We start from the raw sequence: 57,671 nt of genomic DNA, 5'->3' as shown, positions 1-57,671 counted from the left end.
TAAGACCAGCATCTATTAATAATTTTGTGTCTCTACTACCTACATATTGACAATTTCCACTACTTCCACTTGCTAAAGAACAAAACTTAAAACCCATTTATCTTCAACCTTTCTATAGATAAGCCATATTAAAACTCTATAAGCTCAACATTACTCTTAACTTGTTTATTATACAATATTATAGTAAATATAGTAAAGCAATGAAAACCCTTAATTTGCAAATGATAAAAATATATATGCTTAGAATTTTTTTATATGTAAATTAATCAATAGATTTGTTTCAATATAAAACACAAAAAAACAAAGCAGAAAAGACAGTGCTCTTCTACTTTTGTTGAATTATCTAAATCTATTCATAGGCCTCTATATCTATATACTCTCCATCTTGTAAGATTATTCTCCAATACAAAAGACCTTTTTTTTCATCACCTACATACCACTTTTCTTCAAATATTCCATCTAACTCATGAATATCTAGAGAATGCACTAAATTAATATCTGTTATTACAACTTTACTATCTTTAGTATCTTTCATAGTCTCCAATTTATCTATAACCAATAATAATGCCTTTGTTGTAGGAATAATTCCTTTTTCAATTGATTTTACATTGGTTGCCTGTAACCATCTTCTCTCAAAATAAACTACCTGATCATTTTTAACAGTTATCTTCATATAACCATTATCCAATATTATATTTTCATACCTCTGCTTATACAATATTTCATATTCATTATTTTCCTTTTTTATATCCCAAAGTTCTATTTCGTCATTCTCATATCCGTGTTCTTTTATAAAATCATAAGCTATTTCTTTAGCTTCCTCTTCACTTGACTTTGTATTATTATCATTTAAACTTTTTTTATAAATAATAAGCTTATTATTTGATGTAAGTTTAACTGTTTCTTTATTATCCGATTCATTTTCTCCTAAAAATTTATCTTCTATCTCTTCTTTATCATAGGATTCATATTTAACAGTTATTTCAGGAACCCGAAATGTTTTTTTTGGTATATCAGCTTTTATAATTATATTCTTTTCTTCAAAAATCTTTTTAATATCATTGATTTTTTCCTCACTTATAGTATCACTATATCTATTAGCTTTCATATCCTTTAAAGTATAATATCCCAAAATTAAATTTGTAATTATAAAGGCCACTATAAGTATATTTTTAGCTTTTACCCAATCCATTGATGCACCTCATCCTTTTAAAAATCCCCGACTTTACAAAGCCGAGGATAAAGCTTAGTTTTTAGGGTTTGAAGTATAATTAACGCCAGTATATAAGTCAAAATAATAAACTATATCATCAATAGTAACTTCCCAAGCAGGTACAAGCTTATCTTGATATGAATAGTAAACTAAACCTATTCTTTCTATCAATTCCTCTGTCTCAAGATCTTGAATTTTCTCTTCTTCTAATTCATTTTCCATTATATAGGTATTCTTAATCATATATCCATACATTCTCAAAACATCTGAAAAATCAAGCATTTTCTTTTCTTGACCTTCATCAAAAACAGAAAGTATACTCTTTACTTCTTTATTAAAATTTTGTGGTGGACTTTTAACCATTTTTTTATAATAAGTAATCTGGCTTCCAATTACTCTAACAACTATAGCCTTATCTTTTGCTATATCCGGTATAAACACTGGCAAGCCCTTTAATCTATAGTTAAAACTAAACTCATATCCCTTTTTATTATTCTTTTCAATAAGTTTATAATCTGATAAATAAGCATTTTCTCTATTAATAGGCCATCTACCTTTTTCTTCAACAAATTTAACTGCATATTTTAAACTGTCAATAAAATCTAATTCATATGATGCCTTTTTATTATCAACCTTTTCTTCATATACTAATTCTCCATTTTTGTTTATCTTTAGAGTCTTTTCTCCATACCCATACATATATATAATACTTCCATCTATTTCGTTAATTTCTTTGACAAAATCAAAGCTTGAACTAAAAAATTGATTGGCTTGAGATATTACACTTGCCTTATCTGTAACATCTATTTCATTTTTAACATTATAAAATGGAATAGTCTCTCTACTCGTGCCGAAAACTGGAATTAAGGTATCGTTATCCACTTGTGAGTGGCGATTTAATGTAATATAGTTTATATATCCTTTATCCTCAAAAATTTTTTCAATATTATCTACAAGCTCTCTTACTCTATTATCTTTAAAATTACCCTTTAGTTCTATATAGAAATCATTTTCATGATTCCCCAAATATATATTATTAGATCCACCTTCAATGGCAGGGATAAGTATTGTATCTATTTTCTCCTTGATTTTAGATGCATTACCACTCTCATCCAAAATAGCATCTATGAGTATATTACCAGGAATTTCACATGCAAAATTCAATCTTATTGACTTAAATCTATTTATTTTCTGCCATTTATCATAATCTATTTGATGTACTTCATAATCACTTTTTAAGTAGTCCCTTAAGACCTCCTTAGTAGTTTTCCAAATCCATACATCATTTTTATCATAAGAATTATTAGAAATAGGCTTAGTAATATTCCATACTTCATAGGGTTCAGAATAAAATACAGTATAATCTCCGCCCCCAAAGCTTATGATAAAGTCTTGGGGGCTTAGTATCTCAGTAACATCTATATCGAATTCTTCTAAATTCATATCATCGGCTATAGAAATCACTCCACCAAAGGGAAAGTAAAACCATAGCCTTTGTGTAAGAATTAAACTCACTATAAAAAGAGAGAGCAAAAGTACAGATTTAATTTTTTCAAATTTCATTATACCTCACCCCTGAAATCTACTTTTCCGATGTAAGGTCAATTGGGTTTGTTGGTAAACTCAAGGGATCCTTTTCTACCTTATCAACCACTTCTTCAGTCTTTTTTACTTTAAATTCTATTTCTTCTATGGGCTCTTCTTCTCCCTCTCTAGTAAACACCATCTTATATTCTCCTGCTTTAAAGTCCTTTATATTTTTATCAAAATCACTTGCTTGATCACTAGGTTCAATTACTTGTGGGTCAAAGAGTAATTCCTGAGTTTCATTTGATACTTTGTACATATTTAAGGTCACAGGGGAATCTGAAATAAGATTAACAGAAATTACAAGATTCTTATTAGGCACAACTTCACCATCAGAATTAATTTTAGGACTAATTATTTGAATTTCTTCCTTTTTCTCTTCTTTAATTTCTACATCAAGCTCTTTTAAAGCTGTATTTTCTTTTTTTACATCTATTACATTAGTACTATCTTGTGGATCTACTGCATAAACCACAACACTAGACGTACTAAGAACTATTAGAACAAGGGTTCCTGTAATTATTTTCTTTAACATAACTAGGCCTCCCAGCATACTATTTCCTTATTATATACTACTATTATATAATAGTAATGTTACAGCGGTGTTACACTGTATTTAAAATAGTATTACACAGTTCTTTCCTCTATTGGTATTCTAATTTTCACCTCTGTCCCCTCATTAACTTTACTAAAAATTTCTATACTACCATTATGAGCATCTATTATTTCTTTAGCTATAGATAGTCCAAGACCTGTCCCTCCTAATTCTCTGGATCTCGCCTTGTCTACTCTATAAAACCTCTCAAATATTCGCAATAGATCCTCCTCAGGAATACCCATACCTGTATCTTTGACAGTTATTAAAGCTTCATTCTCTTGAGTTTGAATATCTATTGAAATTTCTCCAGAATCCTCTGTATACTTAATAGCATTAGTAACAATATTAAGGAGAACCTGTTCTATTCTATCAAAATCGAAATAAGCAAAGAGCTCCTCGCAGTTAGGTGAAAATTTAAGTCTCTGTTTCTTATTATTTGCAGTTATATCTAGCTTCATAACCGTTTGTTTTATTAATTTCACTAAATCATTACGGGTCATATTTAGCTTTATTTTATTATTATCAAAATTAGATAATTGTAATAGATCTCTTACTAATCTAGTCATTCTATCGGATTCATTATTTATAACCTTTAAAAATTGCTCAGATATGGCTCTATCTTCAAGCATTCCATCTAATAAGGTTTCAGTATAGCTTTTTATACTTGTAAGAGGAGTCTTCAGCTCATGGGATACATTGGCAACAAATTCTCTTCTCATATTTTCTAGCTTTTGCTGCTTTGTTACATCCTTCATCACCAATACTAAGCCTCGAATTTCATTGTTTTCATCTTTAAATGGTGCATACTCAACATTATATATGGATTCATTGATGTTTATATTTTCTCTACCTATCAAAGTATCATTGTATTCCATTATAAACTCCAGTGTAAGCTTCTCATCTAAATCTTTAAATAGTTCATCATAATTGCTTTTCAGAATTATATCCTCTGAAACCCCTAACATTTCCATCGCCTTTGGATTTGCGTGTATAATATCCCCTTCTTTATTAACAGCTATAAGTCCATCGGCCATGTAATTCAATATAGTCTCCATTTTACTTTTTTCGCTGGAAATTTCCGCAAGGGTATTTTCTAATTTAGTAGTTAAGAAATTAAACATTTCCGCAAGTTTTCCTATTTCGTCATCAGATTTGACATCTACTCTTTGATTAAAATTACCCTTAGCCATTAAAGCAGCCTTTTCTGTTACATCATTAATGGGTTCTGTTATACTTTTAGCTATTAAATATCCAAGTATAATAGTAATCCCGAGTGCCAAAATAACTGCTTGAGTCATTATCTTCATGGCTTTATTTAAAGTATCATAGATATCCTTCAGATCTGCCCTTAGATATAGGACTCCTACTATTTTTTCATTTTTTTCTATGGGAAATGCTATGTTCTTAGTCCATTTTTCCCCCTGGGTGTAATCCTTTTCTGCAACATCCTTTTTCCCAGTTAATACATCTAAAATCAAGTCTTCATCTAATTCACTGACTGCACTTATATTTTCAAAAACATCATTACTACTAGCGATTATCTTCCAGTCTGTACTTATTACAAAGGATTCTTCAAAGGGAGTATTTGGCCATGTTTTTATAGTACTTTGAAGGGCTTCCTTATCATCTTCTAGATTAACTTTAACAAGAAGTTTCTCAATACCGGGTTTGATGTTCTTAGCCATATCATCTAATCTTTTTCTTGCAACATCAAGATGATAAGACTCAAAGCTTTTTATAATGAAGACTCCTATTATTGACATAGCTATAAAAACCAAAGCAAAATAGACTATAATAAATTTCCATCTTATGCTTTTAAACATACTAAATCCTCCTAAAGTAATATCCTACTCCACGCTTTGTAAGAATATACTTTGGATTACTGGAATCTCCTTCTACCTTCTCTCTTAGCCTTCTTATTGTAACATCTACAGTTCTTATATCTCCGTAATATTCATATCCCCAAACATCCTTTAGGAGTTGTTCCCTAGTAAAAACCTGATTTTCCTGAGTTGCAAGAAACTTTAAAAGTTCGAATTCTCTAAGGGTTAAATCTATAACTTCTTCTCCTCTTTTAACCTCGTATTTATCCAGGTCAATAGAAAGATTTCCTGAAACTATACTGCTGCCTCTACTTTGTGTTTTATCTACTTCTATTCTCCTTAAATTAGCCTTTACTCTTGCAATCAATTCCCTCATACCAAAGGGTTTAGTTATATAATCATCGGCCCCAAGCTCAAGTCCCAAAACTTTGTCAACCTCTTCTTCCTTAGCAGTAAGCATTAATATTGGCATATTGAAGGTTTCCCTAACCTTTCTACAAACCTGAAAGCCATCAAGCTTTGGAAGCATTAGATCCAATAAAATCAAATCAGGCTGAAATTGATAAACCTTTTTTAAAGCTTCTTCTCCATCAAATGCAACATCAACCTCAAAACCTTCCTTTACTAAATTAAATTTTATAATATCTGAAATCGGCTTTTCATCATCAACTACAAGTACCTTTCTGTCCACCCTTTATCACCTCTTGGAAAAATAATTGATTGTTTGAGGAAATTGCATAACTTCATCCTGTGAAAAACATTTACTCCATCTAGATTTTAAATCTCTAAAGCACTTCCATATATTATGCAATTATCCCATTTATTTATAAAATCTTAATTAAAAGTCTAAATAGTACATATCTTATTTATTATCATATCCTTTATCATCAGCCTTGTCTATAGGTTTAATATCTAATTTTGAAAATTTATCCTTAGTTACCATTTCAAAAGCATTTCTAAAAACATATCCTTCTTCCAACTTTTCAAGTATTTCTTTAACTTTTTCAAATCCATAGGCTTCTACCATATATCTTACTACTCTAAATGACTGAGTATATGCCAAATGCTGATCTAATTTATTAAAATTACTATTAAGTTCGTCTATTGAATATAAATTTTCCCACTTAACATCCTTTCCCCACTCATATCCTGTGTATATATATTCTGAATACAATGCTAACCCTTCTGTAAACCATAGAGGATAATTTCCCTTTGTAATATCATCTATGATCAAATGAGTAAATTCATGGACCATAGGCCCTTCATTCATAAATAAATATTCCATGTCTTCATGGGCAGGAACCCATAATCTCGGAGATAAAATTTGAATAGTAGATGCATAATACACACCCATAGGTGGTTTAGATTTCCCAAGATTTGCATTTCTTAAAAGATCATCCGGGTTTTCATATAATACTACTATTGCTTTATCCTTTGGATAATAATCATACTGATTGCATATTTCACCATAATGCTTTTCAGCAGCTTTTTCAACAAGTTTTAAAACTTCTAAATCATTGGTCTTGTGTTTGATTATAAAATTCTCTGTTTTTAATTCACTATAATCCTCAACATTTTGTAAGACTTTTTTCTTAGGTATATTTCTAAAAAGAACATATAAATCTCCTTTTATACCAAAAACATTAAAAGATATTAAAATAAATATAATAACCATACTGATAATTATATAAAATCTTTTTTTCATGTGAATCCCCTCCCCCTTATATCAATATGTATATGAGGGAATACACAACTATTATACCATGATATTATGTAAACTCTGGTGGTAATTTGCGGTAATAATATTAATTTATCTTAAAAAATTAATATTATTTTCATTATAAAAGGAGCCATTACTTGGCTCCTACATTTAATATTTAACATATTTAGCTGGATTCACAGGTGTATTATTCTTTCTAACCTCAAAATGAAGATGTGGACCTGTACTTACTCCAGTATTTCCACTCTTAGCTATTATCTGACCCTTAAATACCTTTGTACCTTTTTTCACTAAAAGCTCGCTATTATGGGCATATAATGTATTTACATTACCACCATGGTCAATAATAATACATTTACCATAACCACCCTTAGTTCCTGAAAAAATGACCTTGCCACCATCGGCTGCCTTAACATCTGTCCCGGTAGGAATTCCAATATCTATTCCACTATGTCTTCTTCCCCACCGCCATCCAAATGGTGAAGTTAATATTCCTCTACTTGTTGGTTTAGCCAGCTTTCCAGTTCCTATCTTTGGAGGTGGATTTTTTGTTCCTTTAAGTACTACTTTAGTAGTTGGCTCGGCAATTATTTTTTCTTCCAAAATAGATCTCTCAATCTCTATGCCGTTTTCCTTATTTATCTTAGCTTTAACTTCCCGTTCTCCTTTTTCCCCTGCCATTTTAACTCTAACTTCTCCCTTATATAAAACCTCTGTTTCCTCGTACTTTGTTTCATATGCTATCTCTTCGTTATACTCCATTATCTCTTTTGTAACAACAGTTATTAAAGGCTTGGGAACTACCAAACTGATTTCTTGTCCAATTTGTAATGTTTCAGGCTTAACTCCAGGGTTTGCCTTTATAAGGTCATCGGGATTTATTTTATATTTCTGGGCAATTACCCAGTAATTTTCGCCTTTTTGCATCTTATGTATTTTCGTCTCTTTTGTACCTTTAGTTATGTAATCTAGAATTTCTCCATATTCCAGATTTTCTGCAAATTTTTCTGCTCCAACAAGCTTTTTCACAATCTTAGTATTCTCCTTAAAACCTATTTCCTCTATTTTAGCTTCTTCATCCTGGGTAAAGGGCTTTACAATATCATCAAGGAGATTACTAGCTTCATCTTTTGTTTTAAATACAGCTAAATCCTTTCCATTAACATTTAATGCATATACGGGAATCCTCACCTTCAATATTTCTTCAACATCTTCTTTTATATTTGCTATACTTTTCAGTCCATCTTCTCGCTTTTGAAAACCAGCTCTATTGGAAAAACTTTTTTCTAATTGAACACCCTTAACCGGTCTGATAGGTCTATTATTATAAGATTTATTCGGAAAAGCCAAAAGTAATGTTAAAAAGAATACACCAATTGTACCTAAAAATATAAATATTTTAGCTTGTCTACTATCTTTAAATTGCCTAATGAATTTTTCAATAATATTTTTTAGACTACCAGAATTTCCTGAATTAGCCATAATTTTCTCCCCTAAACGTTCTTTTCCCAAATGGGATTTTTTAGAATTTTGTAATATAATTGTAATGTTAGCTATTATAGTATATCATATTCTTTTTATGCCTACAATATTCTAGCATAGAAAATCTATAATATACATGCATTTTTATTTGAGAAACTTGCATAATTAACATTCTTAATTTTAAAATGCAATATGTAGATAACTTACCTGACTATTTCTACTACATTTTGTATTTTAAAATTCTTTACATGTATTATACAATTTCCTCATTTATTAATACCTCTAAGCCATTTTTCAAAAATATTTTTAAGATCTTTATCTGAAATTATTTCACATATTTCAAAAAAATTTTCTGTTGTTGCATTTTTATATTTATATTTATCAAAATATACTTTTAAAATATCGAAAAATATTTCATCTCCTAATTCCGATCTAAGATATTCTAAAAACATAGCCCCCTTGCAATATACTAAGGATTGATATTCTCTAGAATTTTTAAAATCATCCAAAGATTTTAATATAACTTCACTTTCTAATTCATTAGAATCCCTATATAAATTATAACCTTCTAATATCATTTTTTTATATATTCTATTTTTTGCCTCCTGTCCATATTTTTTTTCATAATATAATAATGTAGAATATTCAGTCAAGGCTTCATCTAACCAAGCCTCTTTAATTTGATTATTACCCACAATTCCATACCACCACTGATGGGCAGTCTCATGAACTATGATATACTCCAGCATTTCATCGTTTCTTTTATATATACCTTCATCTATGAGTACAAGCTTAGGGTATTCCATTCCACCTATAAAAAAATCTGCAGCTGCTACGGAAAAGTGTTTATAAGGATATTTGCCAAAATTCTTATTAAATATTTCTAAAGCATCCCTAGCTGCTATTAAGGATTTTTCTGCGGATTCATCTTCAAAATAATAGCTTCTAACAGAAGTATCTCCCACATCAGCTTCTATAACTTTATATTTCTCACTTGCAACTAAAGCAAAATCCCTTACCTTTTGAGCTTCAAAGGTCCATCTATAATTATCCCCTATATTTTCCTTTTTTATTAAATCTCCTGTAGAAGCCACTACATAATTCATTGGAATGGACATTACAACTCTATAATTGGCAATATCACTAAAAAAGGGATCACCAATAGAATAATATGGATCAAGGTTCCAGCCTGATTCATCAATAACAGCCACTATCGGATACCAATTTCCAAGGTTAATTGTATTGTCTCCAAACCCAAATCTACCATTTGTCGGTGGAATCTTTATCATAAAATCTAAATATATATTAGTTTTTTCTCCTGGCTCTAATTCCTTATCAAGATTAACCTTTAAAACAGAATTTCCTTTGCCTATAATTAAAAAGCTCAAATCACCCTTTGAGGATTTTACAGAATTAATATTTATATGGCCAGGTTCAAAACCATCCATATAAGCTAAATCAATTTCATTTTCTTCAAAGGGCACTGTTTCTTTAGATTTAAATACATTGGGATATATGTGAAAGCATATGGACTTTATATTACTTTTTGACTTGTTTATATATGTAATTTTCTCTGTGCCTTCTATTAATTTTTCCTCTTCATAAAAGACAGCATCAATATCATATGTATTTAGCTTTTCTACTTCCGGCATTAATTCATCAAAAACTATGATGCTGTTTTTATTAATTTGATATATACTTATAGAAATAAGGGAAATTAGAGCAATCATTAAAAATAATACCACTCTCTTTTTATATTTTAGATTTTTAATTTTCCTGAAAAACCTTATTAAAGATATCTTCATCTATTATCAGCCTCCAAGATTTATTGTAATTTCTATATTAAAAACTATATGTGTATAAATGAGCTTTATGTATGGTTATTAATAAAGGAATAGGAGGTTATTTATTCCCCTTATTCCTTTCTCATCATCAATTATGATATAATTACATACAAATAATATGTATTTATGGAAGGTGTTTTAATGAGTTTTATTAAAAAAACAACGGATATTGATTTTGGCCAAACTTCAATTGAAAATATTTTCATTAATGACTTTATGCCTATGGCCGATGGGACCTACGTTAAGGTCTACTTATTGGGATATAAATATGCCACCGACAGAGATGAGAGTATAGTAGTCAATAATAATACTATTGCTAAGCATTTAAATATTCCCTTGGTTGACGTTCTACAGGCTTGGGATTTTTGGGAAAAAGTAGGTATAGTAAAAAAACATCTAAAGGATATCGATGATAATAATGATTTCATAGTTGAATTTTTATCCTTAAGACAATTATATATAGATAATAATTATGAACTTAAAAATACTTCTAAATCTAATGATGAAGATGACAGGGGCTTTAGTGACACCACTACTGTAGAAGAACTATTATCAGCTAATAAGGTTCCAGAAATAAAAAATATGTTTTATGATATACAGCAGCTGATAAGAAGAAGACTCTACACCAATGACATGCAAAAAATCCTTGATTGGATAAAGGATTTTAATATGGATCCAGATGTTATAGTTAAAGCTTTTCAATACAGCGTTGAAAGAAGAAATATCAAAAAAATTGGATATGTTGGCGCTATAATTAGAAGCTGGTATGATGATGGCATAATAAGCATTGATAAAGTTGAAGAATACTTTGAAAAAACTGATACTAGATTTTCTATGTATATAAAAATTTTAAAATCCTTAGGAATTAGAAGTAATCCAATTAGCCAATACTCTAAAAAGATTATGGATAAATGGATAGATACCTGGGGTTTCTCCCTAGAGGTTATATTGAAGGCTTGTGAAAATTCAATAAAAATTTCTAATCCAAATCTAAAATATATAGATAAAATACTTGAAGACTGGAAGGAAAATGGTGTAAAAACCGTTGAGGAAGCTGAAAAAAGAACTCAAGAAAGAACTAAAGAACAAAACGATAATAAAGAGGAAAAGATCATTAAAAAATTTGGTGGTTCAAAAAATAAATTTAATGATTTTGAACAAAGAGCCAATAAATATTCAAATGAAGAACTTGAAAAAATCCTTGGCGTAAGAAAATAAAAGTAGGTGTATATACATGAAAAAAAATTATATGCGAGAAATATTATTGGACTATGAAAGGAAAAGAGATAAAGCTGAAAAAGAATTGGAATATAGAAAATTACAAGTATATGATATTGTTCCAGAGATAAAAAAAATAGAGGATAAAATTGCAGGTACAGGCATAAGGATATCAAGAGCTGTACTTTCTAACCCAGATAATTACGAACAAGAAATTAATTCGATTAAAAGTCATATTGAAAAACTTAAACAAAAAAAAGCTATTCTTCTAACAGAAAATAATATACCCTTAAGTTTTCTGGAAATTAATTACGAATGTAACAAATGTATGGATACAGGATATTTAAAGAACGGTACAAAATGCGATTGTTTTAAACAACAACTTATTGAAATGGCTTATTCCATGTCAAACATATCTAAAATTATTGAAAAAGAAAACTTTAAGACATTTAATCTGGATCTTTTCTCAAATGAGAAATTTGAAGATGAAGAATTGACCCCTAGGGAAAATATGCAGAATATATTAACAACCTGTGAGGGATTTGTTATTAACTTCGATAAAGCAAATAATGAAAATCTTTTATTATATGGAACTACAGGGCTTGGTAAAACTTTTATATGTAATTGCATTACTAAGGCCCTTCTAGATAAGGGAAAAATAGTAGTATATCAAACGGCTTTTAAAATACTACAAATTTTAGAGGAATATCAATTTAGCAAAAACAAAACTCCTGAAATAAAAGAAAGTTATAAACTACTATTTGACTGTGACTTGTTAATTATTGATGATTTAGGAACCGAATTTACAAATACATTTACAAATGTAGAGATATTTAATATCCTTAATTCAAGACTTATCGGTAATAAAAAGACAATTATCTCCACAAATAATGAACCGATAAAATTAGTTAAAAAATATAGTGACAGGATTGTTTCTAGAATCTTTGGCAGTTTTACCATACTTAGATTCTTTGGCCCCGATTTAAGATGGGAAGCAAAAAATAAAATTTAATATATTAGAATTTAATATAAATTTCCCAGAAAATACTTTTTTGGGAAATTTATTAAACTTTAAAGTTGTTTCACTATATATAATTTATATCATCCAAATTATAGCTATAAATTTTTTGTAAATTTTTGTTGACATGGTTTAAAATCTATTGTAATATATATAAATGTGAGTAGGGACCCATTAGCTCAGTCGGCAGAGCACCTGACTTTTAATCAGGGTGTCCCGCGTTCGAGTCGCGGATGGGTCACCAAATTTCGCTGGCGTAGCTCAACTGGAAGAGCAGCTGACTTGTAATCAGCAGGTTGCGGGTTCGAGTCCCATCGCCAGCTCCACTAAAAAAGGGATGTATGATAAGGGTTCATATGTCTCTTTTTGCTATTTTCTACTAAGTTAAAGAATTTAATTTAAAATTTTACTTATAGATAAAAAAATAGATGTGCTTCTTTAAAAGCACATCTACTTTTCTATCTATATATCTTATCTCTAACTATTGTTTGACTTCTCTTTGGTCCAATTGAAACAATTTTTACTGGTATGCCTACTAATTCTTCAATTTTTTCTATATATTTTTTAGCGTTTTCAGGAAGCTCTTCAAAACTTTTAGCTTGTGATATATCTTCATTCCATCCTTCAAGCTCTTCATAAATAGGCTCACATTTTGATAAGTCCTTTAGTGAAGCAGGGAAATTTTGTATTATTCTATCTCCAAGCTTATACCCTTTACAAATTTTGATCTTTTCAAACCCAGTAAGTACATCTAATAACATCAAAGCAATAGAAGTCATTCCATTTACTCTAGCAGAATACTTGACCATTACAGCATCAAACCATCCACATCTTCTTGGCCTTCCTGTTGTCGTACCAAATTCATTTCCTGCTATCCTAATTTTATCTCCTGTTTCATTATCCTCCTCTGTAACAAAAGGTCCTTCTCCTACTCTTGTTGTATAAGCCTTAGCTATTCCTACTACCTCTTGTATAACATTAGGACCTATACCAGATCCAATAGTAAAGCCTCCAGAGATTGGATGTGAACTTGTTACATAGGGATATGTTCCTAAATCTATATCAAGTAATGTTCCTTGGGCTCCTTCAAATAAAACCTTTTTATTATTTTTTATTCCATCATATACTATAACTGTAGTATCATCAACATAAGGTCTTATCTTTTCAGCATATTCTAAATATTTTTTAATAATTTCATCTTTATCCACGGGATCTCCGTCATAAATTTTTTCAATTATTTTATTTTTTCTTTCTATTTGAGCAGTAACCTTGTCAATGAATACTTCTTCATCCATTAAATCACATATTCTTATTCCAGATCTTTCTACCTTATCCATGTAACATGGGCCAATACCTTTTTTAGTAGTCCCAATTAATTGATCCCCTCTAGCCTCTTCAGAAAGGGCATCTATAACCTTATGATATGGAAAAATCACATGTGCTCTGTCACTTATCTTTATATTTTTAGTACTAATGCCTTGGGCCTCAAGTTTTTCTACTTCTTTTAGAAACCCTTCTGGATCGAATACTACACCATTACCAATTACATTTATTGTTTCTGGATAGAGTATACCTGAAGGAATTAAATGAAGGGCATATTTTTTATCTTCAACTACTACAGTATGTCCTGCATTATTACCACCTTGTCCTCTAACAACCACTTCTGCTTCAGCAGCTAAATAATCTATTACCTTACCCTTACCTTCATCTCCCCATTGAGCTCCAACAACAATTACAGTTGACATTTCATACACCTTCCTTCAAAACGTTAAATCCGAACGTACACATCTAATATTATCAGAATAAAAGCTATCAGTCAATTAAATTGCGAATATTAATTAAAATATTATCTAAAATATTCGATTAACTCCTTAAACATAATCACCCCTTAGACTGTTGTGGATAAGCTATAATATGTGTATGACTTTTTCCACAAAAGGACTTTATTTGTTGATAAGTTTTTAAATAAGAAACTTGCATAATTAACATTTTAATTTTAAAATGCAATATGTATATAACTTACCTGACTCTCTTTATTACATTTTGTATTTTAAAATTCTTCACATGTATTATGCAATTTCCTCAAATATCCAAAGTATAAGCTACAATAAATATTATTAAACAAAAAGAGTGGCTTAATCCCACCCTTTAAAACTTCCCTATTTTTCCTGTTTTTCTAAATATTCATTTAAGTCATTAACAATTTCATCTACATCTATTTCGTAAACTTTAGCAGCCTCACCAATAGTCTCCATTGCCGCACCAGCACATCCTAGACAATGCAGCCCATGCTCCTTAAAAACAGAAGCTGTTCCCCTGTCCATTTGCAAAACTTCTGCTATAATAGTATTCTTTGTTACTTTGGACATTCACTTACCTCCCCGTTTCTGAATATAAAGTATGCAATTATCTCTATTTATAAAATAAACAAAAACAAAGCTATAATGAATTTCTTTAAGACACTCACTTTTATTATAACACTTATTATAGTGAAACAGTCTCAAAACTTGATTTATAAATCCTATAAACAAAACTAAAATTTGTAAGTATGTATTTAAACTTAGAGATAAAGATAAATATTCACAGGTTTAAGTTAACTTATCAACATTATTCACAGAGTTATCAACAATTCCTGATTTTCTTTGTGGAAAATATATCTTTCCTTTGTTATATCCATATAATAATACTTTGTCATTAATCTTCCATTATCTATACCAAATTCCTTATTTCTTTTTACAATTCCTTTCATAGTCGCTATGCCTATATTTTGCTCTTCAAATTCATTATAAACTTCTTTTAATATTTTAAATCCGCACTTTTCATAGCATCTAAGTGCTCTTTTATTAAACTTTGCAACTTTAAGCTTCAACCTTTTCATTTTATATTTGTTAAAATATAAATTTAAAAAATTATTCAATGCGTCCGTTCCATATCCTTGATTTAATTTATCTGGATCAAAAACTATTCCCATTTCACTTTCTCTCTTAAAGAATTTAATATCCCTAAGGGAAATATAGCCCACAATACAACCTTTCATATTTTCAACTGCAAAGCACCTTTTTCTAAAATCCCTTGCCTTAATTTTGTACCATAAATCTCTTTCGTGGTTAGAAAATTCGGGAAAATTATAATGTAAAAATATAGGGTCTTGATGCTTTCCCCACAAAACCATTTTATCTATATCTTTTCTTTTAAGCTTTCTTACTTTTGTCTTATCTCCCATTATAATCATGCATTTCACTCCCAAAAACCAACAGTTCTAAGTTTTAAATTTTAAAATTCAGATCATTCCATTATACAAATAAAACTTAACATGATTACTAGAAATAAATTAAATCCTGCTATACTAACTATACACTAAAGACTATTTAATATATCTTCAGCCTCTTTATCTAATATTTCACTTAGATTCCTATTTTCATTTACTGCCTTTTTTAAAGCTATCATTTTCTTTATATCACCTGTAAGAACTCCGCCAATTAGTTTTCCATTATCTAAAAACAGCTTATGAAAATAGTTTTCATTTTGTATTTTTATTTCTTTTTCCCCATCATTTACATTTCCAACTGAAAACATTTTTATATCTCCAATAAGCAAAGTAGTGGCTGGCTTTGGCATTTTATATTCTTGTCTATTACCTAGCATATTAGCTCCTGCAACCTTACCTTGGTCAGTGGCCGCTGACCATAACCCCAAAACCATTCCATCAAACTGAGCTATATCTCCGGCAGCATATACATCTTCTATATTAGTACTCATATGCTCATCAACTATTATTCCCCTCTCTACTTTAATATCAGTCCCTTCTGCTATTGTTATATTAGACCTTACACCAGTTGATATTAAAGCCAAGTCACTTTCAACTATCCTTCCATCTTTAAATTTAATACCTTTTAAGCTTTTATCTCCCTGGAATTCTTCTGCTGCAGCGTTGAAATAAAAATTAAGTCCTTCTTTTTCTAATTGCTGCTGTAGGTAACTTCCTATCTCTTCATCAAGCTGTCTTGGCAATAAATAAGGAGCAAATTCTATTATATTAACTTTTTTGCCTAATTTATTTAATGACCAAGCTGCCTCTAGTCCCAATAAACCTCCTCCAACAACTGAAACAGTATTAATGTTTTTCATATATTCTTGAACTTCTTTTAAATTATCTACAGTCCTTAGTGTAAATACACCTTTTTTATCCACACCAGATATAGGTGGAATGAAAGGACTGCTCCCATTTGCTATTAATAGTTTATCATATTTAAATGCACCTTTATTATCTGTAATTACTTTCTTAAGTTTTGTATCAATACTAATTACCTTTGTATTTAATAATACTTCAATTTTCCTATCTTTATACCAATTTGTATCATGGACAAGTAAATCCTTTAAAGCATAGTCTTCTCTACTAATAAAGTGAGAAAGCTTTACTCTATTATATGTTAGATATTCTTCTCCACTTATCAAAATAATCTTTCCTAAATCATCATTTTTTCGTATTTCTTCTGCTGCAGATAGACCTGCTATTCCATTACCAATAATTATATAATTCATTTAACAATCCCCCATTCATAATTTTATTTATGACTCCACTTATTATTCTTACTAATAGTAAAATACCCCTTTTTCAAAAGGATAAACAAAAGCAGCCTCTTTCGAGACTACTTTGATTAAAAATTCTATCCCCTTAGAAGCTACTCTCTATATCTTTCAAGATTAGCAAATTTAGTAAAGGGTCCAAGCCATGCTAATTCTACAGTTCCAGTAGAACCATTACGCTGCTTAGCTATGATAAGCTCTCCTATATTCTTCTTTTCACTATCAGGATCATAGTACTCGTCACGATATAAAAACATAACTATATCGGCATCCTGCTCTATTGCCCCTGATTCCCTGAGATCAGAAAGGATAGGTCTATGATCGGCTCTAAGCTCTGGAGCACGAGATAGCTGTGATAGTGCAATAACTGGACATTCCATTTCTCTAGCAAGTATCTTCAATGCTCTTGAAATAGCTGAAATCTCCTGTTGTCTACTATCTGACCTAATATGGGATTCCATAAGCTGTAAATAATCTATCATTATTAAATCCAGGCCATGCTCCATCTTAAGCCTCCTGGACTTAGCCCTCATCTCCATAACATTAATACCAGGAGTATCGTCTATATAAATTTTGGCCTGAGCCAGTGGTCCCATGGCATTTGCTAACTTTGGCCATTCATCCTCACTAAGCTGACCAGTTCTTATTTTTTGAATTTCTATGTGGGATTCTGCACTTAACATACGTTGTACCAATTGATCCTTTGACATCTCAAGACTAAATATTGCCACAGATGCTCCTGATCTAATAGCAGCATTTTGACAAACATTTATGGAAAAAGCTGTTTTCCCCATGGCAGGTCTTCCTGCTATTAAAATAAGGTCTGATTTCTGAAGACCTGAGGTTTTTCTATCAAGATCAGTAAAACCCGTTGAAAGACCTGTAACCCCTCCTTTACTACTATACAGCTCTTCTATTTTATCAAAGGTATCTAAAAGTATATCTTTGATAGGCGAAAACCCTTCCTTATTTGTGTTTTGAGAAATATCAAATATATTTTTCTCAGCAAGATCTAAAAGCATATCAGCTTCTTCAGCTTCATATCCCTTTTCTACTATTTCTGTAGAGGCTTTTATCAAACGTCTTACCAAAGCCTTTTCTGCCACAATCTTGGCATAGTATTTGGCATTGGATGTTATCATTCCCGATGTGGATAAATCTGAAAGATAGGTTACCCCTCCCAATGCTTCAAGAGTGCCTCTGGTTGTTAATTCCTCTGAAAGGGTCACTAAATCCACTGGTTCATCTTTATTATATAAATCTATTATTGCCTCATAGATCTCTTTATGTGCTTCTTTATAAAAATCATCACTCTTTAAAATCTCACTAGCAACTATTATTGCTTCTTTATCTAAGATCATTGCCCCTAAAACAGATTGCTCTGCTTCAACATTATGAGGGGGTATTCTTCCTAAATGCTCCATATATACCACCTTTTCCGTAAAAATATATACTAATACATATTTGTGATAGAAATAAGATAACTTACCTAATTCTATTTATTAATTACTACATCTTCAATTTGATCTGTTGATTCCTCAATTACTATAAAAACCCTTATTTTATATTATCTATTATACCATCACTTATATTTATCTACATGGGTTTTTTATTAATAATATATTTTCCATATTTCCATTATTCCCTATATTTTTAGATTTTTTACTGTTACTTGAGCAAATTACATAATTACCTTCTGTAAAAACCATCTCTATATATAGTTTTAAAATCTTCATCTATATTTTTTTCAAAAACAAAAAGGAATTAATTCATAATGAACTAATTCCTTTTTATAATCTTACATTTTATAAACTCTTATCATATCAGATAATTCTTTTATCATATTATTTAAATTTTGTATAGAAGCTGTGATTTCTTCCATTGAAGCACTCTGCTCCTCAGATGAAGCACTAATTTCTTCAGTTGATGCTGCAGATTGCTGTGATACCGATGATATATTTTCTATAGACTCTAATGTGCTATCTTTAATAGAATTTATCTCTTCTATATCTTTATTAATCGAATGCACTAATTTAGTAGACTTATCTATTGCTAATGTAATTTCATCAAAGGCCCTCTTAGTTTCCTTTAATGACGAATTTGAACTTTCTACTATAACTTTAGCATTACCCATACTACTATTTGTATTATCTATTATTTTTCTTATTTCATCTATTATTTCTTGTATATCATTGGTGGCATTTCCTGATTCTTCAGCTAATTTCCTCACCTCTTCTGCCACAACTGCAAATCCTTTACCGGCCTCACCAGCCCTTGCAGCTTCTATAGCCGCATTTAAAGCCAGAAGATTAGTCTGCTCTGCTATTGAATTTATAGTTGCAACTATTGTTTCAATTGATTTTGACTTCTCCGATAAATCATCTATGTCCCTTGCAACATCCATAGTTGACTGGGTATTTTCCTCGAATTTTTTTTGAAGATTTGTAATTGATGTAATTCCTATTTCATTCTTTTCCATCATAAAACCAGTATTATTCTTAGCTGTTTTTAACTTATCAGTGATATTTCTTAAGCTTTTTGCTAAATTATTAGTTATTTCTAATGATTTAGCAGTCTCTCCTGATAAATCATTGGCACCTGAGGCAATCTCTTGAATAGTTTGGGATATTTCTTCAGTTGAGGTATTTACCTCTTCTGTAGAATTAGATATTGTTTCCGATGATCCCTTCAGTTCATTTACTGTATCCTTTATTTGTGTAATTATATTTTTTATATTCACTATCATTTCATCAAAATGGTTCCCCAATAATCCGATTTCATCCTTTGACTTCATATTTACTCTTACGTTTAAATCTCCTGTTCCAACTCTATCTATAGCACTAACTAGATCATTAATTGGCTTTATAGCTAATTTTTTTATTAATAAGGAAACCAATACAGTTAAAAGTATAATAATAAATATTATTGATGATAGTATTTTTCCTCCAAGTTTATTTAAAACTGGCATAAACTCACTTTCGGGTATAGAAATTATTATTATTTTATCACCTATATTCTTAAATGCAGCATGAGTTATAACTCCATTATATGTATATTCAATCATATCTTCATTATTTTGAAAAATACCTTTACTCCAGTCAAATTCTTTAATATTTGTTCCTATCTCCTCGCTATTATGATGAGCTATTATTTCTCCATTTAGGTCAACAACAAATGCATAGCCTTCTTTTCCAACTTGTATATTTTTAATAATGTCCTGTAAATCCATTACCTTAATTAAATCCTCTATAGCCTTTGGTTGTAACCCTATCTGAACTATCCCTTTCTGGTCAAGTCTTGCTGAACCTATATATTGAAATAATCTCTTGTCAGTACCTCTAGCTATAGGTTCTTGGGCTAAAGTAAAACTGTTTTCTTCAAGTATCTTGAGAAAGGGCTTAGTTTGCTCACTTGTTTTAAAATCAAAACCATAAAAATCTTTTATGGTACCATGGGTCAATATTCCATTTTCATTCGTGACATGTATCTCATCTACACCAAGCTGATCAGCTATTTTTTTCATGTTTTCAGTAGAAAGCAATTTTTGATTTTCATTAATCAATTGTGCCACAGATTTTGATAGTGCTATTCCCTTTTTATTAAGGGCTTCCTTGGTAATTTCAACCATATTATCCCTTGACTCCACAGTCTTTACTGCTGTTTTTAGTGCGCCACTAAGCTGGGTTTTTATAATGTCTAAAACTAAATCCTCTTTTACAGCTTTATAGCTAAACATCCCTAAAATAGTCATTGCTCCTATTATAATCAGTACAATAGGAATTAATATTTTACTTTTTAATTTCAAATAGATTCACTCCCCAATCATTTATAATTTTAATCCCCTAGATTAAAGAAATAATTTGACTTTATTCGACGGATTTCTTCCTTACATCATTATATATTACATAATATTTTTATTTATTGAATTATTGTGAAATGGGATAAATTTACTAGCTTCATAGGGACTTAAGTTACAATAAATTTCTAAGAAAAAATATGAAAATCCAATTGTTTTACAGCACAATAAAAGCATCCTATTTACTTACTAAAATAGGATGCTTTTCCTTAAAATATTATATTACTTTTATTCAACTGTAACATTAACTTTCATCTTAGCAGATATTTCAGGATAAACCTTTACATCAACATATCTTGCTCCTAGTTCCTTTATAGGACTATCTAAAACAATTTTTCTCTTATCAATATCTATTTTATGATTTTTCTTAAGATTAGCAGCTATATCCTTAGAAGTTATGGAGCCAAACAGCTTTCCACCTTCTCCTGCCTTACTTTTAAAATTAAGAGTTATATTAGATATTCTTTCTGCCAGCGCCTTAGCTTCTTTTAGTTCCTTTTCTTGTCTTTTCTTTTCAGAAGCTTTTTGAGCTTTAAGTTTATTTATATTTCCCTTTGTCGCTTCCTTTGCTAATCCCCTTGGCACCAGGTAGTTTCTTGCATGACCATCACTTACATTGATCACATCTCCCTTTTTACCTGTTCCTTTAATATCCTTTAATAATATAACTTTCATTATTTCTCACCTTCCTCCAAATATTCTTCAATTGCATTTATTAGCATCTTCTTTACCTCATGGGTTGTTAAATCTTTAAGTTGAGCCCCTGCCACTGTAAGATGCCCTCCTCCACCTAATTTTTCTAAAATTCTTTGGACATTTATGTCTCCAAGGGATCTTCCACTTATGAATACTATGTCATCTTCCTTGGTACCAATAACGAAGGAGGTTTTTATTCCCTTTATATTTAAAAGCTCATCTGCCCCTTGGGCCACCACTAATTGAGGACTCTTAATATCTTCATCACATACTGATATGGCAATTCCTTCTTTTATTATTTCTGCATTTCTAACTACATTTGCCCTGGCAATAAATGTAGTAATATCATCCTGAAATAATTGTCTTACATCTGTAGTATCAGCTCCACCTCTTCTGAGCAGCGAAGCTGCTTCAAAGGTTCTCACCCCTGTCTTAAATGAAAAATTCTTGGTATCAACGGCTATTCCAGCTAGCATGGCTTCCGCTTCTATTTTTTCCAGATTCATCTTATCATCCATATACTGAAGAATTTCTGCCACAAGCTCACATGCCGATGACGCATAGGGCTCCAAATAGGTGAGCACAGTATCGTCTATAAACTCTGTTCCCCTCCTATGGTGGTCTATAAGAACAGTTCTATCACTTTTGTCTATAAGCTCCTGACACTGGGTAAAACTTGGTCTATGGGTATCAACCACCACTAAAAGGTCCTTTTCCTCAAATAATTCTACTGCTTCATCACAGCTTATAAAATTATATTCTTCTTTACCCTTGAACTTTGAATATACACTTTCAATAGCTGCATTTATTCTATTTAAAACTATATAGGCTTCCTTACCTCTATTAACAGCTGCCCTATATACACCTATGGCTGCTCCAAAGCTATCCATATCAGGATCCTTATGTCCCATTATTATTATTTTATTGCTTTGACTAATCAATTGCCTTAAGGCATGGGCAATGATTCTTGCCTTTACCTTATTTCTTTTTTCTACAGCTTTAGTTTTTCCACCATAAAATTCAAAGGAATCTATTTTTCTAACTACAGCCTGATCTCCACCTCTACCTAAAGCAAGCTCCAAGGCTGAAGCTGCAAATTCCTCCAATCGGCTGAAATTTTTTCCATTTACCCCTACTCCTATACTTAAAGTAGCTGGAATTCTATTTCCTAAATCTATTTCCCTTATATCATCTAAGATTGTAAATCTCTTTGCTTCAAGGTTATCCAAATATCTATTCTCAAATACAACTATATATTTATCCTTTTGGTATTTTTTTACTACACCATTCATTCTAGAAACCCATAAGTTAACCTTTCTATCTATTTCAGCATTAACCAGGGGTCTATATTCTTCATCTGTTTCTTTAAGAACATCATCATAATTATCCACCTGCACATATGCAACATTGGGCTTTTCATTATTGTATTTAATCTTCAAATTGTAAAAATTAGTTTTCTCTATCCAATAAATCATTATGATATATCTTTCTTCACGGTCATTGTCAAGCTTAACGATATTATGGCGAACGCTATACACCTTGTCATCTATCTTAATGTCTTTTATTTTTTGTTTTTCATCTTCCAAAAGCTTGCTTATCTCAAGTGAAGGCATGATATCTTCAATGTTTTTATCAAGTATATCTTTTTTATCCATCATATCTATAAATTTTGAATTATACCATGATATACGGCCGTCAAACTCAACTATTGTTAAAGGTATTGGCAAATTTAACAAAGAATATCTTGCCACAGAATCTATTTCCGCAGATAAATTTTCAATATATTTTTTCCATTTTTCTCTTCGGACATAGTTGGTTTTCCAGCTATGATAAATTAGATATGCTAATAAAACCACTCCTGCACCGCCGGCATATAAATTGTATATAGCAATAATCACAACAAGGACTAGAATAATCCAAAGATAAATTTTAGTATCGGGATTTAAGACTTTAAGAAATCTTTTATTATTCATAATTACACTCCAAACCTAGCTTTCTAATTTTCTAATGTTAAATATAGCATCAATCACTCCAACCAAAAACAAAAGCACATTGAAAAATCGAGTTAATAAAATAAATACTAAAATTATTCTTCTAAAGGTGTCTTTTATCCCCTTCTTTTCTATAAAAAAACTTACAACAGCCAATCCCAACATAATAAAAACTACTTCAAATAGAAGTCCAATATTAAAATTTAATGCATCAGAGTTAATAATATCAAACTTATTGGTTATATAAGTCAATATCACTATTACAAAGGCACCCATAACAAAATTAGTTGGAAGCTTAAAGTATGAGAATTTTCTTGGCTTCTCTATAGTTAATCCCATCCTTCTTAAAACAGCTCCAGAAGCTACATAGTTTACATATGTTGTAAATGCAGATGAGACAATGATAAGAAAAGGAATGATTATCAAGTATACATCCAGCATACTTAAAATTTCTTCCTTTTGTTCAAAGTCTGTTCCAGCCATCTCAAAAAAATTATTATAAATTTGCCTTGTTTGATCTATTGTTTTCTCCATCAGTTCTACAAATCCAATTCCAATAAATTTAGGCATCAATGCCAAGGATATTATTATAGATATTACCGATGCAATACTTCCAAATAAAAATATTAAATTAAAGGAATATTTCTTCTCTACCATATATACTATCACAATAGAAGATAATCCTGCGGTTACAATAAAAAGTACAGCCTTTAATGGTCCAGTAAAAATTCCTATCATAATAGATGCTACTATAAGTGATATAACACTATATCTCATTCCATTTTTGACTCCAATTATAATAAAAGGAGCAGGTAAAAATATTAATAGTATACCTAAAAAGGGTATATATGTACCAGCCAGCGTAAAAATAACCGCTATAGCTGTTATTAAAGCTGACCCAACCATAGAACTGGTTTTCTTTTTCCCATCCAAAATATCCACTCCCTATTTATAAAGGTTTGATTATATAGTTTTACATATATTAGGGTTGTATTTTACAGAAAATCTATTTTTTACTGCTTCTGTCCATATGTTTTTTAAGTTCCGATAAATCCCCAAACCAACTCTCAATTTTATGATCTTCCAAAACTCCAAGTTTTATTTTATCATTAACACGCATATCTAAATTAGAATAACTCATTCCCAATCTTCTTGCCAATACATAGGTAACTAAAATAATATTGGCAAGTATATCACCTATAGCTTCCTGCCTGCCCTTTATTCCCTTAACTAGAAGCTCAAATAAAGACGCTAAAGAAGATAATAGTTCACTTTTTAACCACTCTATTATCTTTATATTCTTTGCAATATCTATACCATTATTATCAAAAGACATCTTATTCCCCCCTGCTTTAAATCTTTTATCAATAAACAAGCTAAACTGTTTATTAACAAAAAATTGTGTAAAGCCCTCTGTAAAATCTTATTACAACTTATATACATTATAACAAATATGCATGTAATATGTATATTTTATATTAATTTCCTCATATAAGCCAGCTTTTATTATAGGTATACGCTTTTAAAGATTTATAAACTTAAGATAAAATAATATCTATCTCTGTTAAAACAATTAAATTTATTTCACTATATAAATTATATTACATAAAAATATAAAAACACAAGGAGAGTCTATATAAACAATCCTTGTGCTAAATATATTCATAAATATTTTATTCACCTATGGAGAATGGTAATAATGCCATAATTCTTGCTCTTTTAACGGCTCTAGTCAACTGTCTTTGATGGTTAGCACAGTTACCAGTTATTCTTCTTGGAAGAATTTTTCCTCTATCGGTTACATATTTTTGTAAAAATTTAGTATCTTTATAATCTATTTGCTTAACTTTATTAGCACAAAAACTACAAATCTTTTTTCTTTTTCTTCTTCTCAACATACTTCCCTCCTTGTCCTAAAACGGAACATCATCGTCGTCTTCTATAGCTTGAAAATCGTCTGCACCATCATTAAAATCTGGTAGTTCAGGATTAAAGTTGTCATTATTGTCTTTTTTATTTCCCCATTCAAGAAATTCTACTCTATCGGCCACTATTTCATCTCTATTACGTTTTCTTCCGTCCTGATCTTCCCATCTATTATTTTGTAATCTACCCTGTACACCAACTAATCTTCCTTTTGCTAAATAATTAGCGCAGTTCTCACCTGCTTTTCCCCATACAACTACTCTGAAAAAATCCGTTTCTCTATTCTTAGAAAATGGTCTATCTACTGCTATAGAAAAGGTGGCAACTGCCTTACCACTACCTGCTGTGAAACGAAGCTCAGGATCTCTGGTAAGTCTTCCAATCATTACTACACTATTCATTCGATCCCCCACCTTATTATTTTTAGATTCTCTATTTCTCTTCTAAATTAATAACGATATATCTAATGATCCCATCAGTTATTTTGAAATTTCTCTCTAATTCTTTAGGCAAATCGGTATTTGCTTTAAAATTAATTAGCACATAGTAACCCTCTTTGAGCTTATCAATCTCATAGGCTAATTTTTTTGTTCCCCATTCATTAACCTCTTCAATTTCACCATCTGTTTCAATGATTCCCTTGAATTTTTCGATTAATTCATTTCTTTTTTCCTCTTCAACATCTGGTTTTACTATGAACATAGTTTCATACTTTCTCATTTTTACACCTCCCTATGGTCTTCATGGCCCTACTCAAGCAGAGCAGAGAGAATATATTTTATATTCACAACTTTAGATTATATCATTTATCTAACTTTTATTCAATATATAAATCATATTTTTATATTTTAAAAAAAGCTATACTCTAAAAAGTATAGCTTTTTTTATTTATATATCCTATAGTAAATATAACTCCGTCTAAAATTAAAGTCTTTACTTATAATTCCTATAGTTTTTTCATTTTAATTCTTCTTTTATAACCTCTCCTAAAATCTTAATTCCTTCAACAATTCTATTTTCAGGCATATTTGAATAATTTATTCTCATTGTATTTTCATTGCCACCATTAGGGAAAAATGACCCTCCAGGTACAAATGCAACGTTCCTTTCAAGGGATTTTTTCATAAGCTCCCTTGCATTAACATGCTCAGGCAATACTGCCCAGGTAAATAATCCGCCCTCAGGATGGGTAAACTTAACCTCCTTTGGAAAATGTTCTTTCATTGTCTCCAGCATAAGATCACGACGAGATTTATACAATTTTTTAATTTTTTCTATATGTTCATCTAAATCATATACATCTAAAAATGCATCCAGTTCTCTTTGAGACATAGAATTGCTTTGAAGATCTGCCCCCTGTTTAACTAATATATATTTATTTAGTACTTCATCACTTGCACATACCCAGCCTATTCTAAGTCCAGGGCAAAATGTCTTTGAAAAAGTTCCAAGAAATATTACTCTTCCTTCAGTATCAATTGACTTAATTGAAGGTAATCTTTCACCCTCAAATCTTAATTCTCCATATGGGTTATCTTCTATAATAGGTAAGTTGTACTCATTAGCTAGCTCTACTAACTTTTGTCGCCTTTCTAATGACCATGTTCTTCCCGATGGATTTTGAAAATCAGGAATTACATATATCATTTTGATGTTTTCCTTAGTCTTAAGGGCCTCTTCTAGCTTTTCCATAATCATACCATCATTATCAGTAGGTACTTCAAGAAATTTACACTGATATGCCTTAAAAGCATTTATAGCTCCTAAATAACTTGGGCTTTCAACAATAACAATGTCATCTGGATTTAAGAATATCTTACCACTAAAATCAAGTCCCTGTTGGGATCCATTTGTAATTAAAATATTATCAGCAGCTGTCTTTACACCCATCTTTTCCATTCTTTCGGCTATCTTTTCTCTTAGAGGAGGAAATCCCTCTGTTGGACTATATTGAAGAGCACTCTGTCCATCTTCCTCTAAAACCTTTTGCGATACCTTCTTCAATTCTTCTACAGGAAACAACTCTGGTGCTGGCAATCCTCCTGCAAAGGATATAACCTCTGGTCTCACAGTGAGTTTTAGTAGCTCACGAATTTCAGAAGCCTTAATACCTCCCATGCGATCAGAATAATTCAATTCCATTATAAAATACACCTCCAAAATATTTTAATATTTGGAAAAGGTTTACCCGACTATTTACATTATATCACTTTTTTGTAATTATTGAAATTTTTTTAGTTATAAAATTTTTTGATAATTTTTTAACTAAAAAGGATGATACCTTTTTTGATATCATCTTTTATTATTCATCATTTTTTTCTATTTTCTTTATTCTCTTTTCAAGTTTTGGCCTCGATATCCATATTTGTTTATTACATTCTAAACATCTAATTCTAAAATCCATTCCTGTTCTCATTATTTCAAATCTATTATTGCCACAGGGATGATTTTTCCTTGTCTCAACTATATCACCTACATTCAATTCCATAGGCATAGATAATACACCTCCTAACAATAAAGATGTAGAATTTTCATAACAAAAATCCATTTACACATATCAAAGCCTTAGGATTTCTAAGAGCTTTTGATATGTATAAATAAGTGATTCCCTTTGATCTCTATATCTTATTACTCACTTGTATTTTCATTATAAACGACTCTCTTTGGATAAGGTATTTCTATTCCTTCTTCATCAAAAACTTCTTTAAATCTTTTTCTCATGATTCTCTCCACTTCCCACTGAGACATTGGCTTTACCTTGGCTATAATTGTAATAATAACATCAGAGGCTCCAAAACTTGTAACCCCAAGAACAATTGGCCCTTCAATAATATCATTATTCTCTTTGGAAATACTTTCGCTCGCCCTTTTTAAGACATTTATAGCCCTTTCTATATTCTCCTCATAGGCTATACTCATATCCACCTTTGCCCTCATATTGCCTCTACATCTATTGGTAACCTTTGTAATAGCTCCATTTGGAATTATATGAAGATCTCCGCTAAAATCCCTTATCTTAGTGATTCTTAAGGCCATCTCCTCTACTACTCCATTCTTACCTTCTATTTCTATATAATCCCCTACTGCAAACTGATCTTCAAACAATATGAAAAACCCTGTTATAATATCCTTAACAAGGTTTTGAGCACCAAAACCTATGGCAAGACCTCCTATTCCTGCTGCAGCTATTATACTTTTAATATCTATGTTCATTTCAGCAAGTATGGGTACAAGGGCAATAAAATAAATAGTATACCTTGTGATGCTCTTTAATACTCCCTTTGCCGTATTAATTCTGCTTTCATCAAGTTTAAGCTTGACCTTATCTCTATTGTCAATAAACTTGTCTATCAAAGCATTCGTAATTCTAATTACAAGCCTAGCTAAAATTATTATTAGTATAATTTTTGTGGCTTTAACCAACACTTTACCAATTTTATCGGGGCTCAAATATTCAGCCATCATAATCTTCATCTCGTCGGTAAAATTCGAAAATGCTTGTTGGATCTCCAAAGTCTATTACCTCCAATTTATTTTTTCTGCTTCCTTCTTATTTCCTACCCTTATTATTCTATATATATTCAGTAAATTCATGTCAGATTTTTGATATATTAACTCATTTTTTATATCTTCTAAGATTTCACCTTCAAATTTTATGGATAATCCACAGCTTGCAGTTATTTCTCTAGGTGTAGGTATTGTTTGAATATTATATTTTTCCTTTAACTTTTTTTCAATCATAATTGCATAATGGGTTGATTCAAAGGCTATTACATAAAATTCCTTTTCCAAACTAACTACTCCTTTTAAATTCTAATAGTATTTTTTGCTTCATTCATTGTTTCTACTATGGTATACATATTGGAAACTCCACCTACCATTAGCTTGTTCTTTAAATTAAAGTAATCTAGGCATGTGCCACAGGAAAGAATTTCTACCCCTTCGCTTTCTAAGGTTCTTATATGATCTATAACTTCAGAGCCCTCTGTAGTAAGTCTAACACCACCATTTATAAACAATATCGCCTTAGGATATGGCTTAAGCTCAGTCAACGTATAAAAATATCCTTTTATAAGAACCTTTCCTAATTCTTCCGATCCATCTCCCATTGAATCTTTTCCTATAACAATTACCAAATCCTTAGTTGAAGCTCTACTCTTTGGCATAAAATCATTTTCTAATACTTCTTTATTAATATTTACATAATAATCTCCATTTATCTCTTTCACATCCACATCATAGTTTAAACTTTTAGCTAATTTGGATACATTTTCCTTAGCTATTTCATTATCAACTATAGTAGTTATAGTTCCCTGACCTATAGTTTCTATTGCTTTTTTAGTTTCAATAACTGGTTTAGGACACTGCATTCCCCTTGCGTCAACTTCATGCTTCATTCTATATTCCTCCTCATTATGGATAATCAACATTAGAATCTAATATAAATTAAATTTTCTCACATATCTTTATTATAATACTTATACCCAGTATTAAAGTAGGTATTTTAAAATTATTCTTATAATTTTTTTCTATAATTATTTGTTTTCTATAATTTTTTTCTATAGTAAAACAAATCTATATTAAGAAACCTAATTTGCTCAAATAGTCACTATAGCCTACAATATTTTTAAGCATATATAAAAGAATATTGTAATCATAAAAGGACTTTGCAATACTTGAAGCTTGTAGAGAATTTACCAGTGAGCTATTTGGAAAAATTGAAACGATAGGAATCATTACAGCAGCAAATATGAATACTATAATCACACCCTTTAAAGCTCCAAACACAAGTCCTCCCAGACTATTAAACTGATTAATAATTGGAAGTGAAGCCAATCCATTTAATACCCCTGCTAAAATATTTAATACTATTTTTGCTATTATAAAAATTATTATTATACTAAATAAATCTAATATTAATTTAGCAACTAATTCTGATATATATGTATTAATATTGTACATTGCGTCCTCATTATACTGTGTAAAAGCATCGCTTTTCATAAATAAATTTTCCAAGGTTTTTGGTAAATTCATCATTTGAAAAACATTTTTCTGCAAGCCCTCACCAGCTTGTGCATCATTTCCTGCTAAGTACTTCATATTTTTAAATATAAATCCTTGTACCCTATAAAACCAATTTGTATTCTCTATTATAAATTTAGATACAAAAGGATAATATATTTTTGCAATAATACCTGCTACTATATAACCAGCTATATTAAAAAAAGATAGTACAAGACCTATGCTAAGTCCTTTAAGGGCAGTTATTACAATAATAATGATAACACATACATCCATCCAATTCACTGGTTTGTCCCCCTCCCCTCAAACCTACTAGCCTATCTCCATTATTTCAAGCTTACTCCTATAGATAATCAAAAGCTTCTTCTTAGAAATCCAGTTTATATTTTTTATGTCTTTGTTAATTTTCTTCTCTATAATTTTATTTCCTTTTTTATCCATAACATATATTGTTCTATCTGTAAAGACAGCTATTCTATCATCTATTACATCAAGTCCCAATACTTCTCCTGCAACAGGAGTATTACTTAAAACATTTCCATTTAAATCTACCTGGCTAATAACACTCCTATTTTTAGTATCTATTATTGTGTTGTTCTTTTTAATAAGATTAAGTATTAATAATTCATTCTCCGTCAAAATTCCTTTGTTTAAAGTTTCTCCAATATCTTTTTCCCACAAAATATTATCCTCTGTAGTCATCATCATCATGCTATTATTAGTTAGAACCACCAAATTGTTATCCCTAGTTAAAAATATCTTATAAGTAACCTCATTATCAAATTTTTTCCCAGCTAGCACCTTACCATCCAGAGAATAAAACAAAATATTACTATAGAATTTATTTTCCTCAACCACAAGGATTGTAAGAGCTATTGTACTATTATCCATCGACAATTCTCCATCAATTATTTCACCCTTTGGGATTATAAAATTGGAAACAATTTCTCCAGCTTCATCAAAAACGAAAACCTCATTTTCCAGCATAATCAAAACATATCCGGAATCATTGAGTTTTACATCCATTACCTTCTTATCAACACTTTTTTCTATTATTATTTTCCCCTCATAATCTAGATAATATATCTTTCCCTTTAAGGAATCTACAGCTGCTATATAACTTTTATTTCCACTTAAAATAACATCTTCAATATCTAATTCCTTTTCCCATATTTGCTCTCCGTCTTCATTATATGCACTTAATTTCTTTTCCTCAAATTTAATAATATATCCATTAAAGCTTTTTATATTTACCTTATTATCCTCATTCTTTCTTCCTGTATATTCAATAGCTTCTGTCTTTTTTAAAGTCAAACCTTCATCACTAAAAATAGAGGTTATAAATCCAACAAACTTTACCACTCCAAAACCAATAGAAGCAATTACTAGTAAAGAAATTATAAGTCTAAGATTGTTACTCTTTCTCCTTTTTTTGGTCAAGGTCCTTCACCCCTTAAAAGGTCAATTTATCTTAGATTTTATTATAACATATTATAAATATGTCTGACGACATATTTTAGATCCAAGCTGCAAGTTACAAGATTAGGATATTTCTAATTAGTTTTGAATACAAATTGAATTTGTTCAATCTTTAAGTCATTGTTTAGTTATAACAAATTAGAACTAAATTTGGGTGTAACTTTTCTCCTTGCAGATACGAATAAGTAATGAAGGAGTGATTTAAATGGAAATAAATATTAAAAATTTAAGTAAAAATTTCAGAAAAGTGAAGGCCCTTGATAATATAAACTTGGATATTAAAGGTCCCGGAATGATAGGTCTGGTTGGTCCCAATGGAGCAGGGAAAAGCACACTTATGAAGCTTTTAATAGGTCAGCTTAAAGCCAGCTCTGGGTCTATAAATATAGATAACAAAAATCTTAGGAAAAACGAAAATTATTTAAAGGAAAGATTAGGATATCTTCCCCAGGATTTTGGATTATATGATGAACTCAAGGTAGAAGAGTTCCTTGACTATATTGCTTGCTTAAAAGGAATAGGAAATAATAAAAAGAAAATCATTGAAAAATGCATTTATGAAACTAATTTAACAGAAAAGAAAAAAGAAAAGATAAAAACCCTATCAGGAGGTCAAAAACAAAGAGTAGGAATAGCCCAGGCAATGCTAAACGACCCGGAAATATTTATTGTAGATGAACCTACGGTAGGTCTTGACCCGGAAGAAAGAATTAAGTTTAGAAATCTATTTTCAAAGGGAGCCAGTAAAAAAATAGTAATTTTATCCACTCATATTATTGAAGATGTAGAATCCATATGCAACCGCCTTATTATACTCAATAAGGGTAAGATTTTATTTGACGGATTACCCAATGAACTGGTAAAAAAATCCCTTGGCCATGTGGGGATTATTGAGCAGGAAGGGGTAGAAGACGAACTTTATGAAAAAGATTTAAAGATTGTTTCAACTAGAGTAACAGCTAAAGGAATGGACTATAGGGTTGTTGCAAGAAACTTACCCCCTAATACAGCAGAAATTACTCCATCTTTAGAAGATGCCTATATGTATTGTATGATGATGGAAGGAGTCTTTACCCATGAATAACTTAGTATTGTTAAAAAATGAAATAAAAACTCTACTGAAACAAAAAAACGTCATAGCAAGTATATTTCTAATGAATGTCTTTATGGTTTTTGGAATAAATTCAATAAACAATTCAAATGAAATGATGATGCACGAAATCAAGAAAACTTCCACGACCATATCCTTTGGAAGTGCCCAGTATGGAATAACATTAGGTGCTCTTTTATTCTGCATATTAACAGTTCTAACCCTTAGTAAAGATCAAAGAAAAAATACAATAGATATAATTCATTCATCTATAAACTATTTTAAGCTTAATGTAATAAGAATGATTTCAATAATATCTATTTCCCTCATCACTGTATTATCAGGCTTGATAATAGTACTGGGAATTCAAAATTTTATATTTAATATACCAATTGAATTTTCAATATATGCCTATACATACACTATAATTTTACTTATTCCCCTAGCTTTATCGATAGTTATAAGCAGCGGTTTATACATGATAACCGACAGTATAGATATTAGTCTTTTATCCATGGGAATTTTATACTCCATAGGGGTTTTTTCATCAAATTATTTATTACTGTGGGTAAAACCTGCCATACCTGTTTTTTCTGATTTTGCCGGTATAAAGCCAGCAGGTAAATTAATTGAGTACAATAGGCTTCTTTGGATATGTATAGCTATATTTATACTGTTATTAGGCCTATTATGCAGAAGAAGATATACTTTAACCCTCTTTAGATCATTAAAAATAAATATGAAATCAAATATTATACCCTTGTTGCTATTTATAAGTATTTTAGGCATATCTTTTATATGGGTTAAAGAGCCCTATATGAACAAATATAATAGCATTATAGCTGATAATGAAGAAATAATATCTAAAGTAATGCTTGAAGAAATCAATCCTCAAGTTGTATTCTATGCCGATAAAGGTAAAATGGAGGCCAATGTAAACTATAAATTTCATAATAATTCTAAAGCTGATTACATTAAGTTTTCCATTAATGAAGGTCTTGATATAAAAGATGTTAAAGTGAATGGAAAAACAGAAAACTATAAAAGAAAAAATAGTACAAATATAATTTATATAAACATTCCTAAAGAAAAAAATATTTCAATCGACATATCCTATAGTGGGAACATCAAATATGATGGCGCCATGGGATATGCAGGCTACATATGTAACGACAGCATATACTTATTGGAAAATTCAAACTGGATTTTTAGACCCCTTACAGAAACAAAGAAAATGATTACAAGTACAGGATATTTTAAAGCCCCGGATAATTTGTCTTTAGTAACTCCCGGTAAACTTACAGAAGTTACAAAAGAGAAGGGATACAAAAAATGGAATTATACTTTAGAAGCACCAAGTATGGATTTAGCAGTTTTTGCAGGTAAATATGTAAAAAAAGAACTGAGCTTAGGCAATACCCCTATAGAATTTTACTACAGCCCAAGACATGAAGAGTACATTAAACATAGAAATATTGAAGATTATTTAATAGATATATTTGCTTTTTACGAAAAAAACTTTGGAGCATATCCTTCAGATAAATATCCACTTAAAATAGTTGAAACATCTATATATAAACCAGGAGGTCATTCATCCATAAATATTGTTACCTTTGCTGAATACATACTAAACAGGGAATTGGGAAAAAAAGCAAATGATGATATAGATATATTTAGAAAAAGTGATTTCACTTTTCTCCATGATATAAATCTAATAGCCCATGAAATATCTCATCAATGGTGGGGAACATCAGTAGAACCAGTTGGTGATATGCCTTGGAGTAGTGAGGGCTTGGCTAATTATTCATCTTGTAAATATATGGAGAATAAATTCGGTGAAAAGGAATCTAGTTATTTCCTTTTTTCATGGAATAGTAACGTAAACAAACTAAATAACAACTATTACATAAAAAATCCAAGGGAAAAGAAAAAGCTAAGTAAATTTTACGCCAAACAATTAGAGCTTGAGTATAAAAAAATGCAAGCATATCACAAGATGCCAATAATGCTTTTGGCGGCAGAAGAACGTATTGGAGAGGATAAGTTTTTATCTAATCTCTCAAAGATTTATTACAGCCATCGGTTTGGCAAATTAACCTATGAAAATTTCTTAAATGAAATGGATTTAACAGAGGAGGCTATGAATTTTGAATAATTTAAGTTTAATAAAGCATGAAATTAAAAGATTAGTTTTTAATAAAAAATATTTTTATATGTCTTTAATTTTAATATTATCTACATCTGATAAATTATTGAGGCTGGTAATCCACGGGGAGTATGGTACTGCTCCCTTTTCAAAGTGGAGCTATTCAAACTTTACAACATTAATTTCTCCACTACTTATAACTATTTTAATACTTTTATCTACAAATGTTTTTTCTGAAAAAGAAATTAAAGCCAGAAAAATAATATATTCTACACCTATAACTCAAACAAAATATTATACTATAAAGGCAGCTTCCATATTTATAGCTTACTTAACTACTCTGTTTATTCCAATAATAATCAGCTTTATATACTATGGTGTATTATTTAAGTTTTATAATTATGCAAGCTTTATAAAGCCAATCATATATTTTCTAATCCCCAGCTTTATACTTTTTTTAGGACTTTGTATGATTGTTGGAAAGATGAGCTTAAAACTCCTGTATGCTTTAATCCCCTTTGCCTTTTTAAACGGTCTAAATTTTAAATTTCCAGTTTGGATAGATTTATATGGAAATAATTTTCTTTTAAATTATGGATATACAGTGTGGAAGGATAACACTACGGGAATAGTTCCCTATAATATACCCATGGATTTTATGATCAGCAGAGCCATCTTTGTATTATTTGGTATAATACTATTTGTAATAACTTGCAAAAAATCTGAAACTATTTAGCATAAAATAAGAGGGGTATTTAAAATGGATACTGACAAAGAATTAATGGCAAGCTTTCAAGGAGGAGATAAAGATGCCTTTGAAAGGCTTATAATTAAATATAGACATAAGGCCATAAGCTTCTCTCAGCGTTTTATCCATGATCCTTTTATGGCAGAAGATATAGTCCAAGATGCCTTTGCCTACATTTATGTTTACAAGGATAAATATAATAGCAAATATTCCTTTAAAACCTATCTCTTTACTATAATCAGAAATAAGAGTATAGATTATATACGAAAAAAAAGAGATACTCCTCTCTATGATGATAAATCGCTTATATCTAAAGGCGAAGCCCTAGAGGATACTATAATAAAACGAGACAAGGCAAACTGCGTTAATAGAAATTTAAATAAGCTAAAAGAAGACTATAAAACAGCAATTCATCTTATTGACTATGAAAGCTTTAGCTATAAGGAAGCAGCTAAAATCATGGGAAAAAGCAATGCAGGTATAAAAGTGCTGATTTATAGGGCAAGGAAAAAACTGAAGTCCTTGATAGAAAAGGAGGGGTACTTAAATGTCTAATTTCAATGATAAGGATAAGGAATTCATTGATGCCATATGGAAAAAGACAAGATATCTAAAGCATCAAAGACATAAAGAAGAAAATGAGCTAGAAAAACTTCATAGACTCAAAATGAGGAAATTAAAAAACCTTCTAACCTTTGGTACAGGACTCATATTAATCTCTGTCCCTATAATAATTACAAAAGAATTTAATGAAACTATCACGGCGTTTTTGAGTCTTTATATCCTTGGCTTTTCACTATATTATGAGCATAATTTTAATTGATTCAAAAAATATAAACATTTTAAAAATGAAAAAAGGTGAAAATATGTTCTTAAAGTTAATGAATAAAGAAATTAAAAATCAATTAAAAAGTATTACTTTTTATATGTTCCTCCTTGTACTTGTTATATATTATATAACCCAGTATGTTCCATCATCACCTTATGATCCTTTAAAGCCTCTTTACAGCAACTTAAAGGATGATGGAACAAGGGGTATTTTAGATAACAAGATAAATGAAATGACCTTCATTTATTATAGAATGAATTACAACCTGGAAAATGAAGCCTACGTAAAATATATTCTCGGGACTAAAAGATGGAAAAAGCTTAATATGGAGCAAAAAAATTTTCTACAGAAAATGAAAAATAAAGTCTATAATGACAAACTAAATAATGAAAGCATTCCTGAAATTTTAGTTTCCTATAATGAGTTTCAGAAAATTAAAAATCAAATAGATAAAGCATTAGGAGGAAATACCATATATAGCCCGAAATACCGAGATAATATTTTTCTGGACATGTACTATGGCCACAAACCCATTGAAGATGAAAATCTTAAAATTAGAGCAGGCTATAGGGAAATGAGCATGATGTTAAATATGAACAAATATTTGAAAAGTAATCCAATATTAACTCTTTATAAAGAGTTATCCCACAATCAAAAAAACAGCTTAGAAAATGCCATGAAAAGAATAAGTCCCTATGGAATAGATGAAAAGGGAAATCTTATAGATCCTGTTAACTATAAAAAATATGAATTGATACTAGATAAGCTAGATAAAGAATTTGGCGATACAACTATTTTTTCCAAAAAATATAGAAATAGAATTTATTTACAAAACAAAACCTATATAGATGCCCTTAAGGATTTTAAAGAAATTTTGAATAAAGATAAAGTAACAAGTGCATATGGAAGATATCTTTCTGATTATATGGGTATAACCGCAGGATTTTATCCCATATTTGTAGTGGCAGCCATGTTTTTAAGGGATAGGAAGAAGAATATTTCTAATTTATTTGGGAACAAAAAAATATCTCCCATTATCTATATACTATCAAAATATAGCGGAGTCTGTATTAGCTTGCTAATATGTTATTTAATATTAGCAACCCATTCAACATACGTTTTTTATAGGATAAGCAAAAACTATAATTACTTAATAGACATCTGGGCCTTTTATAAATATACTTTAACATGGATAGCTCCAACCATTTTATTTACTGTTGCTATTTCAATGCTTTTATTTGGGATTTTCAACAAGATATCTATACCTATCATTTCCCAATTTCTATTATGGTTTTCTTCTATACAAACATTAGGTGGTGATTACAGCTTATATAGATTTATAATCCGATTCAATTATTTGGGAAATTATAAGGATTACATTACCTGGAGACCGGATATAATAACAAATAGAGCTTTCTATACAATATTGTCCCTTATAATTATTTTACTGGCAGCATATGTATATAAAAAACCTATAGAAAATAACTGCAATTGTAATACCTTATAACTGAAATAATAGACCCGGGATATTTTATCCCGGGTCCTTTTGCTACAACACTTCCATCATCATTATAGCTATATCATCATCAATTCTATTATTAGAAAAATTTTTTACATCATCAATAATATCTTTAATTAACTTATCACCTTTAGCTGATGGATTTTCTAGGCATATTTTAAGTATTCTATCTGAATAGACTTCCTTATTGATATTTCTTGCTTCTAGTATCCCATCGGTATAGAAAAGCATTCTGTCTCCCCTATCAAGATTTATGCTACACTCTTTATACTGTACAGAATCAAAGAGATTACATATGGGTAATCCTGGTAAAAACATTTCCCTTACATCACCTTTTTCAAAGACAATAGGCATACAATTATGCCCACCATTCACAATCCTTATTGTCGAAGACTTCTTATTAAATACTCCATAAAGAATAGTGAAATAATAATTATCATCAAGATTGAGCTCTTTATATCTACATTTTAGGTAATTAAGCGTATATGCTGGATCAAGGGCATCCTTTTCCATGTTTTTTAATGTTTGTCTTATAAACATTGTAATCATAGAAGCTGTTATTCCATGACCTGCAACATCAGCCATATACAGACCTATATTTTCTTCATCTATATCTATAATATCAAAAACATCTCCACCTAATATTTCACTTGGAATATATTTTGAGTGTATTTCTATCATATCATTATAAATGCCATCTTTAGGTATTATCCTCTGCTGAATTTTTTTTGCAAAATCCAAATCTCTTTTCATCTTAAGATTTTTATCTAATATAGTTTTTTCCATTTTCTTTTTTTCAGTAACATCTCTAAAAACCTCAACGGCACAATATATCTTACCTTCTTCATCTCGTATAGGAGAACTCACAACAGAAAAAATTCTATCTCCTATTAATTCCTCTTTCGTAACAATTTTTCCATCTCTTATAGCTGTTTCGGTTATACAAACGTTGCATTTACATGATTTTCCCAAGGCTCTATAGCAAATTTCCCCCTTTATATCACCAAGTAATTTCTTCATTGGTTCATTTACGAAAACCACCCTATTGTTTTTATCTATAACCCTTACCAGATCTATCATTCCTGCCAATATATCTTCAGTAAATTTTATCTGTCTTTCTAACTTTTTAGTTAATATTTTTTCCATTTTGGCATCTCCATTTTATATAAATATTAAGAACAGAAAACAACTGTTCTATTCTTAATATTATGTATTCTATACGTTTATTTGAATTCCTTGTATGTTTTATAAAAATTATTTTCTTTTTTCAAGAAAAAAATCAGTAAAGGATGGTCTAGTCTGTAATAAAGGAAATAAGCCTTAATCATCTAGTTTTTTTAGCCATATCCTTAGCCAAATAATATAATGGTCTAACCCCTACTCCTGTTGCACCCTTTGAAATATATTCCTTTTCTTTTTTAGCCCCTGAAGTTCCTGCAATATCTAAATGAATCCAAGGTATTTCCCTGGCAAATTCTCCAATAAACATGCCAGCAGTAATAGTTCCTGGACTATCAGCAGTATTTGTTAAATCAGCTTCAGGATGTTTCAACAGTTCTTTATATTCTTCAAATATAGGCATCCTCCATATTTTTTCTCCAGCCTTATCAAAACTTTTATCCATAGACTTAAAGAATTCATCATTATTACCAATACCTACAGTAGCATCATACCCTAAACAATGGATAGCTGCTCCTGTAAGAGTCGCAATATCAACTACCCTATCTACTTTTTCATAGGTAACAATATAATGCATTGCATCTATTAATGTAAGCCTACCTTCTGCATCTGTATTACCAATAAAAATTGTTTTACCTCCCATTGAATTTATAATATCTCCAGGCTTATAGCTCCTACCAGATATCATGTTCTCGCAAGCTGCTACAACAGCTGTTACATTAACCTTTAATCTGTTTTCTGCAATGGCTGACATTGCCCCTATAACAGCTGCTGCTCCGGCCATATCCCCCTTCATAGTTACCATACCCTTTGTAGTCTTTAGGGAAAGTCCTCCAGAATCATATGTAAGACCTTTACCTACAAGCCCTAATGTTTCTCCCTCTGGATCACCTGTATATCTCATTATTATAAATTTAGGAGGCTTCTCTGATCCCATAGCAACTGATAAATAGGCTTCCATTTTTAATTCTTGTATTTTTTCCAAATCATAAATCTCTACTTCAAATCCTTTTTCTTTTCCAAGTTCAATAGTTCTTTTAGCCAATTCTTCCGGTGTTAATATATTGGCAGGCTCATTGACAAGTCTTCTAGCTAAAATATTATTTTTACCCAAGCTTATACCTTCATTAAAACCATTCTTAAAATTATCATTTATGTCATTAAATAAAATTGAAACTTTCTCTACACATTCTTTTTTATTATCGGTTTTATAATCATTAAATTTGTAATCAGCCATAACAACAGCTTCTGCTGCATTTTTAGCAATAGCATAATTACATTTTAAGCCTATCTTTACATCGTGTAAATAAATACCTACTGAAGATACCTTCCTTTTCTTTAATTCTTTATATCCTCTAGCAACTGCTTTTCTTAAAATGTCGCCATTTAAATTTTCTCTTTTGCCGAGTCCGGTTAATACAAGATCTAAAGCCCTGTCTTCATTTGAAATAAGCAAATGATATATTTGGTTCTTTTGACCTGAAAATAAGTCTTTACTTTTTAGATAATCTATTGGAAGTTTGTTGCTATTTAAAACTTCCAATGAGTCATAATTCCCTTGACAATCTTCAAAATAAGGTAGTATAATTCCTTCAAATGCAATCTTTTCTTCTAAATTATTATAAGTGATCTTCATTCTACGCCCTCCTTAATCCTTCTTATTAGATTTGTTTTCATAATACCATTATAATACATATAAATTTATTTATATAGAATAAACTTCATATCTGAGTATTTTGTTTAAGGATTAGTTTAAAAAGTAATTGTATTAAACAAAACAACTCCCACTTAGTAAGTAGGAGTTGTTTTGTAATTAGTTCAATACCTTTATTTAAATTACCCCACCGTGCCAGCTTCTATAGCCTAGGGTTTACACACTCCCTTAAAGTTTGGAAGCAGCTTCCTTGTCAATAATAATTATTACATCGGGATGAAGCTGCAGTACTGAAGCTGGGACTTTTGGAGTAATAGGTCCCTTTACAGTATTATAGATAGCCTCGGCCTTTCCAGCTCCACTGGCAAGAAGAACTATTTTTTTTGCCTGCATTATTGTCTTTATTCCCATGCTGATTGCCTTTGTGGGTACCTCTTCTATGGAATCGAAAAACCTTGAATTTGCCTTTATTGTATCTTCATCTAAATGTACTAAATGTGTTGTTGCTTCAAATTTTAAATCCGGTTCATTAAAACCTATGTGACCATTTCTGCCTATTCCAAGAAGTTGTAAATCAATTCCTCCAGATTCCTTTATAGTATTTTCATAATTCCTGCATTCTTCCTCAATATTTTCACACATACCATTTGGAATATTAATATTTTCCCTCTTTACATTTATATGTTTAAAAAGATTTTCTGACATGTAATAATTATAGCTTTGATCATTATCTTTAGGAAGATTATAGTACTCATCTAAATTAAAGGTTTTTATATTACTAAAGTCTACATCATCTTTATTGTAAATATTAATTAATTCCTTGTAAGTCCCTAATGGTGTATCTCCAGTGGCAAACCCCAGAACACTATTTTGCTTAAGTACAACTTGACTGGCTATAATATTAGCTGCTCTTTTACTCATTTTATTATAATCATCAACAACAATAATCTCCATTTGATTTTCCTCCTAAAATGATGAAACAATATTCAAATTAACATTTCAATTTGTTCCACTATACTATTTTTAAATTTATAAATTAAGGTCTTAATATAATTTCATATTTATACTTATCAGATCTGTATATGGACTTTGTATATTCAACTACTCTACCATCCTTTAAATATGTTTTTCTTCTAAACAATAATGCCATTGTTTCCTTGGGTATTTCTAGAATACTACTTTCATATTCATCTGGAATTGTTGGCTCTATACTTTGCTTTGCATAATCCATAACATAATTATATTTTCTACCTAATAGTTTATATAAAGATTTCCCCTCAATTGTTTCTTTCTTCATATCTGGACACATGTACCTAGGTATACATACAGTCTCTAAAGAAAATGGTTCATCCTCAATAACCATTAACCTTTTCATTTCTATTATTAAATCCTTTTCATCCCACAACTGTAAATAATCCTTAACTTTTTTAGTTGCTTTTTTAACTTTGAATGACAAAAGCTTTGTACTGGTTTTCAACCCTTTTTCTTCCATTTCTTCCGAAAAACCTTTTAATTTCATGATTTCCTGTTTTTCCTTTGGCTTCGATACAAAGGTTCCTTTCCCTTGTTCTCTATATAATAACCCTTCATTAACCAAAGCCATTATAGCCTTTCTGGCTGTCATTCGGCTTATATTGTGTAATTTGCACAATTCCAACTCTGGAAGAATAGGCTGACCAGGTTTTAATTCTTCATTTTCAATCATTTCAATTAAAATTTCCTTTAATTGATAATAAAGAGGTAAAGGACTTTCCTTTGAAACTTTCTTCAAAAACATTCCTCCTATAATTGTACTGTATTTGTTATATTGTATATACAATTATAAAAAACTTTAATTGATTTGTCAAATGAAAATAAACATATGAAAGGACCAGATGCCATAGCCACTTAAACTATGATATCTGATCCTGCTTTATTAGAAAATCTTTATAAGTTAATATTTATCTGTTACTATCCCCAAAGTAGAAGCTCTTATAAATGGAAGATTTCTTAACTTTTTTAATTCCTCTGCCGTTCCCGTTACAACTGCCCCCTGGATTTTGATATCTTTTCTTTGTATCTCTTTATCCTCCCCTGCTATATTTTCAAAAACTCTGGTGAATTCATCTTTATAAAAGGTATCATCATCCAATCCTCTTTCAAGGCTGCTGACAAATCTATCTATAGGGTCCTGTATTTTATCTCCATCACGGTCAAATAATTTTATACCATATGCCCTTGCTTCTGAGCAAACTTTAGCCGGATTTATATATGTTTCCTCTTCTTCATTTTCATTTGTCCTTATTCTTTCTTCTTCCTTTTTTTCTTCCTTTTCCTCATCATTTAAATCATCTATCCAATACCAGGTGGTTATTACATCCTTAGGAAGAATATTTTCCATTTCATCAAAGCCATATGCTTTATCAAAGGATAGAGCTATTTCTACATATTTGTCTTGATCAATATCCTCTAATAAGCTTAAATCATTTCTATAATATCTATAGCTTATATAAGGATAATAAAAGACCATTCGTCTTTGTCCAAGTTCATTATATCTAACCTCCTTGGCATCCTCTTCATCCCAGGCCTGTGCAAGTATCATGGGAGAGCTTGTTCCCATTATATCAGTATGGAGTCCATATCGTGGTCCATAGGTATATGATTCTTCACCGGTAAATACAACTTTACCATTAATTAGCTTATAGGTAGTATATATAGTTTTTCCTCCAAAGCTGCTACCATCATATATTTTCCTTTTACCTATATATTTATTGGGCCTAGCTATTTCAAAAAATCTGTCCCTTGCTATTTGAATATCTCCGCGCTGCCTTTGGGTAATATTCCTTGCTATAAGGTTAGCAGAGACACCTAAGATTATAACTACTATCATGCTAATTATCGTAGTTCTAAATATCGATTTCCATTTAGCTTTTCTCACTGTCTTTTTTAATTTATTTTCTTTTAAATCTGTAAACATATCATTAAACTCTCTTTCTTCATTATCTATATTATTATTTTTTTTATCCCTCATATTTTAAAGCCTCCCATTCCTTTTTAAATTCTTTCCTAGCCCTATAAAGATATGTTTTAACATTCCCTTCACTAATGTCAATAAGCTTTGATATCTCCTTGTATGATAGATCCATAAAATACTTTAAAATTAATAAATTTCTATAGGAAGGATTTATGCTACTTAGCACTTTATGAACATAATGTTTTCGTTCTTTTGAAATAACATATTCCTCTGTTAATAGATGATTACATAGATTAACTATATCCGACTCCCTAAGCTCTTCTTTCTTTTTCCTCTGTCTCTTCCTCTTGTTATACAGATTATAATAACTATTAATTGACACCTTAAACAGCCATGAGCTTATTTTTTCTTCATCTATAGCATCTATATTTACTATGGCCTTGCATATAGTATCCTGAATAATATCCTCTACATCTTCCTTATTTACACCTATTTTTATTAAATATTTGAAAACAATCTTCATCTCATCTATTAAAAAATTTTCTAGTGATTCATTTTTCATAATTCACCGCCTTGCTAAATATAGACAGGTTAAAATTTAATATTTTTTATTCATAATTCAAACTGAATGTACATTCTTAATATGTGTCTCAGGCCTTTATTATAATAACAATTTAGTAGGAAAAAAGTATACAGTTTTTCTAAAATTATTTTCTTATATATATAAACATAAAAAAGCTGCCTCAATTTTAAGACAGCTCTTTATAGAAGATCAATCTATTTTCTATAGCTTTTTTTGTAAAACAATAAGATTATTTCAATCAATAATTTTATTATAATTAATATAATTATTGGCTCTAATATTTGAAAATATATTCCATGGAGCTTAAAAACTACTTGTTGTAAAATTACTTTTTTATATAAATAACTGTCCATCGAAATAGTTATTGTAGAAAAATATAACCTCATACAAATGAAAATAAAAATTAATGGATATAGTAATTGACATATTATATCCATTGACATATTATTGAATTTAAAAATTAAATTTATTAACATATTAAACAATTTTCTCATTAGAAATCCTTCCTTAAACCCTATACAATAAATTCTTTAAATAATATTATATAATATTTACAATTTTATAAAAAGATAAATTTGGAGGAATTCATATGATGAATTTTCTTAAATATTTAAAGGAGCTTATTAGCCCCTTTATTTCCCATATTTTTCAATTATTCTAACTACTACTTCTGCTGCTTTTTCCATGGCAAAGGTCGGTACATATTCAAACTTTCCATGGAAATTATGTCCCCCAGTAAACAGGTTTGGACATGGAACACCTTTATAGGATAGTGTAACCCCATCTGTTCCTCCTCGCATTGGAACAATCTCAGGAGTTAAACCTGCATCCTTTATAGCCTCCAAAGCATTATCCACTAAATGCATTGCTGGTTCAACCTTATATTTCAAATTATAATATTGATCCTTTAAATCCAACTGTATTGTATTTTCCCCATATTTTCTATTCATAAAGGCTACTGCATCCTTCAATAATTCTTTTCTATCCTCAAGCTTTTCTTTATTGTGATCTCTAATTATATATTGGGCAACTGTTTGCTCTACATTCCCATTAATTAAATAAAGGTGAAAATATCCCTCATATCCCTCTGTATTCTGAGGTCTCTGGTCTACTGGAAGCATTGAATTAAGTTCGGAAACCAATTCTATGGAATTTATCATTTTATTTTTTGCCGAACCAGGATGAACACTTATCCCATTTACAGTTATCTTAGCTTCAGCTGCATTAAAAGTTTCATAGCTAAATACCCCTGCAGCATAACCATCTAAAGTATAAGCAAAATCTGCCCCAAATTTTTCTGCATCAAAATCATCCATACCTCTAAGGCCAATTTCTTCATCGGGAGTAAAGGCCACTTTTACTGTTCCATGTTTTATTTCCGGATGCTTTAAAAGATACTCCATGGCAGTAACTATTTCAGCCACTCCAGCCTTATCATCTACCCCTAATAATGTTGTTCCATCGGTTGTAATAAGGGTTTTCCCTACATAGTTTTTAAGCTCTGGAAAAACCTTTGGAGACATGATAATATTTTTTTCTTTATTTAATACTATATCTCCACCATCATAATCTTCAACAATTTGAGGTTTGACATTCTTCCCAGTCATATCAGGGGTAGTATCTATATGGGCTAAAAACCCAATAGTTGGAACATCCTTTTTTATATTAGATGGAAGTGTGGCCATTACAACACATTTTTCATCTACACTAACATCTTTTAATCCCATATCTTTGAGCTCTTCAACTAGTAAATTAGCAAGATTAAATTGCTTCTTGGTACTGGGAATAGTTTTAGAATCCGGGTCAGATTGAGTATCAATTTTCGCATACCGAATAAATCTCTCAACAACATTTTTCATAAAAAGTACATCTCCTTTATAATTATTTGGAGCTTTCATGTTTATTGTGACATCTGATCAAATTGCATAATTACCTTCAAAAAAAAATTATCTACTATTATATAGCTTTATAATCTGTAAAAATATACCGCATATTATTATGCAATTTCCTCATCTATTAAAACTTCAATACCTTTTCAGAAAATATTTCAATAGTAAAATGACTGCAGTCTGTGACTACAGTCATTTTACTATACTTTATTTTTCTAGTCAATATTGATTATAGTACATCTTAATTATAAATTTAGATTATTTAACCTTTTCAATACCTTCAACAAAGAGTGAAAAATATTTAACTCCATTATCAACAATATCAAAATTACCATCATATAAACACCAGTCATAATATGTTCCGCGCATGGATCGGGCAGCCATCTTTACTAATTCCTCTGCAGTATAATCTTCTCTGAATTCACCTAGTTTTTGTCCTTCTCTAATAATCTCATAAAGTATTTTATATAATGATCTATCTTCCTTTATAATGTATGTTTTTTCTTGATTATGTAGGAGTTGAGAAGAATAGATGACATTTGTAAAATCAAAATCTACTTTTTCATTAACAAAGGAAAACATATTTTTTGCAAAATTCAACAATTTTTCAGAGGAAGTTTTATAACTTTTTAAGTTTTTATAGTACTCAGCATAATGGTTATCATTGTTTTTGAAATGTTCAATTATGATTTGATCCTTTGATTCAAAATGAGTGTAAAAGGAACCCTTAGAAGTATTAGCCTTGGCAACTATCTCATCAACAGAAACATTTTTATAGCCTTTTTCTTTGAAAAGCTCTAGAGCTGCATCATATAGTCTTTTTTTGGTTTCAAGAGCCTTTTTTTGCCGCTTTGTTAAATTTTTATTATCATTATTTGAAATCATAAATTGAAAAATCTCCTTTCAAGAACATTGACTAAATAAAGGGATGGTGATAGAATGACTATAGTCACAGACTGTAGTCATTAAAATTATATCATAAAATTATTGAAATAATACTAGCTTTTGAGATAATTAGTTATTAAATAAATGTCATAATTAAATTCATATGAAGAATTAAGTAAAAAATTTTCAAACTATTCAATTGATTCATTATTTAATATTAGAATGCCCTTAAATAATATAAATTTTATTTTAAATATAAACAACTTTGAGATTTAATAGATTTGAAATAGAAAATGTAAAGACATTCATTATTTTCTTTTGATTTATATTAAGTCTTAATGTTGTTTATCTATAGTGAATCAAATTAATGGAGGTGGTTTTAAAAATAGACTTTAATATTAAAAATATGGAGAAAAGTTTAAAATAAGGAGGACTATTATGGGTAACACTAATTATTTAATTTTTGTCGGAATTTATATTTTAGCACTGGTAATTGTTGGGGTTGTTTTAGGTAAAAAACAAATTAAAAATAGTGATGATTTTATAGTTGCTGGACGAAGACTGCCCTTTCTCGTTCTTGTAGGAACTTTATTGGCCACTTGGGTTGGAGGAGGCACAGTTACAGGTTCAGCCAATTTTATTTACTCCAGGGGCCCTTTGGCATCAATATTGTATTTTATAGGACCTCCATTAGGAATATTAATTCTATACTTTATAGCTGGTAGAGTAAGAAGCATTAGCAAATATACTATTCCACAAATATTAGAAATGCGTTATGGTTCTGCTGCAAGGACTATTTCAGCAATTTGCATTGTTCTTGCTTATGTAGGAATTGTTTCATATCAGTTTAAAGGAGGAGCCTATGTAATAAATCTAACTACAGGACTAGATTTAAATGTTGCTATTATTATATCGGCAGTTCTTATTACTTTCCTTGCGGTTTCAGGGGGAATGGTAACCGTTGCATATTCTGATTTTATTAGTGCATTATTGATGGTAGGTGGATTCATAGTAGCTATTCCCTTTATACTAGGTAAAACCGGTGGATGGAATGGTTTATTCTCACAGATTCCTGCAACAAAAATGACTTGGACTGGAGGCTTGACCTTTGTTCAGTTATTGGGATATATTTTACCAGGATTTTTTTTAGTTCTAGGAGATCAAAATATGATGCAAAGATTTGGTTCAGCAAAGGATGCTAAAACTGCCAAAAAATCTAATATTGGATTTTTCTTTGGAGAAATTATTGTTATTATTTTAGTATTAATTATAACTTCTGCTGCAATTGTATTATTCCCAAATTTAGAAAGTCCTGATACAGCAGTATTCCAAATTTCTATGCATACATTGCCCTTTGTTGTAGGTGGACTAATATTGGCATCATCAGTTGCCTTTATGATAACAACTGGAGATTCATTTCTTTTATCTTCAGCCACTAATGTTACATACGATATTTGGATTAAATTTTTTAAGAATGATGCCAGTGAAGAAGAAAAGCTCAAATTTACAAGGATAACTATTGTTGTATTAAGTGTAATAGCATATGTACTAGGAAGTTTCTTCCCAAGTATTTTAAAAATGCAAATGTATTCCTATACAATGTATGGAGCCGCCATCACCCCTGCACTACTATGTGCCCTATTATGGAAAAGAGGAAATAAATACGGTGGTCTATGTTCAATAATCACTGGTGGTGCCCTTACATTAATCTGGGAGATTCCATTAAACCGTCCCTGGGGACTAAATAGTTCTTTAATTTCAGTACCTATTGCCTTCATAGTACTTATTATAGTAAGTTTGTTAACAGAAAAACCCGATGAAAAAGTAATAGAAGATATTTTCGGCAAAAAGTCCAATGCTTAATTTAGATCCCTATATTAACAACTTAAATTTTATACTATAATAGAAATTAATACAATAATTTTAAAGGGGGAATAAAATTGGCAAACAAGAGATTTGAAAAAATTTTAAGAAACATGGAAAAACATAATATGGATCAGATGCTCATAACATCAACTTCATCAATATTTTATCTTACAGGGAAATGGATAGAACCGGGAGAAAGACTTTTGGCCTTGTATATGAATACACAGGGAATAAAAAAGCTGTATATTAACGAATTATTTCCTATAAATGAAAAACTTGATGTAGATAAAATCGTCTATAATGACTCAGAGGATCCAATTAAGATGCTTTCCAAGGATGTAGAAGAAAAAGGAACCATGGGTATTGATAAACAGTGGCCTTCCCATTTTCTTATAAGGCTTATGAATATTAAAGATGGCCTTAACTTTACCAACGGCTCTCCAGTTATAGATGAGGTAAGGATGATAAAGGATGAAGAAGAAATAAACCTCATGAGGGAAGCATCAAATATAAATGATAAAGCTATGTCTGATCTAGTTAAAACCATCTCCTCTGAGTACAATGAAAAGAAGGTTGGTAAAATACTAGATGGTATTTATGAAAAATACGGTACACCTAGTTTTTCATTTAGCCCTCTTATTGCCTATGGTCCAAATGCCGCTGAGCCCCATCACAGCTCTGATAACACACCCTTAAAAAAAGGAGATAGTGTAATTCTTGATATAGGAGGAAAAACAAATTATTATTCCTCTGATATGACAAGAACTGTTTTTTATAAAGAAGCAAGTGAAAAACAACGAGAAATATACAAAATTGTATTAGAAGCTAACTTAAAAGGAATAGATGCGGTTAAGCCTGGGGTAAAATTTAGTGACATCGATAATGCTGCTAGAGGTGTAATAGAAAAAGCAGGATATAGTAAATACTTCACCCATAGGACAGGACATAATATCGGTATAGATGTACATGAATTTCCAGATGTAAGTAAAGTAAATGATATGATAGTCAAGCCTGGAATGACCTTCTCAGTAGAGCCTGGTATATACCTAACAGGGGAATTTGGAGTAAGGATTGAAGATTTGGTTTTGGTCACTGAAAATGGATGTGAAGTTCTAAATAAATATACAAAGGAAATGCAAATTATTTAGATGGAGGTAAAATATGAATAATTTAAAATTTTTAGCTGTAGATTTGCCAGAAGACCTAAAAAACCTTGTAATCTATGGAGATTTTGAAAAAGCAGAGAAATTAATAGATATTTATTTAAAAAGAAATATTTCAACTATGCTCAAGAAAAGATTAAATTTTGAAAAACATAGAATGAAAATCCTCCGAAAAGAATACATATATACCTATGACCATGCTTTAAAAATTGCTAAGGAAAAGATAAAGAATTTTACTGGTGAAGAACTGGATATGTTAAAGGATGAAAGATATGCAGACTGGCAGTATATAAATGGGAATGTAATGTTTAGTAATAAGTTTTTAGACAATATATTAAAGGTTCATCCTACTATGGAAAACAGATTAATAAATAAAAGAAATGAGCCCGATAAGAGAACCATGCTTTTAAATGAAACAATAGAAGATATGATGGAAAAGGGAGAAAAGAAATATTTCATTCATGTAAAAACAGGTATTAAGCTTAAAAAAGGAAGTTCAAGAATTAATGAAACTATTAAAGTCCATATACCTATACCACAAAATGCAATACAAATAAAAAATATTAAGATACTAAATACCTCCCATGAGCCAAAGTTTATATCTCCACAGGACCATCCCCAAAGAACAATTTATTTTGAAGAAAAGGTAAAAGGAGAAGATATTTTCACTGTAGAATATTCCTATGAAAATCATGTAAAATATACAAAACTGGATTATGAAAAAGTATCGGACATTCATCCTCCTTTTTATACTGAACAGTGGCCGCCACATATAGTTTTCACTCCATTTTTAGTTGATTTAGCAAAGAAAATAGTAGGAAATGAAACAAATCCCTTGAAGAAAGCCAAAAATATATATGATTATATTACAAAAAATGTGCAATATTCCTTTGTAAGACCCTATGCAGCCATATTAAATATTCCTGAATATGCAGCCCATAACCTAAAGGGTGATTGTGGTGTTCAAGGATTATTGTTTATTACATTATGCAGAATTGTAGGCGTTCCTGCTAGGTGGCAATCTGGCCTTTATGTAGACCCTAATTATATAGGCTGCCATGACTGGGCCCAATTTTATGTTGAACCCTATGGATGGCTTTTTGCCGATCCATCCTTTGGTGGAAGCGGATATAGAAAAAATAATGAGAAAAAAAGGAATTTTTACTTTGGAAATCTTGATCCCTTTAGAATGGTGGCAAATTCAACTTTCCAATATGAATTTCTACCTAAGAAAAATTTCCTTAGATCAGACCCTTGCGATAATCAAGTTGGTGAAGCGGAATACCTTGATGAAGGAATATATGATGGAGATGGATTTGAATCCATAAAGGAAATAATAGATGTTCATGAGATTTAAGAAAAAAATTTTTCTTAAATTTATGATAATAGCTGTAGCTTTTTCTATTTATTATATATCCAATGTAGATACTCTTATGAATACTATTTGCAATTTAGCTAATAATGATAATTTTTCTATTTCTAAAATAAAAGTAATTGTATTTAATGACTTTGATAGATATAATTATTTATTAAATAAGTATGCCACCCAGAGATAATATATGAAAGGTATCAGGTGACACCCAAGATTTGGGCGGTACCCGGTACCTTTTTTGTTTTGTACTTCTTCAAAAAAGTTTAGCAAAAAGTCAGATAGTATATTTTTTTGGAGTACAGGAAATTATAATAGACAAGTGTAGAAAATATAAAAAAGTGCTTGACGCCGATTATAGACAAATGTAGAATATTAATATAGACAAATGTAGAAAATGAACTAGAGGGAGTGGTATTATGACTACATTAAAAAAAATTCCTGCTGCTGAATTTGAAATTATGAAGGTGATTTGGAAAAATACACCTCCTATTACAACCAGTATGCTTATGGAACAACTAGGAAAAGAAAAAAAATGGCGTGCCCAAACTTTAATTTCATTATTATCGCGGCTTGTAGAACGTGAATTTCTATCTACTGAAAAAAATGGGAAAGAGCGAACTTATTTCCCATTGGTATCAAAAGAAGAATATCTAAAGTATGAAACAAGTAATTTTATGGAAAGGTTTCACGAAAACTCATTCCTAAGCTTAGTAAATACTTTATATGAAGGGAAAAAGCTCAGTAATAAAGAACTTGAGAAATTGTCTGAATGGATAAAAAAGAGAGGTGAATAATATGCAAAACTTTCTTTTTGCCTTGGTTACAGCTTCAATTACCATGTCAATGCTTGCAATATTATATATATCTATTACACCTATGCTATCGAAGCGGTATACTGCTAAATGGCTCTATTATTCATGGTTGATTATCATAATTGGATTGATCATTCCATTCAGACCTCAGTTTAAATCTTCGTTCATACAAGTAGAAATACCAATGACCTATTCTGTACAGTCACAGTTATCGGCTCCATCTAGGCCAATTATTAATGCTCAACCTTCTGACATATCAAACAATTTTGTACCAGGCAAAAATGAAATCTACAGTTATAACATCATTACTGCTATTTGGATTATTGGAACTGTTATAATGCTCCTTTACCATCTATATCAACATATTCGATTTCTAATGATGATAAAGCGATGGAGGGAAGAAATAGCAGACCCCCAAATCATAAACCTTTTCCACCAACTTAAAGATGTTATGGGTATATCTTCAAAAATTGTACTACAACAATGTACTTGTCTCTCAAGCCCAATAATGATTGGCTTTATACGACCCGTTATACTCTTACCTGCTAGAGAGTACCCATATGATGAACTCACATTAGTTCTTAAACACGAACTAACTCACTTTAAAAGAAAAGACTTATGGTACAAAATGTTAGTTATCATAGCTAGAATCATCCATTGGTTTAATCCTATTGTCTATAGGATTGCAAAGGAAATATCAATACAATGTGAATTATCCTGCGATGAAGCTATTATACAAAATGAAAACATGCAAGTCAGGAAATTATATGGGCAGACAATTCTTAATGCCGTTAAACAAGGCGGCAAGGTACAAACAGTACTATCAACCAATTTTAATGGAGGGGAAAGAGGTATGAAAAGTAGAATTATTTCGATTATGGACATGAGCAAGAAAAAAAAAGGTGTTTTTATCCTTTGCTTTTTGATTGTAGCTATAATAGCAGCCGGGATGGTATTTGCCGCAGCAGGTGAAAATGAAGTAAAAGGAGCATATGAAAGCAACATTGCCATCACAAAACAGGAGCAATCTAAACTTGATGAACAAAAAAAGCAAGATACTGCTGAACAATATTCGATTTATGAGAAATTTGGCCTAACCTATGATAGCAAAAAGGACAGTTTTTTCTATAATAGCGAGATAGTTAGGTTCTTTACTGATACTTTAGATTCAGAAGGGAATCTTAACTCTTTTGTTCGTTATGATGGTACTATAGATATTAAGGCAATTCGTAATAAGCAAGATACTCTTACTGGAATTGAAGTTGCCAGTAAAGAGGAATATGACCAAAGAACAACAAAAATTCAGGCTGCTATGAAAAATAGTAGTAATCTGGTTCAAGAGAATCTGTCGAAAGATTATAACAGTAATAGTGCTATAGGAATGGTTACTGAAGAAGGTGATAAAAAAATTGCTAGTGGTGTATCTGACTCTAATGAGTTAGGTGATCCCAACTACAACAATGATTTTCTTAATGAATATATTGATTATGGTATTTCCTATAGTAAAAACAATAACCAATGGTTCTATGAGGGTAAGCCAATTCACTATCTGATTGATGGTGACAACAAAATTTTTGTAGATAATACCAGTAATTCCGTTAAAAATGGTGTCTTACTAAAAGTATTAAGAAATGAGGATGGAAAAATTGAAAAATTAGTTCAAATATCTACAATTCAATAAATTCGTCTCTCATTGTTTTACTTAAATTTCCGTTTTAAAAATAGTTTATCTAAAATAGAAAACAAACGAAATCTAATGGAAGTAGATTTTGTTTGTTTTTTACTTTATTTAAGAATATTTTCATTATTTTAGAGACTTTTTTGATTCAGGCCATACCCGGTACTTTTTTTATTTTGAAGTTGTTTCACTATATGTTTCACTATATAATGTATTCAATAGTGTGGCATATCGTTGATGATATTTTTAGTAATGAGGTGAGTATATGCAGATTAGTAGATTGTTTGGAATAGTTTATTTATTACTTGAAAGAAAGAAAGTAACTGCTAAAGAATTATCTGAAAGATTTGAGGTTTCAATTAGAACAATTTATAGAGACCTTGATAATTTAAGTGCAGCTGGAATACCCATTTATACAATTAATGGAAGAAACGGAGGTATCAGTCTTCTAGATAATTTTATAATTAACAAATCTCTCCTTTCTGAAAGTGAACAAAATGAAATACTTATAGGCTTACAAAGTTTAACAGCAGTAAATTATCCCAATATCGATAATGCACTTTCTAAGATGAAGGCTTTATTCAATAAAACTGATTATAGCTGGATTGAAGTTGATTTTTCGAGATGGGGTAGTGATAATAAAGAAAAAGAAAAATTTAATTTATTGAAAACTTCTATTATTGAAAAACAAATAATCACATTTGATTATTTTAATTCTTATGGTGATAATAGTATCCGCCAGGTGGAGCCAGTAAAGCTGATATACAAAGACAAATGTTGGTATTTACAAGGCTTTTGTCTATCTAAAAAGGATTATAGAATATTTAAAATTTCACGAATAAAGCAATTAGAAATAACAGAACAGTGCTTTAGTAGAATACATAAACAAGAACAATTTATTGAGTCTGATATTCAAAATTATAACCCCATTATAGATTTAGAATTATTTTTTTCATCCCATGTTGCTTATCGATTATATGATGTATTTGATGAAAATGCTATACTCAAAAATACAAATGGCACATTCAAAGTGACTATATCACTACCAGAAGATGAATGGCTATATGGATTTATAATGTCCTTTGGAGATGACGTTGAGATTATAAAACCAAAGTATATAAGAGACAGAATTTCAGAAAGATTAGAAAAAGCACTTAAGAAATACAAAAAATATAAAAAACCTGACATGATGTAGTCAAGTTTTTATTGTTATACTCCTGTTGTAAGTATTAAAACTAACATAGGGAGTAGATAAAAATGAAAAGTAATAGAAAAACAGCATTTGATAAGGAACTGATTAAAAACAAGGATTTCTTCATTTTATTATTAGGGAGATTCATATCCCTTTCTGGAAGTATGTTGCAAAGCTTCGGATTTTCAATTTATGTTTTAGAACAAACTGGTTCTGGATATAAATTTGCTACAGTGCTTGTATTATCGGGATTAACATCATTATTTTTCACTCCAATTGCCGGTGTTTTATCAGATTGGTTTAATAAAAAGAGAATAATGGTTGTTCTTGATTTCTTTAGCGGATTTTTTTTGCTTGCAATATTAGGGTATTCTTTAGCCTACGGCTTATCTTATACTGAAATTTACTTTGTTGTAGTAGTCCTTGCCATTGTAACAGCTATATACTCTCCAGCAGTAGATTCAGCAATCCCATTCATAGTAGCCCATGATAAGCTTCTTAGTGCAAATTCAATTAATAATTTTATAGTAACAGCTTCGAGAATACTTGGTCCTATAATGGGCGGAGTTTTATATTACATAATTCAAGTCAAAGGAATTATACTAATGAACGCCTTATCTTTCATTATATCTGCAATTATGGAGCTATTTATGCAAATTCCGAGTAAGAAAAAGAAATTTAACACCAATTGGAAATCAGATTTCTTTAAAGATTTAAAAGATGGATTATTGTTTGTTTATCGTGAAAAAAATATTTTTGTTATTTTACTTTTTTGTACTCTAGTTAATTTGATAATTATGCCAATAGGGACAGTGGGCTTTCCTTTTATAGTAAATATTACATTAAATTTAACAAGTAGGCATTTTGGAATTAGTGAAGCTGCCCTTGCTATTGGAATACTAATAGGGAGCATGCTTACAGGAGTTATAATTAGCAAATTTAAAATCAGACTTGAAAAAGTTTTATCTTATACAATAATTGTGGCAAGTACTTTGATACTTTTTATAGGATTAATTATTAATCCTAGTATACTTCAAGCCATAGGAAAGCAAACTACATTTGTGATTTTTACAATTTTTGTATTTTTAATAGGAATGACATTTACAGCAATTAATATATCTATGCCCACATATATACAGCAAAGAACCCCAAAGGAATTATTAGGTAGGGTGGTAGGATTAGTAGGTACACTTCTAATATCAACTGCGCCAATTGGGCAAATGATCTATGGAGTATTATTTGATGCAATGCCAACATTTCTAATAATTATCATTTCAGCCTTGATTATGCTTGTTTTGGGGTTGTTATGTAGAAATTATTTTAGGAAGATAGATAAAGTTAATGGTTAAATTATGACAATTATTTGTACAGAGTAAAAAAAGGTACCGGGTACCGCTCGAATTTCAACATTCAATATGGTTATTCTACTCAAATGAAAAAATCCTTTACATTAAAGGTTTTTTTCTTAAGTTGATGACATTGGTCACCTGGTATAAAAAAGTACCGGGTACCGCCCGAATCTATACATAGAATATATGGTGATGGTTTTCTTTTGGAAAAGAAACTCTAAGCATAAGAAAAACTTGAAATATAGATGTTTTTTTAATCCTAAATTGAACCATTTAAGAACAAAACACCGAACACCAAGTACCCCTTCCATAGATCAAAGTTAAAAAAATGCTCAAAAATTACTTGAAGGCTTTTCCGAACGCAAATTTGATTGAATAATTTCTTCAATTCTGTCATAGTCTTTTTCTTCTAAAGGATACCATTCATCTAATAGTATTTTATTATCTTTATTTTTTTCCACTACATGTACATGCAATATATTACCAAGTGGCATATAATATGCTTTAGTATTATTAGTATTTGCTTCAATAACATACTTAGTTCCATAAATATCATCTGAAATTTGTAAAGGAGTATTGGATTTAGTTTTATCCAATATTCCTTTTAACTCTTTACAATCCTTATCTCTACTAATTATAGTGGTTTCACCTGAGACATAATTTCTAACTGTAAACATACAGTCTTTTTCTTGACTAAAATAGTA

The 57,671-nt window shown here is 30.2% G+C and carries 54 protein-coding genes and 2 tRNA genes (1 of these 56 running past the window's edge); 18 read left to right on the top strand and 38 right to left on the bottom strand.

All coding sequences use genetic code 11. From position 1 onward, the window contains the following. From B5X81_RS23560 to B5X81_RS23520, 9 genes are all read right to left on the bottom strand, one after another. A protein-coding gene (locus B5X81_RS23560; RefSeq protein WP_079495438.1) for an MBL fold metallo-hydrolase crosses the window boundary here: on the bottom strand, positions 1–97 show its 5' end (the start). It extends 713 nt beyond the left edge of the window; the window shows 97 of its 810 coding nt (coding positions 1–97); the start codon lies at positions 95–97; its stop codon lies beyond the left edge, outside the window. A 252-nt stretch (positions 98–349) separates the two neighbouring features. Then, a complete protein-coding gene (gene yycI, locus B5X81_RS23555) occupies positions 350–1,192 on the bottom strand; it encodes a two-component system regulatory protein YycI (RefSeq protein WP_079495437.1) in 843 nt (280 codons plus the stop codon). A gap of 54 nt (positions 1,193–1,246) precedes the next feature. Then, the gene (locus B5X81_RS23550) at positions 1,247–2,776 is read right to left on the bottom strand and encodes a hypothetical protein (RefSeq protein ID WP_079495435.1); all 1,530 of its coding nucleotides are present in this window, start codon (positions 2,774–2,776) and stop codon (positions 1,247–1,249) included. A 19-nt stretch (positions 2,777–2,795) separates the two neighbouring features. Beyond that, positions 2,796–3,335: a hypothetical protein gene (locus B5X81_RS23545; RefSeq protein WP_079495434.1), complete on the bottom strand. Its 540-nt coding sequence runs from the start codon at positions 3,333–3,335 to the stop codon at positions 2,796–2,798. Between the two features lie 92 nt (positions 3,336–3,427). Continuing rightward, positions 3,428–5,221 (bottom strand): sensor histidine kinase, encoded by a 1,794-nt coding sequence (locus tag B5X81_RS23540; protein WP_079495432.1) that lies wholly within the window; start codon positions 5,219–5,221, stop codon positions 3,428–3,430. Position 5,222: 1 nt separating this feature from the next. Then, positions 5,223–5,912: a response regulator YycF gene (gene yycF / locus B5X81_RS23535; RefSeq protein ID WP_079495431.1), complete on the bottom strand. Its 690-nt coding sequence runs from the start codon at positions 5,910–5,912 to the stop codon at positions 5,223–5,225. 171 nt (positions 5,913–6,083) lie between these two features. Continuing rightward, entirely contained in the window at positions 6,084–6,926 is an 843-nt protein-coding gene (locus B5X81_RS23530; protein ID WP_079495429.1) for a peptidase MA family metallohydrolase, read from the bottom strand. Between the two features lie 165 nt (positions 6,927–7,091). Further along, positions 7,092–8,423 (bottom strand): LysM peptidoglycan-binding domain-containing M23 family metallopeptidase, encoded by a 1,332-nt coding sequence (locus B5X81_RS23525; RefSeq protein WP_079495428.1) that lies wholly within the window; start codon positions 8,421–8,423, stop codon positions 7,092–7,094. A gap of 266 nt (positions 8,424–8,689) precedes the next feature. After that, positions 8,690–10,228: a M1 family metallopeptidase gene (locus tag B5X81_RS23520; RefSeq protein ID WP_079495426.1), complete on the bottom strand. Its 1,539-nt coding sequence runs from the start codon at positions 10,226–10,228 to the stop codon at positions 8,690–8,692. A gap of 180 nt (positions 10,229–10,408) precedes the next feature. Between B5X81_RS23520 and B5X81_RS23515 the strand changes: the two genes are divergently transcribed. The 4 genes from B5X81_RS23515 to B5X81_RS23500 all read left to right on the top strand — a co-directional run bounded on the left by B5X81_RS23515 (position 10,409) and on the right by B5X81_RS23500 (position 12,829). Beyond that, entirely contained in the window at positions 10,409–11,485 is a 1,077-nt protein-coding gene (locus B5X81_RS23515) for a DnaD domain protein (protein WP_079495425.1), read from the top strand. A gap of 16 nt (positions 11,486–11,501) precedes the next feature. Continuing rightward, positions 11,502–12,497 (top strand): ATP-binding protein, encoded by a 996-nt coding sequence (locus B5X81_RS23510; RefSeq protein WP_079495423.1) that lies wholly within the window; start codon positions 11,502–11,504, stop codon positions 12,495–12,497. A gap of 174 nt (positions 12,498–12,671) precedes the next feature. Continuing rightward, a tRNA-Lys gene (locus B5X81_RS23505) sits at positions 12,672–12,747 on the top strand. Between the two features lie 6 nt (positions 12,748–12,753). After that, positions 12,754–12,829: transfer RNA gene (locus B5X81_RS23500), tRNA-Thr, on the top strand. 132 nt (positions 12,830–12,961) lie between these two features. On the opposite strand, the gene B5X81_RS23495 is transcribed toward B5X81_RS23500, so the two are convergent. From B5X81_RS23495 to B5X81_RS23400, 20 genes are all read right to left on the bottom strand, one after another. Further along, entirely contained in the window at positions 12,962–14,248 is a 1,287-nt protein-coding gene (locus tag B5X81_RS23495) for an adenylosuccinate synthase (protein WP_079495422.1), read from the bottom strand. A gap of 414 nt (positions 14,249–14,662) precedes the next feature. Further along, positions 14,663–14,872 (bottom strand): DUF1858 domain-containing protein, encoded by a 210-nt coding sequence (locus tag B5X81_RS23490; RefSeq protein WP_079495420.1) that lies wholly within the window; start codon positions 14,870–14,872, stop codon positions 14,663–14,665. A 242-nt stretch (positions 14,873–15,114) separates the two neighbouring features. Next, complete coding sequence (locus tag B5X81_RS23485) at positions 15,115–15,735, bottom strand: GNAT family N-acetyltransferase (RefSeq protein ID WP_244282228.1); 621 nt, start codon at positions 15,733–15,735, stop codon at positions 15,115–15,117. 125 nt (positions 15,736–15,860) lie between these two features. Beyond that, complete coding sequence (locus B5X81_RS23480; protein ID WP_079495419.1) at positions 15,861–17,045, bottom strand: NAD(P)/FAD-dependent oxidoreductase; 1,185 nt, start codon at positions 17,043–17,045, stop codon at positions 15,861–15,863. A 140-nt stretch (positions 17,046–17,185) separates the two neighbouring features. Further along, positions 17,186–18,514, bottom strand: a complete 1,329-nt coding sequence (gene dnaB, locus B5X81_RS23475; protein ID WP_079495417.1) for a replicative DNA helicase — start codon at positions 18,512–18,514, stop codon at positions 17,186–17,188. A 374-nt stretch (positions 18,515–18,888) separates the two neighbouring features. After that, complete coding sequence (locus tag B5X81_RS23470; protein ID WP_079495416.1) at positions 18,889–20,895, bottom strand: methyl-accepting chemotaxis protein; 2,007 nt, start codon at positions 20,893–20,895, stop codon at positions 18,889–18,891. Positions 20,896–21,174: 279 nt separating this feature from the next. Beyond that, positions 21,175–21,621: a 50S ribosomal protein L9 gene (rplI, locus tag B5X81_RS23465; RefSeq protein ID WP_079495414.1), complete on the bottom strand. Its 447-nt coding sequence runs from the start codon at positions 21,619–21,621 to the stop codon at positions 21,175–21,177. After that, entirely contained in the window at positions 21,621–23,615 is a 1,995-nt protein-coding gene (locus tag B5X81_RS23460) for a DHH family phosphoesterase (RefSeq protein ID WP_079495411.1), read from the bottom strand. Before B5X81_RS23460 ends, rplI begins: the two co-directional genes overlap by 1 nt. 15 nt (positions 23,616–23,630) lie before the next feature. After that, complete coding sequence (locus tag B5X81_RS23455) at positions 23,631–24,566, bottom strand: YybS family protein (protein ID WP_079495410.1); 936 nt, start codon at positions 24,564–24,566, stop codon at positions 23,631–23,633. Positions 24,567–24,639: 73 nt separating this feature from the next. Then, on the bottom strand, positions 24,640–24,969 hold the full coding sequence (locus B5X81_RS23450) for a MazG-like family protein (RefSeq protein WP_079495409.1): 330 nt from the start codon (positions 24,967–24,969) through the stop codon (positions 24,640–24,642). 337 nt (positions 24,970–25,306) lie between these two features. Beyond that, positions 25,307–25,531 carry a 30S ribosomal protein S18 gene (gene rpsR / locus B5X81_RS23445; RefSeq protein WP_079495408.1) on the bottom strand — a complete coding sequence of 75 codons (225 nt, stop codon included), beginning with the start codon at positions 25,529–25,531 and terminating at the stop codon, positions 25,307–25,309. A gap of 15 nt (positions 25,532–25,546) precedes the next feature. Then, entirely contained in the window at positions 25,547–25,960 is a 414-nt protein-coding gene (locus B5X81_RS23440; protein WP_079495406.1) for a single-stranded DNA-binding protein, read from the bottom strand. 31 nt (positions 25,961–25,991) lie between these two features. Further along, positions 25,992–26,279 carry a 30S ribosomal protein S6 gene (rpsF, locus tag B5X81_RS23435; protein WP_079495405.1) on the bottom strand — a complete coding sequence of 96 codons (288 nt, stop codon included), beginning with the start codon at positions 26,277–26,279 and terminating at the stop codon, positions 25,992–25,994. A gap of 237 nt (positions 26,280–26,516) precedes the next feature. Then, positions 26,517–27,701, bottom strand: a complete 1,185-nt coding sequence (locus tag B5X81_RS23430) for an aminotransferase-like domain-containing protein (RefSeq protein WP_079495403.1) — start codon at positions 27,699–27,701, stop codon at positions 26,517–26,519. 160 nt (positions 27,702–27,861) lie between these two features. Continuing rightward, positions 27,862–28,053, bottom strand: a complete 192-nt coding sequence (locus B5X81_RS23425; protein ID WP_170917576.1) for a DUF951 domain-containing protein — start codon at positions 28,051–28,053, stop codon at positions 27,862–27,864. Between the two features lie 134 nt (positions 28,054–28,187). After that, positions 28,188–29,072: a mechanosensitive ion channel family protein gene (locus B5X81_RS23420; protein ID WP_244282227.1), complete on the bottom strand. Its 885-nt coding sequence runs from the start codon at positions 29,070–29,072 to the stop codon at positions 28,188–28,190. Between the two features lie 6 nt (positions 29,073–29,078). Beyond that, positions 29,079–29,351 (bottom strand): DUF3343 domain-containing protein, encoded by a 273-nt coding sequence (locus B5X81_RS23415; RefSeq protein WP_079495402.1) that lies wholly within the window; start codon positions 29,349–29,351, stop codon positions 29,079–29,081. Between the two features lie 14 nt (positions 29,352–29,365). Beyond that, the gene (gene yedF / locus B5X81_RS23410) at positions 29,366–29,956 is read right to left on the bottom strand and encodes a sulfurtransferase-like selenium metabolism protein YedF (RefSeq protein WP_079495400.1); all 591 of its coding nucleotides are present in this window, start codon (positions 29,954–29,956) and stop codon (positions 29,366–29,368) included. Between the two features lie 178 nt (positions 29,957–30,134). After that, entirely contained in the window at positions 30,135–30,857 is a 723-nt protein-coding gene (locus tag B5X81_RS23405) for a CvpA family protein (protein ID WP_244282230.1), read from the bottom strand. 36 nt (positions 30,858–30,893) lie between these two features. Then, positions 30,894–32,021, bottom strand: coding sequence for a DUF5711 family protein (locus tag B5X81_RS23400; RefSeq protein WP_079495397.1), 1,128 nt, complete (start codon positions 32,019–32,021; stop codon positions 30,894–30,896). 244 nt (positions 32,022–32,265) lie between these two features. On the opposite strand from B5X81_RS23400, the gene B5X81_RS23395 reads away from it, so the two are divergent. Genes B5X81_RS23395 through B5X81_RS23370 form a run of 6 tightly spaced genes read left to right on the top strand, consistent with a single transcriptional unit; the run spans position 32,266 to position 38,380 of the window. Further along, complete coding sequence (locus tag B5X81_RS23395) at positions 32,266–33,144, top strand: ATP-binding cassette domain-containing protein (RefSeq protein ID WP_079495396.1); 879 nt, start codon at positions 32,266–32,268, stop codon at positions 33,142–33,144. Then, positions 33,137–35,305, top strand: a complete 2,169-nt coding sequence (locus B5X81_RS23390) for a M1 family aminopeptidase (RefSeq protein ID WP_079495394.1) — start codon at positions 33,137–33,139, stop codon at positions 35,303–35,305. Before B5X81_RS23395 ends, B5X81_RS23390 begins: the two co-directional genes overlap by 8 nt. Further along, positions 35,298–36,032, top strand: coding sequence for a hypothetical protein (locus tag B5X81_RS23385; protein ID WP_079495393.1), 735 nt, complete (start codon positions 35,298–35,300; stop codon positions 36,030–36,032). The genes B5X81_RS23390 and B5X81_RS23385 overlap by 8 nt, the downstream gene beginning before the upstream one ends. A 24-nt stretch (positions 36,033–36,056) precedes the next feature. Continuing rightward, on the top strand, positions 36,057–36,599 hold the full coding sequence (locus B5X81_RS23380) for an RNA polymerase sigma factor (RefSeq protein ID WP_079495391.1): 543 nt from the start codon (positions 36,057–36,059) through the stop codon (positions 36,597–36,599). Then, on the top strand, positions 36,592–36,867 hold the full coding sequence (locus tag B5X81_RS23375) for a hypothetical protein (RefSeq protein ID WP_079495390.1): 276 nt from the start codon (positions 36,592–36,594) through the stop codon (positions 36,865–36,867). The genes B5X81_RS23380 and B5X81_RS23375 overlap by 8 nt, the downstream gene beginning before the upstream one ends. 58 nt (positions 36,868–36,925) lie before the next feature. Then, positions 36,926–38,380 (top strand): ABC transporter permease, encoded by a 1,455-nt coding sequence (locus tag B5X81_RS23370; protein WP_139380455.1) that lies wholly within the window; start codon positions 36,926–36,928, stop codon positions 38,378–38,380. 42 nt (positions 38,381–38,422) lie between these two features. Here B5X81_RS23370 and B5X81_RS23365 read toward each other — a convergent pair whose 3' ends face one another. The 8 genes from B5X81_RS23365 to B5X81_RS23325 form a co-directional block, all read right to left on the bottom strand. Then, positions 38,423–39,538, bottom strand: coding sequence for a SpoIIE family protein phosphatase (locus B5X81_RS23365; RefSeq protein ID WP_079495387.1), 1,116 nt, complete (start codon positions 39,536–39,538; stop codon positions 38,423–38,425). A gap of 178 nt (positions 39,539–39,716) precedes the next feature. Further along, the gene (locus tag B5X81_RS23360) at positions 39,717–41,207 is read right to left on the bottom strand and encodes a leucyl aminopeptidase (RefSeq protein ID WP_079495385.1); all 1,491 of its coding nucleotides are present in this window, start codon (positions 41,205–41,207) and stop codon (positions 39,717–39,719) included. 246 nt (positions 41,208–41,453) lie between these two features. Next, positions 41,454–42,179, bottom strand: a complete 726-nt coding sequence (gene nagB, locus B5X81_RS23355; protein WP_079495384.1) for a glucosamine-6-phosphate deaminase — start codon at positions 42,177–42,179, stop codon at positions 41,454–41,456. A gap of 82 nt (positions 42,180–42,261) precedes the next feature. Next, positions 42,262–42,996, bottom strand: a complete 735-nt coding sequence (locus tag B5X81_RS23350) for a GntR family transcriptional regulator (RefSeq protein ID WP_079495382.1) — start codon at positions 42,994–42,996, stop codon at positions 42,262–42,264. Positions 42,997–43,158: 162 nt separating this feature from the next. Next, positions 43,159–44,235 (bottom strand): anti sigma factor C-terminal domain-containing protein, encoded by a 1,077-nt coding sequence (locus tag B5X81_RS23345; RefSeq protein ID WP_079495381.1) that lies wholly within the window; start codon positions 44,233–44,235, stop codon positions 43,159–43,161. Beyond that, positions 44,225–44,740, bottom strand: coding sequence for an RNA polymerase sigma factor (locus B5X81_RS23340; RefSeq protein ID WP_079495379.1), 516 nt, complete (start codon positions 44,738–44,740; stop codon positions 44,225–44,227). Before B5X81_RS23340 ends, B5X81_RS23345 begins: the two co-directional genes overlap by 11 nt. Positions 44,741–45,393: 653 nt before the next feature. After that, complete coding sequence (pepT, locus tag B5X81_RS23330) at positions 45,394–46,620, bottom strand: peptidase T (protein ID WP_079495376.1); 1,227 nt, start codon at positions 46,618–46,620, stop codon at positions 45,394–45,396. A 288-nt stretch (positions 46,621–46,908) separates the two neighbouring features. Next, a complete protein-coding gene (locus B5X81_RS23325) occupies positions 46,909–47,535 on the bottom strand; it encodes a TetR/AcrR family transcriptional regulator (RefSeq protein ID WP_079495375.1) in 627 nt (208 codons plus the stop codon). Positions 47,536–47,973: 438 nt separating this feature from the next. Here B5X81_RS23325 and B5X81_RS23320 point away from each other — a divergent pair, with 438 nt between their 5' ends. The 8 genes from B5X81_RS23320 to B5X81_RS23285 all read left to right on the top strand — a co-directional run bounded on the left by B5X81_RS23320 (position 47,974) and on the right by B5X81_RS23285 (position 56,967). Further along, positions 47,974–49,398, top strand: coding sequence for a sodium:solute symporter family protein (locus tag B5X81_RS23320; protein WP_079495373.1), 1,425 nt, complete (start codon positions 47,974–47,976; stop codon positions 49,396–49,398). Between the two features lie 77 nt (positions 49,399–49,475). Continuing rightward, complete coding sequence (locus B5X81_RS23315) at positions 49,476–50,549, top strand: M24 family metallopeptidase (RefSeq protein WP_139380454.1); 1,074 nt, start codon at positions 49,476–49,478, stop codon at positions 50,547–50,549. 13 nt (positions 50,550–50,562) lie between these two features. Continuing rightward, positions 50,563–51,921 carry a transglutaminase-like domain-containing protein gene (locus tag B5X81_RS23310; RefSeq protein ID WP_079495372.1) on the top strand — a complete coding sequence of 453 codons (1,359 nt, stop codon included), beginning with the start codon at positions 50,563–50,565 and terminating at the stop codon, positions 51,919–51,921. Next, the gene (locus B5X81_RS27950) at positions 51,911–52,120 is read left to right on the top strand and encodes a hypothetical protein (protein WP_139380453.1); all 210 of its coding nucleotides are present in this window, start codon (positions 51,911–51,913) and stop codon (positions 52,118–52,120) included. The genes B5X81_RS23310 and B5X81_RS27950 overlap by 11 nt, the downstream gene beginning before the upstream one ends. 232 nt (positions 52,121–52,352) lie before the next feature. After that, complete coding sequence (locus tag B5X81_RS23300; protein WP_079495369.1) at positions 52,353–52,730, top strand: BlaI/MecI/CopY family transcriptional regulator; 378 nt, start codon at positions 52,353–52,355, stop codon at positions 52,728–52,730. A 1-nt stretch (position 52,731) separates the two neighbouring features. Further along, positions 52,732–54,429 (top strand): M56 family metallopeptidase, encoded by a 1,698-nt coding sequence (locus tag B5X81_RS23295; RefSeq protein ID WP_079495367.1) that lies wholly within the window; start codon positions 52,732–52,734, stop codon positions 54,427–54,429. Between the two features lie 262 nt (positions 54,430–54,691). Continuing rightward, positions 54,692–55,621: a helix-turn-helix transcriptional regulator gene (locus B5X81_RS23290; protein ID WP_079495365.1), complete on the top strand. Its 930-nt coding sequence runs from the start codon at positions 54,692–54,694 to the stop codon at positions 55,619–55,621. A gap of 62 nt (positions 55,622–55,683) precedes the next feature. Continuing rightward, complete coding sequence (locus tag B5X81_RS23285; protein ID WP_079495363.1) at positions 55,684–56,967, top strand: MFS transporter; 1,284 nt, start codon at positions 55,684–55,686, stop codon at positions 56,965–56,967. 332 nt (positions 56,968–57,299) lie between these two features. On the opposite strand, the gene B5X81_RS23280 is transcribed toward B5X81_RS23285, so the two are convergent. Beyond that, positions 57,300–57,671: hypothetical protein (locus B5X81_RS23280; RefSeq protein WP_170917573.1), on the bottom strand; the 372-nt coding region annotated here is incomplete at its 5' end.

Origin of the sequence: Maledivibacter halophilus (genome assembly GCF_900167445.1) — a bacterium.
Taxonomy (GTDB): Bacteria; Bacillota; Clostridia; order Peptostreptococcales; family Caminicellaceae; genus Maledivibacter; species Maledivibacter halophilus.
Note: the sequence above shows the minus strand (reverse complement) of the source record. Positions and strands in the feature narration are given on the sequence as shown.

Bases quoted from the DNA above. Each gene is read 5' to 3' on its own strand.
- B5X81_RS23485 (WP_244282228.1), bottom strand. From the start codon at position 15,735: ATGATTATAATGGGAGATAAGACAAAAGTAAGAAAGCTTAAAAGAAAA.
- B5X81_RS23300 (WP_079495369.1), top strand. From the start codon at position 52,353: ATGACTACATTAAAAAAAATTCCTGCTGCTGAATTTGAAATTATGAAG.
- B5X81_RS23525 (WP_079495428.1), bottom strand. From the start codon at position 8,423: ATGGCTAATTCAGGAAATTCTGGTAGTCTAAAAAATATTATTGAAAAA.
- B5X81_RS23375 (WP_079495390.1), top strand. From the start codon at position 36,592: ATGTCTAATTTCAATGATAAGGATAAGGAATTCATTGATGCCATATGG.
- B5X81_RS23370 (WP_139380455.1), top strand. From the start codon at position 36,926: ATGAATAAAGAAATTAAAAATCAATTAAAAAGTATTACTTTTTATATG.
- B5X81_RS23405 (WP_244282230.1), bottom strand. From the start codon at position 30,857: ATGGATGTATGTGTTATCATTATTATTGTAATAACTGCCCTTAAAGGA.
- B5X81_RS23380 (WP_079495391.1), top strand. From the start codon at position 36,057: ATGGATACTGACAAAGAATTAATGGCAAGCTTTCAAGGAGGAGATAAA.
- B5X81_RS23325 (WP_079495375.1), bottom strand. From the start codon at position 47,535: ATGATTTCAAATAATGATAATAAAAATTTAACAAAGCGGCAAAAAAAG.
- B5X81_RS23530 (WP_079495429.1), bottom strand. From the start codon at position 6,926: ATGAAAAAAAGATTTTATATAATTATCAGTATGGTTATTATATTTATT.
- nagB (WP_079495384.1), bottom strand. From the start codon at position 42,179: ATGGAGATTATTGTTGTTGATGATTATAATAAAATGAGTAAAAGAGCA.
- dnaB (WP_079495417.1), bottom strand. From the start codon at position 18,514: ATGGAGCATTTAGGAAGAATACCCCCTCATAATGTTGAAGCAGAGCAA.
- B5X81_RS23495 (WP_079495422.1), bottom strand. From the start codon at position 14,248: ATGTCAACTGTAATTGTTGTTGGAGCTCAATGGGGAGATGAAGGTAAG.
- B5X81_RS23550 (WP_079495435.1), bottom strand. From the start codon at position 2,776: ATGAAATTTGAAAAAATTAAATCTGTACTTTTGCTCTCTCTTTTTATA.
- B5X81_RS23360 (WP_079495385.1), bottom strand. From the start codon at position 41,207: ATGAAGATCACTTATAATAATTTAGAAGAAAAGATTGCATTTGAAGGA.
- B5X81_RS23460 (WP_079495411.1), bottom strand. From the start codon at position 23,615: ATGAATAATAAAAGATTTCTTAAAGTCTTAAATCCCGATACTAAAATT.
- B5X81_RS23450 (WP_079495409.1), bottom strand. From the start codon at position 24,969: ATGTCTTTTGATAATAATGGTATAGATATTGCAAAGAATATAAAGATA.
- B5X81_RS23490 (WP_079495420.1), bottom strand. From the start codon at position 14,872: ATGTCCAAAGTAACAAAGAATACTATTATAGCAGAAGTTTTGCAAATG.
- pepT (WP_079495376.1), bottom strand. From the start codon at position 46,620: ATGAAAAATGTTGTTGAGAGATTTATTCGGTATGCGAAAATTGATACT.
- B5X81_RS23540 (WP_079495432.1), bottom strand. From the start codon at position 5,221: ATGTTTAAAAGCATAAGATGGAAATTTATTATAGTCTATTTTGCTTTG.
- yedF (WP_079495400.1), bottom strand. From the start codon at position 29,956: ATGAAGCATGAAGTTGACGCAAGGGGAATGCAGTGTCCTAAACCAGTT.
- B5X81_RS23395 (WP_079495396.1), top strand. From the start codon at position 32,266: ATGGAAATAAATATTAAAAATTTAAGTAAAAATTTCAGAAAAGTGAAG.
- B5X81_RS23320 (WP_079495373.1), top strand. From the start codon at position 47,974: ATGGGTAACACTAATTATTTAATTTTTGTCGGAATTTATATTTTAGCA.
- B5X81_RS23365 (WP_079495387.1), bottom strand. From the start codon at position 39,538: ATGGAAAAAATATTAACTAAAAAGTTAGAAAGACAGATAAAATTTACT.
- B5X81_RS23480 (WP_079495419.1), bottom strand. From the start codon at position 17,045: ATGAATTATATAATTATTGGTAATGGAATAGCAGGTCTATCTGCAGCA.
- rpsR (WP_079495408.1), bottom strand. From the start codon at position 25,531: ATGTTGAGAAGAAGAAAAAGAAAAAAGATTTGTAGTTTTTGTGCTAAT.
- yycI (WP_079495437.1), bottom strand. From the start codon at position 1,192: ATGGATTGGGTAAAAGCTAAAAATATACTTATAGTGGCCTTTATAATT.
- B5X81_RS27950 (WP_139380453.1), top strand. From the start codon at position 51,911: ATGAGATTTAAGAAAAAAATTTTTCTTAAATTTATGATAATAGCTGTA.
- rplI (WP_079495414.1), bottom strand. From the start codon at position 21,621: ATGAAAGTTATATTATTAAAGGATATTAAAGGAACAGGTAAAAAGGGA.
- B5X81_RS23345 (WP_079495381.1), bottom strand. From the start codon at position 44,235: ATGAGGGATAAAAAAAATAATAATATAGATAATGAAGAAAGAGAGTTT.
- B5X81_RS23310 (WP_079495372.1), top strand. From the start codon at position 50,563: ATGAATAATTTAAAATTTTTAGCTGTAGATTTGCCAGAAGACCTAAAA.
- B5X81_RS23290 (WP_079495365.1), top strand. From the start codon at position 54,692: ATGCAGATTAGTAGATTGTTTGGAATAGTTTATTTATTACTTGAAAGA.
- rpsF (WP_079495405.1), bottom strand. From the start codon at position 26,279: ATGAGAAAGTATGAAACTATGTTCATAGTAAAACCAGATGTTGAAGAG.
- B5X81_RS23340 (WP_079495379.1), bottom strand. From the start codon at position 44,740: ATGAAAAATGAATCACTAGAAAATTTTTTAATAGATGAGATGAAGATT.
- B5X81_RS23430 (WP_079495403.1), bottom strand. From the start codon at position 27,701: ATGGAATTGAATTATTCTGATCGCATGGGAGGTATTAAGGCTTCTGAA.
- B5X81_RS23390 (WP_079495394.1), top strand. From the start codon at position 33,137: ATGAATAACTTAGTATTGTTAAAAAATGAAATAAAAACTCTACTGAAA.
- B5X81_RS23510 (WP_079495423.1), top strand. From the start codon at position 11,502: ATGAAAAAAAATTATATGCGAGAAATATTATTGGACTATGAAAGGAAA.
- B5X81_RS23545 (WP_079495434.1), bottom strand. From the start codon at position 3,335: ATGTTAAAGAAAATAATTACAGGAACCCTTGTTCTAATAGTTCTTAGT.
- B5X81_RS23520 (WP_079495426.1), bottom strand. From the start codon at position 10,228: ATGAAGATATCTTTAATAAGGTTTTTCAGGAAAATTAAAAATCTAAAA.
- B5X81_RS23295 (WP_079495367.1), top strand. From the start codon at position 52,732: ATGCAAAACTTTCTTTTTGCCTTGGTTACAGCTTCAATTACCATGTCA.
- B5X81_RS23515 (WP_079495425.1), top strand. From the start codon at position 10,409: ATGAGTTTTATTAAAAAAACAACGGATATTGATTTTGGCCAAACTTCA.
- B5X81_RS23285 (WP_079495363.1), top strand. From the start codon at position 55,684: ATGAAAAGTAATAGAAAAACAGCATTTGATAAGGAACTGATTAAAAAC.
- B5X81_RS23425 (WP_170917576.1), bottom strand. From the start codon at position 28,053: ATGCCTATGGAATTGAATGTAGGTGATATAGTTGAGACAAGGAAAAAT.
- B5X81_RS23440 (WP_079495406.1), bottom strand. From the start codon at position 25,960: ATGAATAGTGTAGTAATGATTGGAAGACTTACCAGAGATCCTGAGCTT.